The organism is Bradyrhizobium genomosp. III (genome assembly GCF_000261705.1).
Classification (GTDB): domain Bacteria; phylum Pseudomonadota; class Alphaproteobacteria; order Rhizobiales; family Xanthobacteraceae; genus Bradyrhizobium; species Bradyrhizobium ottawaense.
The window spans coordinates 1-52,222 of record NZ_AJQF01000030.1; the positions used below are offsets into that span (position 1 = coordinate 1).

Genomic DNA, 52,222 nt, shown 5'->3' on the forward strand with positions numbered 1-52,222 from the left:
GAGCGCGTGTGTCTCACAGTCGCCCATCTCGACAGCCTCGTGCTCGCGCGCTGCGGCTTCAATCACTCCGCCGACTACCGTGCGGTGATGGCGTTCGGCACCGCCTATCTCGTCACCGACCCCGAGGAGAAGGAGCGCGCGGTGATCGCGATGGTCGACCGCTTCTTTCCGGACCGCACGGCGAGCCTGCGGGCCAGCAACACGCAGGAGATCAAGGCGACCTCCTTCATTGCGATGGAGATCGAGGAGGCCTCGGCCAAGGTCCGTGCCAAGGGTGTCGCCGACGACGACGAGGACTATGCGCTGCCGATCTATGCCGAGCGCATCCCGGTGCGCACCGTGCTCGGCGCGCCGGAGCCGTGCCCGCGCCTGCTCGACGGCGTCAGCCGGCCTGCGACGCTGAATGGCTATTCGGAAGGCCGCCTGCTCGAAGATGCATTGCGGGATGCTTATTTTGTGGAGTACCCGAACGGCTGAAATCGGCTAGCTTGCGCGCTCCTTGGGAACCATTGGAATGCCGGGAGTTGCCTGATGAATGCCGAAACGCAGCAGAGGATTCTTGACGCCGTCGATGCCGGCTTCGAGGCCCAGCTCGCCACCACACGCGATTTTGTCGCAATCCCTTCGACCCGCGGGGCGGAGGGGCCGTGCCAGGACATGATCGGCGACCTCCTGCGCGCGCGCGGCTACGAGGTCGACGACTGGCACATCGACGTCGACGATCTCAAGGACCTGCGCGGCTTCGGCCCCATCGAGCATGACTTCTCCAAGGCGCGTTCGGTGGTGGGCACCTACCGTCCGCAAACGAATGGCGGCAAATCGCTGATCCTGCAGGGCCACTGCGACGTCGTGCCCGCAGGCCCCCTGGAACTGTGGGACACGCCGCCGTTCTCGCCCGTCATCAAGGACGGCAAGATGTTCGGCCGCGGTGCCTGCGACATGAAGTCTGGCACCATCGGCGCGCTCTATGCGCTGGATGCGATCAAGGCCGCGGGCTTCAAACCGACGGCACGGATTCACTTTCAATCCGTGATCGAGGAGGAGAGCACCGGCGTCGGCGCGCTGTCGACGCTGCAGCGGGGCTATCGCGCGGACGCCTGCTTCATTCCGGAGCCGACCGGCGGCAAGATGGTGCGTTCGCAGGTCGGCGTGATCTGGTTTCGCCTGCGGGTGAAGGGGCACCCGACCCATGTCGCGTTTGCCGGCTCCGGCGCGAACGCGATCATGGCCGCCTATCATTTGATCCAGGCGCTGCAAAAGCTCGAGATCGAATGGAACGAGCGCGCCAAGGCTGACAGGCACTTCAAGACACTGAACCATCCCATCAACTTCAACCCCGGCATCATCAAGGGCGGTGATTGGGCCTCCAGCGTGCCGGCCTGGTGCGATGTCGATTGCCGGATCGCGGTGTTGCCGGGCTGGTCGATTGCCGATCACCAGAAGGAGATCACGGCCTGCGTCGCCGCTGCCGCGCGCAACCACCGCTTCCTCGCCAACAATCCGCCGGAGATTGAATGGTCCGGCTTCCTGTCGGAGGGCTATGAGCTGACCGACGCGGCGGCACCGGAAGCCGCGTTCGGCAATGCGTTCGACAAGGTCTATGGCGGCGTGCCGGAGGATCTCGTCTTCACCGCGCTCACCGACACCCGCTTCTACGGCCTCAACCACGGCATCCCGAGTCTCTGCTTCGGCGCCAGCGGCGGCGAGATGCACGGCTTCAACGAATATGTCGAGCTGGAGTCGCTGAGGAAGACGACCAAGGCGATGGCGCTGTTCATCGCGGAATGGTGCGGGGTGGAGAAGGCGTAAAGGTCTGGTGTCCCGGACGCGGGGCAGCGCGAAGCGGTGCGCCGCCGAGCCGGGACCCATGTTGCGGCAGAGGCGCTGGACCCCGGTTCAGCAGCGCATCGTTGCACGCTGCGCTGTGCCCGGGGAACGTGCCCAACCAATCGTCGCTCGATCTGCTAGATGCTTTAAGCTTAAAAGAAAGACTAGGATGCTGGGCGTCCCGGTGGCAGACTGGCGTCCGGTTTGCTGGACGAGTCCGTGGGAGTGACAATGCGCGATTGGGATGATGCTTACGCCAACTCGGCCCACATCCCCGGCTCGGACAAGATGCCTGGACAATGGGCCGAGCGGGCGGCCGCCTACCGCGCCGGGCTGAAGGATTTTCGCGCCGACATCGCCTATGGCGCCGGCGAGCGTCAGCGCCTCGACCTGATCCTGCCCGACGGCGACAGCAAGGGCCTCGTCGTCTTCGTCCACGGCGGCTACTGGATGCGCTTCGACAAATCGACCTGGACTGATCTGGCCGAAGGCGCGCGCCAGCATGGCTGGACGGTGGCGTTGCCGAGCTACACGCTGACGCCGGCCGCACGCATCTCCGACATCACCGCCGAGATCGCCGCGGCGATCGCCAAGGCGGCTTCGCTCGTCTCCGGGCCGATCCGGCTCGCCGGCCACTCCGCTGGCGGCCATCTCGTCACCCGCATGCTGTGCGATGACAGCCGGCTGGAGCCCGCCGTCTACAACCGTATCGCCGGCGCGCTTTCGATCAGCGGCCTGCATGATCTGCGTCCGCTGCTCAAGACGAAGATGAACGAGACGCTCGGCATGACCATGGAGGAGGCGACGCTCGAAAGCGCGGCGCTGCATCTGCCGCGCGGGCATTCGCCCGTCACCGCCTGGGTCGGCGGCAGCGAGCGGCCGGAATTCATTCGTCAGTCCGACCTGATGGCCAATCTCTGGACCGGCTTCGACGTGCCGACACGCCTCGTCGTCGATCCCGGGCTGAACCATTTTACCGTGATCGACGGACTGAAGGATCCGTCATCGCCGATCACCGCGCGCCTGATCGGCCTCGACTGAGCCAAGCCGGGGAAGATCGATCGAAAGGGCCTGCCCATGACGTCCAACGATTACGATCCCACGAGAGAAGGCGCCGAGACCGATTTCGCCCGGCGGATGTCCTACGGCGACTACCTCGCGCTGGATGCGATCCTGGGCGCGCAGCATCCGTTGTCGGAAGCGCATGACGAGATGCTGTTCATCATCCAGCATCAGACCACGGAGCTGTGGATGCGCCTCGCCATCCACGAACTCAGTGCCGCACGCCGTGCCATCGCCGGGGACGAGGTGCAGCCCGCCATGAAGATGCTGGCGCGGATGTCGCGGATCTTCGAGCAGCTCAACAACGCCTGGGACGTTCTGCGCACGATGACGCCGAGCGAATACACGCGCTTCCGCTCGCAGCTCGGACAGTCCTCCGGTTTCCAGTCGCGGCAATACCGGCTGATCGAATTCCTGCTCGGCAACCGCAACCACGCCATGCTCAAGCCGCACACGCACGATGTGGAGACGACGAGGCTGCTCGAAGCTGAACTTTCGACGCCCAGCCTCTACGACGAGGTGCTCAGGCTCGCCGACCGCAACGGGCTGAAGATGCCGGCGGCGGTGCTCGCGCGCGACGTCCGCGAGACCCACAGCTTCAACGAAGGCGTGCTGCAGGCCTGGCGCGTCGTCTACGAGGCGCCGGAGACGCATTGGATGCTCTACGAGCTCGCCGAAAAGCTGGTGGATTTCGAGGATTACTTCCGTCGCTGGCGCTTCAACCACGTGACGACGGTCGAGCGCGTCATCGGCTTCAAGCGCGGCACCGGCGGCACTGGTGGCGTCAGCTATCTCAAGCGCATGCTGGAGGTCGAGCTATTCCCCGAACTCTGGCGCGTCCGCACCATTCTGTAGAAATGCCCAAGAAATATCCATGACCAGATATCGCGTCTATGACGACACCAAAGCGCTGTTCCATCTGCCTGAAGGCGTGATCTATCTCGACGGCAACTCGCTCGGCGCGCTGCCGCTGGGGGTGGCCGAGCGCGTCAACCGCGTCATCACGACCGAGTGGGGCAATGAGCTGATCCGCGCCTGGAACAGTGCAGGCTGGTATGCGCAGCCGCGCCATGTCGGCGATCGCATCGCGCGGCTGATCGGCGCGGAAGCCGGCTCGGTGATGGTCGGAGACACGCTGTCGCTCAAGGTCTACCAGGCGCTGGCCGCTGCGCTCGACATGAACGCGTCGCGCAAGATCGTGCTGTCGGACACCGGCAATTTCCCGACCGACCTCTACATGGCCGAAGGCCTGATCGCGACGCTCGGGCGTGGCCATCAATTGCGTCTGGTGGCGCCGGAGGAGATCGAGGCTGCGTTGTCGGAGGAGGTCGCGGTGCTCTACGTCACCGAGATCGACTATCGCACCGGTCGCCGCCACGACATGGCGAAGCTCACGGCAAAGGCGCATGCGCTCGGCATCGTCACGGTCTGGGATCTCGCGCATTCCGCCGGCGCGCTGCCGGTCGATCTCGCCGGGAGCGGCGCCGATTTCGCGGCGGGGTGCACCTACAAATATCTCAACGCCGGCCCCGGCGCGCCGGCCTTCCTCTATGTCGCGCCACGCCACGCCGACAGCGCGCGCGCCGCTCTGTCGGGATGGATGGGGCATGCAAAGCCGTTCGCATTCGAGCTTGGCTATGCGGCCGCAGGTGGCGTCGAACGCATGCGCGTCGGCACACCCCCGGTGCTGGCAATGGCGGCGCTGGAGGCCTCGCTCGACATCTGGGACCGTGTCGATATGGCAGAGGTCCGTGCGCGCTCGCTGGCGCTCGGTGACTTGCTGATCGCCGAAGTCGCGCGCCGCTGCCGGTCTCTGAAGCTGGTGACCCCGCGCGCGCATGAGCACCGCGGCTCCCAAGTCTCCTTCGCCTTCGACGGCGGTTACGCCGCCATGCAGGCGCTGATCGCCCGCGGCGTCATCGGCGATTTCCGCGCGCCTGACATCATGAGGTTCGGGATTACGCCGCTGTATATTGGTGAGACCGAGGTGCTGAAGGCGGCCGAGATCATCGAGGAGGTGATCGCGGGCGAGGTCTGGCGGCGGCCGGAATATCAGTTGGTGAATGCGGTGACGTGAGGGAAGCCGTGCCCCGGACGCGGCGCGCCGCACTTGCGGCGTGATGCGCTGCAGAGCCTGGGCCCACGCCGCACCGTGCTCCGTCGCGAGATGGGTCCCGGCTCTGCGGAGCAACGCTGGGGCGTTGCAGCGCGTCCGGGACACGAGAGCGTCGGCGGCCGCGCTATCGGCGCTTATCCCACAACGCCGTCACGATCGCATCCAGTCCGTCCGTCAGCGCCGCCGGTCCTGGTTGCAGAATGATCGGCGACCTGATCTCGACGATACGATCGTCGCGCACGGCGGGGATATCACTCCAGCCCTCGCGCGCGCGGATGCGGGCAGAGACGACCTTCTTGCCGCACCAGGAGGCGAGGATGATTTCGGGCGCTGCCTCGCGAACCGCCTCCGCCGCAACGATGCGATCCTTCGCGGCCTGCTGATGTCTCAGCTCCGGAAAGATGTCCGTTCCGCCCGCGATCTCGATCAACTCCGACACCCAACCGATGCCCGAGATCAACGGATCGTCCCATTCCTCGAAATAAACTCTCGGTCGCGGCGAGGGGCGGGGTGTCGCGGCGATCGTGGCAAGGCGCCGCTCAAGGCCTTGCGCGAGTTCCTCCGCGCGTTCCGCCGCGCCGACCAGCGCACCGAGCGTGCGGATCATCGCCAAAATCCCGGCGACGTCGCGCTGGTTGAAGACGTGGACGTCGATGCCTGCGCGGACGAGATCGGCGACGATGCCGGCCTGGAGATCGGAGAAGGCCAGCACAAGGTCCGGTTCCAGCGCCAGGATCTTTGGAATGTCCGCGGACACGAACGCCGACACCCGCGGCTTCTCGCGCCGCACCTGCGACGGACGAACCGCGTAGCCGGACACGCCGACGATGCGATCCTGCTCGCCGAGCAGGTACAGCGTTTCGACGGTCTCTTCGGTCAGGCAGACGATGCGGCGGGGCGGGAAGTGGCGCATGGCGTTCCATATGCGCAAATGCCGGGCGATGTCACGGCGGCCCATGACCTCTGACGTCATTGCTTTGCCGCCCGAAGCAATTCACGTTGGGACAACAATCAATTGGGAGGACTTTTGATGACGCCGCTCGAGAAACTTAAAGCGATGAAGATGCCGTTTGCCGAGCTCAAGGGCGTCGAGTTCGTCGAGGCCGGGATGGACCGCGTGGTGGCGCGGATGATGGTCCGGCCCGATCTCTGCACGCTTCATCACACCATCCATGGCGGCGCTGTGATGGCGCTGGCCGATTCCGTCGGTGCGGCCGCGACCGTGATCAACCTGCCTGAGGACGCCAAGGGCACGACCACGCTGGAGAGCAAGACCAATTTCATCGGCGGGGCCAAGGAGGGAACCACGGTCATCGCCACCGCGACCCCGGTCCATCGGGGCCGGCGGACCCAGGTTTGGACCACCCGGCTGGAGACCGAGGACGGCAAGCTAGTCGCCATTGTCACCCAGACCCAGCTGGTCCTGTAAGACTACGGGGCGTTGATTTTATTAACGAATTGGTCGTCTCCCGTGCCTCTAAGTTGGGCAGGTCCTCGTCTTGTAAAAGATGCTGCGATGCACAATATAGGGGACCTAGGGATTCGAACGCCTCCTCGAGGGACACCAAGAGGAGTTTTGACTTGTCACTCGAAGATTTGGCCCTTGAGGCCACCACCCGCACAACCCACGTTCCAGGCTATGTGCGGACCTTGAGCCAGCAGGAAGAATTGCCGCTCCTGCGCGATCATCTGCTGCGGCTCGATGCCGGAAGCCGGCACGACCGCTTTAACGGCTTTCTCGACGACTCATTCATCGAGCGTTACGCCGCCCGCTGCGCCGAGGACGGCACCGTGATCGTCGCCTATATCGTCGACGGCGTGGTCCGTGGTGCTGCCGAGCTGCATCCGCCGGAAGATGGTTCGCTGCCTGAAGTCGCCTTCAGCGTGGAAGCCACCGCGCGCCGCCAGGGCGTCGGCACGGTCTTGTTCAGCCGCCTGATCGCTGAAGCGCGCTGGAAAGGCTACAAGAGCCTGCGCATCACCACGGGCGCCGAGAATCACGCCATGCGGGCGCTCGCCAGGAAGTTCGGCGCGCATCTGGCTTTCCGCCACGGCGAATCGACTGGCACTATCGACCTCGCCAAGACGCCTGAGGCCGAACTCGCCGATCTCGCGGCCTCGCCGTTCAGGGCCGGCCGCGCTTTGCTCAGCTTCAACTCGACCTGCTGGAAGATCATCTCCAGCATGTACGGCCATCGCGCCGCCTGAGTTCAGGAAACTGTCGGGAATCAAAAAGCGGACCGGCAAAACCGGTCCGCTTTCGTATTGGGAGCAGGGGTATGAAGCCCTTTAGGTGCCAGTGCGTGTGGCGGCGCTGAAGCGGCGGACGACGCGGCGTTCGACCACGACCGACCGCTGCGCGCCCTGTTCGCCGGCGATCACGCGCGTGGCGGTGATGCGGCTGTTGGTGCGCGCCTGCTTCTTGACCTCGGCCTGCACGACATCAAGCGGCATCCCCATCAGAGCTGCGGCGATCTCGGCCTGCTGCTCATGGTCGTCGGTGATGCCGACGGCGGCGAAGATCGCCTCATCCAGGGTGGGCGGATCATGGCGGACGCGCCGCGTGCCATATTTGGTATTCCAGTCTGCGCTCATAACGGCCTCGTTTTGATGCCGGGATACCTAGTGCCGCAAATGTTGCATTGCAATATGAAATTAGTGTGGCATCTCAGCTATGCACCGGTCGGGTGTCAGGGCGGTGATGCGACACCGGCATCGACCTCAATCCGTTGTTGCGGCCAGCGCTTCAGGGCGGCATGCCCGGCCTCGGTGAGCCCGTAGATTCCCCGGTCGGCCCGTTCGAACCAGCCATACACATTGTTAAGCAAGATCTTGCCGGCGTCAGGGCAGCGCTCGCGCAATTCGCGCACGGGCCGCGGCCCGTCGGCGAGCGCCGAGGCGCAGGCCAGAGCCTGCTGCCGATAGGCCGTCATGATCGGTGCGCGGGTGCTGCCGCCGAGCACGGGATCGCCCTGGCGGCGCTGGTGCTCCGCGACGAGACGCGACCGTACCTTCGGCTCGCGGCGGGGCGCCGCGGTCGGCGGCTTCACCAGCACCTCGACCTGGCCGCGATCGGTCACGCCGAGCATGCCGAAGCCGAGGCGGCGGCAGAGATTGCGATAGCGCGCATCGCTTTCACGCCCCTTGCCCCGGATCGACATCTTTGCCGCAATCCAGACCTCGTCGCCGGCCGGCGCGCGGTCGACCGCCTGGAGGATCAGCTCGAGATTGAAGGCGAGCTTGAGCTCGCCGATCACCACCACGGGCGGATCGCCGGCGCTGAGGCCCACGAGATCGCAGCCGCCGATCTCGCCCTTTACGGTGAAGCCGAGCTCTTCGAGGAAGCGTTTGACGGGCAGGTAAAGCGCGGTTTCCAAAGAACGTGTCCGAAGCTTGCGTTTCGATCGGAGAATCAGTTGCGGGCAGTCTAGCCCGGATCGGACACGGCCAGAGGGCCACGTTTCAGCCTACGAGCCGATCATAGTCGGCATGGGAGCCGATCCAGAACCAGACGTAGGCGTCGTTCGTCTCGACCGCCAACGCTCTATAGCGAAGGCTGACTCTAGCCGACCAAAATCGTCCGACTTTCTTGAATTGCAGCGATGGGTGGGTGGGATCGCTTTTCAAGAGCGCGAAATTCGCGTCTGCCAATTTCCTAACATTAGCAGGCAAGGCCGCGTAAGCTTTCCAAAATCTTGGCGAAGCCGCGTGTTTCACAAGTCGCGCGTCTGCCCTGTGCGGTAGGCGTTCAGCGCTTCCTCGGCGAACGCATCGAGCCTTCCTGCTTGAGCGTCGCGCTCCAGGGCTTGATCAAAGCGCTGTGCATCAAACTGCTCGAACCACGCGCGAAAGCGTGCCAGTTCGCTTGGCGTCAGCAGCTCTACCGCTTTCTCAATATCTTCGGTCGTCATGACTTAAATATAGCAATTTCTGCTTGCTACGAAAAGACGGGCCGAACCTCTTCGATTAAACCCGCCCGCCGACCGGGATCAGCGCGCCGGTGACGCCGCTGGCCGCGTCGCCGGTGAGGAACAGGATGACTTCAGCAAGTTCCCGCGGCGTTACCCATTTGGAGAAGTCCGCCTTCGGCATGTCGGCGCGGTTGGCGGCGGTGTCGATGATCGACGGCAGCACCGCGTTCACGGTGACCTTGCCTTTCCACTCGTTGGCCAGCGACTCGGTGAGGCGATGCACGCCCGCCTTGGACGCCGCATAGGGCCCCATGCCGGAGCCTGCCTGGATCGCGCCCATGGCGCCGATATTGACGATGCGGCCGGCCCTGGACGTTGCGAGATGCGGCAGCGCCGCGCGCGAGGCGTTGAGCGCGGTCAGGACGTTCAGTGCGTACATGCGCTGCCAGGTCTTGACGTCGCCATCGCCCACGGTCTCGAAGGCGAAGCCGCCGGCGATGTTGATCAGCGCATCGAGCCTGCCGAAATGCTTGGCCGCCGCATCAATTGCCGTCTTCGCCTGGGGCGCCTCGGACAGGTCGACGCCGCCGATCTCGATGCTCTCGGGCGTTGCGGGAATCTGCGATGGCGCGTGATCGATGCCGGCCACGCGCGCGCCGCGCGATCGTGCGATCTCCGCAACCACCTTGCCGAGCGCGCCGTGTGCGCCTGTCACGATCAGGACCTTGTCTTGCATCATCGTTCTCCGGGCACGGCTGTCTATGATTGCAGGTAGCGCGCCTGCAGCGCGGTCCGCTCCGCCGTGCCGAGCTTGAGGGCGTCGCGCAAATAGGTTTCGAGATCGCCATATTCACTGCCGATGGCTTCGAATGCAGCGGCAAGGTACGAGGCTTCGACGCTGCCGATGGCATTGCGTACGTCCTCCGGCAGGTCGAAGGCGGCCGTCGCATCGCGTTTGTAATGCCGGTTGGTGAGCAGGTAGTCCTCGGCAATGATTTCATCGGGTACGCCGAGCGCATGCAGGATCAGCGCGCTGGCGAAGCCGGTGCGGTCCTTGCCCGCAGTGCAATGGATCACCAGCGGCGCGCGATCTTCGAGGAGATGGCCGAACAGGTTGCGAAAGCTGTTCGTGTGGTGGCGAACGTAGTTGCGATAGGATTCGCGCATGAGCTCCAGCGCGACCGGTGCAGTCAGCGTGCCGCTTGCGAGTTCGGTACGCAGCGCAGCCACGACGCTCGGTTCGATCGGCAGCGAATGCACCGTGATCTCGCTGACGACGCAGACGCCGGCCGCGCGCTCCTCAACCCCACGGAAATCGAAAGCGCTCCGCACCCCGAGCGCCCTGACGATCTCGATATCGGCGGCGGTGAGCTGGCCGAGATGGTTGGAGCGGAAGATGTGCCGCCAGCGCGTGGTGCGGCCGTCGTTGGTCGGGTAGCCGCCGAGATCGCGAAAATTGCTGGCGCCTTGCAGGGCGAGGTGACGGGCAGGGGAATCTGACATGGGATCGGCTTCGGTTATGGTTCCATTGGGCGCACGAGAGGGCGTCCTTGAAAGCTATTACAGGGGGCGATCATGGGCCGGCACAAGGCCATTCTTTTGACGACCGCCATGCTGGCAGCTGGAATGACCAGTGCGCGACAGACTGAAGCGCAGATGTTCCAGACCTATCGCTGTGCCGATGGTACGCAGTTCGTCGTCGGGTTTTATGACGACGACAAGCGCGCCTTTCTCCAGATCGACGGCGAGCCGGTCACGCTCGCCAAGCGGCTGTCGGTCGCCGGAAAACGCTATTCGGGGGCGGGTATCACGCTGACCATCGGAAGGACCGCGGGCACCACGGTCAAGCATCTGAAGCGGCCGGTGACGGCCTGCGCGGTGATCTGAACGGCGTGGTTCACGCGAGCATCAAAAAGGGCCGAAACATCGCTGTTTCGACCCTTTTCGAGCTGCCGCCGGGCGCCTGCCAGACGCGGCGGTTTCAAACCGACCATAGGCATTAGCGATCCCATTTCGGCTTGGCGTCGTCGACCGCGTCCTGGTGGTACCAGCTGTCGCTGCAGATCGAGACATTCGCCGGAAGCGAAGCGTGATCGGCAGGAAGGCGGGTCTCGCCATAGCGGCGTCCCGCGAGAGCCGCGCGGCCCCCGACCGGGAATTGGTAGATCGTTGCCGATCCGTGACTCAGACCATTGTTCATCATTGCGATTTCTCCTTGGTCGAAGCGCCTTGGCCTCCATGGTGCGCCCGACTCGTTCGATTGTGGTTACTGGAATCCCCATATCGGCCGCGCATCCCGAAATGCAAAGTGCTGAAAACGAAATCAGTTTCCGCCTAATTTGTAGGCATGTGGCCTGCTGCATCCCCTAAGGCACCGTTTCGGTGGCCAACGACTGGGCCATTCCAAAGGTTGCTAGGCGGGGGTGTGGAGCTTTGCGAAAATTGCTGGACGTTGATGCGCGTTTCATCGGCAACCTCCGGCGCGGGCCGTCCTGCTTCAGAATCGGGCGCTTTTCACGGGATTTTTGCGGTGCAGCTACACGCAAAGGTGCGCGGCTATGACGCACGACGAGGTCGACATCGCCTCGACGCCGGGCCGGGGACAGTCCCGGTGGAGAACCTCCCGCGCTGCGGCCTTTTGGCACGTTAAATGCTTGTAAAGGGCCGGCCGATGATGGCCGGGTACAAAACGTTCGGGGGCCGCCAGGCCCCCAACCTTTCGCATCATCTACAGAGAGGCTCAATGACCAAGTATAAGCTCGAGTACATCTGGCTCGACGGATATACGCCGACTCCGAACCTGCGCGGCAAAACTCAGATCAAGGAATTCGCGTCGTTCCCGACGCTTGAGCAGCTTCCGCTCTGGGGCTTCGATGGCTCCTCCACCCAGCAGGCCGAAGGCCACAGCTCCGATTGCGTGCTGAAGCCGGTCGCCGTCTTCCCGGACGCCGCGCGCACCAACGGCGTGCTCGTGATGTGCGAAGTCATGATGCCCGATGGCAAGACCCCGCACGCCTCCAACAAGCGCGCCACCATTCTCGACGACGCCGGCGCCTGGTTCGGCTTCGAGCAGGAATACTTCTTCTACAAGGACGGCCGTCCGCTCGGCTTCCCGACCTCGGGTTATCCGGCGCCGCAGGGCCCGTACTACACCGGCGTCGGCTTCTCGAACGTCGGCGACGTCGCCCGCAAGATCGTCGAAGAGCACCTCGACCTTTGCCTCGCTGCCGGCATCAACCATGAAGGCATCAACGCGGAAGTCGCCAAGGGCCAGTGGGAATTCCAGATCTTCGGCAAGGGCTCCAAGAAGGCCGCTGACGAAATGTGGATGGCCCGCTATCTGATGCTGCGCCTCACCGAGAAGTACGGCATCGACATCGAATTCCACTGCAAGCCGCTCGGCGACACCGACTGGAACGGCTCCGGCATGCACGCCAACTTCTCGACCGAGTATATGCGCAACGTCGGCGGCAAGGAGTATTTCGAGGCCCTGATGGCCGCCTTCGACAAGAACCTGATGGACCACATCGCCGTCTACGGCCCGGACAATGACAAGCGTCTGACCGGCAAGCACGAGACCGCGCCGTGGAACAAGTTCAGCTACGGCGTTGCCGACCGCGGCGCTTCGATCCGCGTGCCGCACTCCTTCGTCAACAATGGCTACAAAGGCTATCTGGAAGACCGTCGTCCGAACTCGCAAGGCGACCCATACCAGATCGCTTCGCAGATCCTGAAGACGATCGCCTCCGTGCCGGCCGACAAGAAGGCTGCGGCCTAAGATCCTCCCGGCCCGGGCTGGGGGCTGGCCCGGGTTGGCTCTCAATCCGCCGGAGCTGAAAGGCTCCGGCGGATTTTTAGCATCTTGATGACAGCCATTCCCGTGACGCAGCAGGGCTGCGTCGCGTGAAGCCTGTCCATATCGGCCCAAAGCGGGATAGAGTGCCCGCAGGATGCGCGCAGGGCCGGGGACGGCTGGTGTTTGAAGGCTTCTACAAGGTGAAATTTCAGCTCGGCGACGCCGTCGGCCGGAGCGTGATGCATGCCGGCAACGGCAAGATGCTGGGCGGCAACTCGGCCTTCGCCCATATCGGCACCTACGAGAAGACCGACAGCGGCGTCGACGTCGTGATCAGCACCGTCCGCCATAACCCCGATCCGAACTACCGCGCCATGGCAGGCACCGACGATGCGACCTTGCTCGCCAAGGGCTGGGCGGATGGCGACCTCTATCGCTTCAAGGGTGAGCTGAAGGAGCTGCCCGGCATTCCCTTCCAGTCGGTGATGACGCCGATCACGGAAGACGAGGTGCCGATCGCCGGTGGCGTCGGCGAAGCCGGCATCGCGGACGGCCTCTACTCAATCCATCTGCGCATGCTCGACGGTCTGGACGGCGGCCTCACCGGCGTGATGCTGCTCAACCGGGGCCGCATCCTCGGCGGCGATGCGGCATTCTACTATCTCGGCAGCTACACCGCCGCGAACGGGCGCTGGAAGGGCCAGATACTCAACCAGGAGCACACGCCGGCCAAGGACGACCCGATCTTCGGCGGCCACGAGGTCGGTATCGGCTTCTCCGGCAGCTACGATGCGGAGCAGGCGGTGCTGGAGGCGACTGCGCTTGCCGGCAAGCGCAGCCTGCGCCTGACCGCCGCGCTCAAGCTGATGCATCGCGCCTGATCGCGACGGAAATCGCTCATGGAAATCCTTCGCATGCTTTCGACGCTCGGCCTGATGGGTGCGATGCGCAGCCTGTCGTCCGCGTACGAAGCCGCAACCGGCGTCCGCATCGACGCCGACTTCGCGCCGACCCTCGCTCTGCTGAAGCGCCTGCGCGACGGCGAGGCCGCCGATCTCGTGATCCTCACGCGCGAGGGGCTGGACGAGATGATCGCGGAGGGCCGCGTGCTCTCAGAGAGCGCCGCCGATCTGGCGCGCTCCTATGTCGGCATTGCCGTGCGGGCAGGGCAGGCGCATCCCGATATCGGAAGCGAAGCGGCGCTGCGCAGGACGCTGCTCGCAGCGCGGTCCATCGCCTATTCGCGGCTGGGCGCGAGCGGCGTCTACTTCGCCCAGCTGATCGTGCGGATGGGGATCGCAGCCGAGATCAACGCAAAGGCGACCATCGTCGAGCAGGGCTTTACAGCCGAGCGTCTCGTCAGCGGCGAGGCCGACCTCGCCGTGCAGCAGATCAGCGAGCTGAAGCAGGTCGGCGGCATCGAGGTGGTGGGACCGATCCCGCACGAGCTGCAGACACCGGCGGTGTTCTCCGCCGGCCGCATGGCAGGGGCGAAGCACGCCGACGCCGCGGACCGTCTGCTGCGCTATCTGGCATCGCCCGAGGTCGTACCCGTCCTGCGCCAATCGGGACTCGAGCCTTGAATTTGCCGGGGCGGGGACGCAACGTGACGACCATGCGGACTTGTCTCCTTGCCATCGTCCTCGTGCTTGCCGCGCCGTTGGCGGCGCGCGCGCAATCGGCCGATCTGGTGTTGTGCGACCGGGTCGCGGCCGATCCCAGCGATCCCGACAAGCCGGCTGACGTGAAGGGCGTCGCGGAGATCGCGTCTTCCGACGTCGCGACGGCGATCAGGTTCTGCAAGCAGGCCGCGCCGTCCTCGCGCCGCGCGATGTTCGCACTCGGCCGCGCTTACGCGGCCAACCGGCAGACGGCGGAGGCGATCGCTGCCTGGCGCAAGGCCGCCGACAAGGGATCGAGCGCGGCGATGGTCGAGCTCGGTGTTGCCTATGGCACCGGCTCCGGCATCGCCAAGGACGAGGCGCAGGCGCGAAAACTGTTCGAGAAGGCGGCGCAATCAGGCAACCCCCGCGGCGTCAGCAACCTCGCTGCGCTCGGCGGCGCAGGGGGCGCCGCGCCGGCCGATCCCGCGCAGGCGCGCGCGCTGCTCGGCAAGGCTGCCGAGACCAATGCGGAGGCGCAGTACCAGCTCGGCCTGATGCTTTCCGAAGGCACGGGCGGTGCGAAGGACGACGTCGCGGCGCGAGCGCTGTTCGAGAAAGCGGCGGCGCAAAATCATCCCGGCGCGCTGGAGCGGATGGGGGCCTTCGCACAGGAAGGCCGCGGCGGCGCAAAGGACAAGGACGCCGCGAAGACCTATTACGAGCGCGCCGCCGCGCTCGGCGACGAGGACGCCAAGAAGGCGCTGGAGCGGCTGCGCTGCCCCTATGCGATCAAGGACAAGCAGGGCAAGCTCGTCACCACGCTGTGTTTCTGAGCAGAGCCGCACGCGACGGAACCTCAATCGCGTGGACGCCGTTGATCTCAAGACACAACGGAGCGCGATCATGATCCGTAAACTGGCGTCGGGCGAATACCGCCTCTATTCACGCAAGGTGAATCCGAAGACCGGCAAGCGTCGTAACCTCGGGACCTTCCGGAGTCGCGCGGCCGCCGAGAAGCACGAGCGCGAGGTGCAGTATTTCAAGCGTCACTGAAGCGGGACGCCGTCCGCCGGAACAAAAATGTCGAAAACAACCCCATGCACAGTAGGCGGGGCCTTGAAATCGCAGCGGAATTACGCGCGACGGATTTTGCGAAATCCGCTTTGACCCGTCGGGCAAAACAGGAGCATGATGGCATCGTGGCGGGGAGGCGCCCCGCAAGGGCCCTGCGCGAAAAAGCCGGATGGCCTGACTGGGGCAGCAGTGCTAGGTAGCCCACGATTCTTTTCCGATTTTGCGGGTTCATTGCGTTGCTGGACGGGCTCTACAAGGTTGAATACGGCGTCAACGATGCGTTCGGGCGCAGCATCATGTGCCTGCACGACGGCAAGATGCTGGGCGGTAATTCGGCCTTCGCGCATCTCGGCACCTATGTCGAGCGTGATGGCGAGATCATCGCCGAGGTGATCACCGAGCGACATAACGAGGATCCCCATTACAAGCCGCTGATGGGCGCCGACGTCGCCAGGATCGGCGCACGCGGCCGGCTGCACGGCAACCAGATTCGTCTTGCCGGCGGCGCGGATACCATGCCGGGCGCCGGTTTCTGGGCCAACCTGACGCGGCTCGACGACGGGGCGCTGCCGCCACGCGGCACGATCGGGCAGGGCGGCATCGCCAACGGGCTCTACGGGATGGGTCTGCGCGCGCTCGACGGTGTCGAAGCGGGTCTCTCCGGCGTCATGCTGCTGATCGACGGCCGCATCCTCGGCGGCGATGCGTTCTTCTACTATCTCGGCTCCTATTCCTCGGCGGACGGCCGCTGGAAGGGCGAGATGCTCAACCAGGAGCACACGCCGGCCAAAGGCGAGAACCCCGTGTTCGGCGGCTATGAGGTCGGGATCGGCTTCTCTGGGACCTGCAACGAGGACAGCGGCGAGCTCGAAGGCATCGCGCTTGCCGGCAAGCGCAGCTTGCGGCTGGCGGCTTCGCTGAGGTTGATGAGAAGGGCTTAGGACGTTTGCCGGGCGGATGTCCGGTTGCTGAGGTGAAGCGGCCCTCGACGCGTCGGCGCGGCGATGTCAGCTAGTGACCCGAAGCGGGCATGCGCCATCTCGCCGCATTTGCGACGCGGCAGTTGCATTCGCAGCAAGTGCGACGACCATTGACACCTGATACTCTGCACCTGTCCCCCCAGCTGCGATGAGGATCGAATGAAGCGGCGGGAGTTCATGGCGACTGCTGCGGCGCTGGTCGTTTCGCCACGACGGTTGGGGGCGCAAGGAATGCCTCGCCGTATCGGTTTCTTCGGTTTCTTAGATCCGATAGCTCGCGAAGCGTGGCGCACTGGCTTACGTGAAAGGGGTTGGATCGAGGGCAAGAACCTGCTCATCGAATATCGCAATTATGCAGACGCCTCGGATCGCTTGCAAACCTTTGCTGCGGAGTTGGTAGCCCTAGCTCCCGATCTGATAGTTGCCGCCGGGCCGCAAGCAGCCTCCGCCCTGAAATCGGCCACCATTCCGATTGTCTTCGTGGTTGTTGCCGATCCTGTTGGACTTGGCCTGGTTCAAAGCCTCTCGCGCCCAGGCGGCAACATGACCGGTCTTACCTCGTGGGTTCCGGGAGATTGGTTTGGAAAACAAATCGAAATCCTCCGCGAACTGATACCCCATGCCGCAAAAATTGCGCTCTTAGTCAATCGCGACAACCCAATGCACAGGCTGCTGTTAGCTGAGGAGGTACCAAGCACAGCCCGAAAGCGCGGGGTCGCTCTGTCTATAGTCGAGGCGACTAAGACCGAGGAACTCGACACCGCCTTTGCTTCAGCAGCTGCCCAGCGCGCCGATGCAATGATCGTTTTTGGCGACATTCTGACCATTCGCCAAGCCCCGCGAGTTGTCGGGCTCGCGGCGGAGTACCATTTGCCCGCGATTTACTTCTTCCGACAATTCGCCGATGGCGGATTGGTCGTCTACGGCCCCGATATAGCCGATCTATTCCGCCGTGCAGGCGGCTACGTCGATAAGATCCTCAAGGGCACCAAGCCTGCCGATCTGCCGGTAGAGCAGCCGACCAAGTTCGAGCTAGTCATCAACATGAAAACGGCGAAAGCGCTCGACCTCACTGTGCCGCCCTCGTTACTCGTTCGTGCCGATGAGGTGATCGAATAGAGATGGGATTTGCTGCGATGCATGAATCCAATGCCCGACGCTGCACCGGTCACGAACGCAGTCTTTCCAGCGAGTTCCTTCACGCGCAGCCTTCCCGTGGAAGCGGACACCTGGCGCCAATAAGCCAAGTGTCCCCGGGCGCCATATGACCCCGTTTTCGAGCGATTGGGAAGCGTGCCGAATGTCCGCTTGTGACCCCGTGGCTGACCTCGGTCGCCGCCTGTCGGATGTCAGCAAGCGACCCCAAGGGGACTATTTCATTTCCGTCAGGTACTCCGCGGAAATCCGACCACGCCTGTCAGGATCTCCATCTCCTGCCCACCACGTCACGACTTATTCTGTCTTGCCTCCACATATCGCGCGAAGCTATCGAGGATCGCCTGCCAACCGCCTTGCTGTTGCTCGACGGAGTGCGTCGGTTCGCTATCGAAGACGACGCGGACGACAACTCCTTTTGGGCCGGGCACGAATTCAACTTCGGCCTTTCGATCGCCGAACGCGTATTCGATCCGCTTGTGGTTAACGATCTTCGTGTAAGTGCCGGCGAAGTCGAAACCCATGCTGCCGTCCTTGGCCTCCATGCGCGACGAGAACGCGCCGCCATCACGCAGGTCGACCGTAGCCCTGGTCGTATGCCAGTCGTCGGACGCTGCGTTCCACTTCACGATATCGGCAGGCGTCGTATAGGCACGCCAGACCTGATCGACGGGGGCTGCTACGTTGGTCTCGACGGTAATTCTCATGGGCATTGCTCCAGGTTCACTTTGACGGTTCGAGGCGACGACATCACTTCACGTCGCGGGTCCATACAGGGCACTTCCGGGAAGTGTCCACCCGAGGACGATCGAGACTGGCCGATGCCGACATGGTCACGCCGTTCATGTGTAAAAAAACGAAAGGGTGTCATCAAAACGCCTCTGGGCCATCCGCTATCGACCGCGATCAAATTCACGGGCACTATCTGTGGCGAGTTCGGTATCGGCGCCGAGGCAAAGATCATGACGCCGATGCCCGAGGCGGAAGTTGCTCTCGACGCGTCGAGGAACGGCCTCTAGCGCAGCTTGTTGGTCCGGGAAGCAGTCAGGAGGCGTGACCATGGAACGCATCAGCAAGGGCCAGATCCTCCTGCTCGCCGTTTTGGCAATGATCCTGATCTTGACCGGGGTCTGGGCCGTTTCGGTATGGAATGCCAGCAGCGGGGTCGAGATCGGCAAGCACGGCTGGATCGCGCTAGGCCTTGGCACATTTTTCTCCTTGCTGATCGGATGCGGACTGATGGCGCTGATGTTCTTCAGCAGCCGCAGCGGTCACGATGACAGCGCCGATCCCTTCCGCCACAAGCAAGACAAATCGGCCGAGTGACGTTCGAGGTCGCATCCAGCCCGCAACCAATTTCGGCGCGGCGAGCCGATCATGTCGCCTCCAAACTCAGAGGAGATGGCAATGATGCGGACGGTCGAGGTTTATGGGCCCCAGGCTGCGGGGTCAAAGGACGGAATTGGCACCCGGCAGGGCGGATCCGTACCCCGCCGGGCTTCCCCTGGGGGCCCGCATGGCCTAAGACGCTGCAACGCAAAAATCCCCCAAAAGATACTCATGATCCGCCTCGACAACGTCAGCAAGCAAGCCGGCCACCAGATCCTGTTCATTGAAGCCTCCGCCGCCCTCAACAAGGGCGAGAAGATCGGCCTCGTCGGGCCGAACGGTGCCGGCAAGACCACGCTGTTCCGGATGATCGCCGGTGAGGAACTGCCCGACGAGGGACAGGTTTCGACCGATCGCGGCATCACCATCGGCTATTTCAACCAGGACGTCGGCGAGATGTCTGGCCGCAGTGCCGTGGCCGAGGTGATGGACGGGGCCGGTCCCGTCAGCGAGGTCGCGGCCGAGCTGCGCGAGCTCGAGGCCGCCATGGCCGACCCTGACAAAGCCGACCAGATGGACGAGATCATCACCCGCTACGGCGAGGTGCAGCACCGTTTCGAGGAGCTCGACGGCTATGCGCTCGACGGCCGCGCGCGCGAAGCGCTGTCCGGCCTCGGCTTCAGTCAGGAGATGATGGACGGCGACGTCGGAAAACTCTCCGGCGGCTGGAAGATGCGCGTGGCGCTGGCGCGTATTCTTTTGATGCGCCCCGACGTCATGCTGCTCGACGAGCCGAGCAACCATCTCGATCTCGAAAGCCTGATCTGGCTGGAAAAATTCCTGCACGACTACGAAGGCACGCTGCTGATGACCTCGCATGACCGCGAGTTCATCAACCGCGTGATCTCCAAGGTGATCGAGATCGATAGCGGCTCGCTCACCACCTATACCGGCGATTACGAATTCTACGAGCAGCAGCGGGCGCAGAACGAGAAGCAGCAGCAGGCGCAGTTCGAGCGCCAGCAGGCCATGCTCGCCAAGGAGATCAAGTTCATCGAGCGCTTCAAGGCGCGCGCCTCTCATGCCGCTCAGGTGCAGAGCCGGGTGAAGAAGCTCGACAAGATCGAGCGGGTCGAGCCGCCGCGCCGCCGCCAGAGCGTGGCGTTCGACTTTCCGCCGGCACCGCGCTCGGGCGAGGACGTCGTGGCGCTCAAGAACGTGCACAAGGGCTACGGAGCCAAGCGGATCTATGACGGGCTCGATTTCATGATCCGGCGCAGGGAGCGCTGGTGCGTGATGGGCGTCAACGGCGCCGGCAAGTCGACGCTGCTCAAGCTCGTCGCGGGCGCGAGCGAGCCGGACCAGGGCACGGTGGCGGTCGGCGGCAGCGTCAAGATGGGCTATTTCGCCCAGCACGCGATGGACCTGCTCGACGGCGAGCAGACGGTGTTTCAGTCGCTCGAATACGCGTTTCCGACCGCGGGGCAGGGCTCCTTGCGCGCGCTCGCCGGCTGCTTCGGCTTCTCCGGCGACGATGTCGAGAAGCGCTGCCGCGTGCTCTCGGGCGGCGAGAAGGCGCGGCTGGTGATGGCCAAGATGCTGTTCGACCCACCGAACTTCCTGGTGCTGGACGAGCCGACCAACCACCTCGACCTCGCCACCAAGGAGATGCTGATCACGGCGCTTTCGGATTTCGAGGGCACCATGCTGTTCGTCTCGCATGACCGGCATTTTCTGGCGACGTTGTCGAACCGGGTGCTGGAGCTGACGCCGGAAGGCATCCATCAGTTCGGCGGCGGCTACACGGAATATGTCGCGCGCACCGGGCAGGAGGCGCCGGGGTTGCGGAGCTAATCTCTGCTCTTTCCCGCAACCTTGCCCGCAATCTTGGCGATGGCCTCGATCTCGTTGGTCCAGATGCCGCCGGAATAGTCTTGCGGCAACTGCGCGAACGCTTCCGGCGTATCGATGCCGGTGGAGAACTCTCCGCCGCTGTAGGGACCGAGCACGAACACCGCGCTGTTGACGCCGTTCATGCGTGCGAGGAAGCGATCGGGCCAGCCCCATAGCCAGGGTGCGGCGTTGATCGGCACCAGCACCATCGCGTTGCGGCAGGCCGCCGGGACCAGGCCGGTCCAGCCATAGCCGATATAACGGATCAGGCAGCTCCGGATCGCCGCACGCGAGATCGTGCGTACGTCGGGGGTGAGGCGACGGATCGCCTCGATGGGCTCGTCGCCGCCATAAACCATGACCGCGCGGCGCCGCTCGGCCGGCAGCGCATTCAGCACGCCGGCAAGTGTCTCGCCTTCGTTCGGGTCTCGGCTCTTCACGTTGATGAGGAGTTTCTTGTCAGGGAAGGTGGCCAACACCTCGGACAATGTCGGCATCATTCCAATCCCCTTGCCGCGGAAGGGGAAGGTCTTGCCGCCGTCGGCGGTGTAGCCGTAGCCGATATCGAGCATTTTCAGCTTCGCCATGCTCTGCTCGCGCGTGACGCCGTGGCCGTCGGTACGGCAGTCGAGCGTCCAGTCGTGGAACACGGCGAATTCGCCGTCGGTCGTCGGATGCACGTCGATCTCGACCACGTCGGCGCCGGCGTCAAAACCGGCGCGCATCGATGGAATGGTGTTATCGAGATAATCGTGGGTCGGCGGCAACATCCGCGCGGCGGTGCAGGTGTCGTTCTTCACATCGCGCTCATCGAAGCGTTGCGCCATGCCGCGATGGGCAAGCAGCACCGGCTTGCCGCCCTGATGCGGCGCCAGAAGGCTGGTGTTGTTGATGTAGACGCCTGCCGCGACGGCGATGATGGCTGTCGTCGCGAATTTGAGTTTCCAGCCCACAGATGATTCCCAATTCCGCGATCACCCTCAGTGGTATTTGAGGTTGATTTGCGGCGATCGTTTCGCAGGGGCGCTGTCCGCATCGCACCGCTTGAACGGCCCCATGCCAGTCGCTACGCTCCTGCAAAAAAGGGGAGTGAAACGGCGATGAAGCAACTCCGGATCGGCGACATCACCATCGACGCCGTGATCGAGCGGGAGGGGCCGTGGCGGCGGCCGCAGGATTTCTTCCCGGCCTATGATGAGGGCGTGTTTGCCCATCATCTGCCGACGATGGAGCCGGAGGTCTTTGACGCCGCGCGCGGCATGATGGTGATCACCTATCAGACCTTTGTGGTGCGTACGCCGCGCTACACCATTCTGGCCGACACCTGCACCGGCGAGGACAAGGGCCATCCGCCGCCGTTCGATTTTCCCGGCAAGGAGCGTTGGCGCAACGAGCTGTTCGCGCTCGGCATCTCTTTCGAGCAGATCGACTACGTGTTCTGCACGCATCTGCATATCGATCACACCGGCTGGAACACGACGTTGCGCGACGGACGCTGGGTGCCGACGTTTCCGAACGCGAAATACGTCTTTCACAGGGGTGAGTATGCGGCCTGGGAGGCGGAGAACGCCAAGGGCTGCAATCCGCCCGGTACGGTGTTTCGCGACAATTGCCTGCCGATCGTCGAGGCCGGGCAGGCGCTGCTGGTCGACGATGGTTACGCGCTCGACGACACCATCACGCTGACGCCGACGCCGGGGCATTCGCCCTGTCATTGCTGCGTGAACATTTTTTCGAAGGGCCAGCGCGCGGTGGTCGCGGGCGACCTCATGCATCACCAGATCCAGTGCCGCGAGCCGGACTGGTCGGCGAAGCCGGATTGGGACCCGAAGCAGTCGGCGCTCTCGCGGCGAAAATTCTTCGCCTCCGTGGCGGACACGGACACGCTGATCTTGCCGGTTCATTTCCCGGCGCCGACGGTGGGGCTGATCAGGCCGCTGGGCGATGCGTTTGATTACAAGTTCAAGCGGGAATGAAGTGTCTCCGCATCGTCATGGCCGGGCTTGTCCCGGCCATCCACGAACTTTCAAGCGCCACGAAGAACGTGGATGCCCGGGACAAGCCCGGGCATGACGGAGTTCGTGGAGCGATTGCTCGCTAACCAGCAGCGAATGCAAAGCGCCTTACGCGCCGACTTCGCACTTCTTCATAAAACTGTTCTTGGCGGCGCCGGCGAGGGGCTTGCCGTCGGCGCTGACGGCCTTGGGCGCGCAGGCGTCGGCTTTGCACTTCTTCATGAACGAGGTCTTGGCGGCGCCGGCCAGCGGCTTACCGTCCTTGCCGACCGCCTTGCTCTCGCAGGTTTCTTGCGCGAAGGCCGAGCCCGCTGCAAAGGTGGCAACGATCGCAGCCAGGAAAATCCGCTTCATCATGGGTGTCTCCGTCAGCCAGAAATGGCGGCGAGATTGGAACCGGGAATCGTGGCGCAATCAAGCTGGATGAGGGCCTGCCGGTCCGGCTGGCGATTTTTTCCAAGCGGAGTCGGCCAGGCTCGCTTCCTGTTGCACTGCTCGCTGACCACGGCGGGCAATGCTGCTAGGCTTGGCCAGCTTAGCCGGACGGAGCATCGTGATGGACGCCGTGATCCCGAAACGCCAGGAAGCCGCCGATCAGCATTCGCATCTGGTTCGGCCTCAAGACATGGATTGGCAGACGACGCGCTTTCCCGGCTGCGAGGCGAAGACGCTGCTGTTCGATCGCCGCACCGGCCTGATGACCGCCTTGATGCGGTTTGCGCCGGGATCGGTGCTGCCCGATCACGAGCATGTCGGCATCGAGCAGAGCTGGGTCATCGAAGGCACGCTCGTCGACAAGGAGGGGCCGGCCAGGGGCATCGCCTGCAAGGCCGGCGAATTCATCTGGCGCGAGGCAGGCAGCCGGCATGCCGCCTGGTGCCCGGACGGGGCCCTGATCCTGGCGATCTTCCAGGTGCCGAACAAGTTCTTCGAAGCCGACGGCCGCGTGGTCGACGCCGCCGGTCAGGACTGGGACGAAACCTGGGGACACACGGCGGCGCAGCGGGCGCGGAGCGCGTGATAGGCGGTTCGGCACGGCTCACGTCGTGCCGCCGATGCTTCTGACGAGCATGGCGACCTGAACGGCGATCAGGCGCCGCATCTCCTTGCCGCTCCTGGCCGTTTCCCGCAGTCCGCGCATGCCGAACACGAGGCAGCGCGCCAAAACTTCGGGCTCGTCTGCTCCCCTTGCAGACCGCACCTGATCTCCGATGAGCTCGACGACCAGGGACTGGAAATTGTCATAGACCTGTCTGACTGCGGGGAAGCGGAGGTCGAAGAGATCGGCCGAATCCGGATGCGCCTCGACCAGGTCGAAGCCATGGCATCCCCAGGATTTGCAGGCGTGGAGCAGCTTGGCGTGAAGCCCGTCGAGGCGGGCGATCGCGGCCCTGATCTCGCGATGCTTCTGCTCGTCCATTCCCCGGATGACTGCCGCGAACACCGCGTCCTTGTCGGGGAAGAGCAGGTAGAGCGCGGGTCGCGATATCCCCGCCTCAGAGGCGATGTCGCCCATCGTCGTGCGGGCATAGCCGTAGCGCGAAAAGACCTCGGTCGCGGCCGCGACGGCAAGCTGTTCTTTCGAGGCGCGGGATTGAACCATGGTCTCCCCATCAATCGTTCGCATCTTGACAAAATTTCGATAATTGTCAACTTGTCATAATCCGGCGAACCAAGAGGGTGTTGCGAGATGAACGACGAAGCGCGACTAAAGACGTGGAACGCCTATCAGGCCGCATGGGGGCCCGTTGGGGAAAGCGAGCGGCGTCGGCTGCTCGAACAGAGCGTGGCCGCGGATTGCGTCTACACAGATCCGGGCTCGCAGGTGGCGGGGCGGGAAGCCTTGATGGCCCGCATCGGGCAGACGCAGCTAAAATTTCCGGGCGCCTGCTTCAGGAACGACAGCTTCCTCGAACACCACGAGCAGGCGCTTTTCCGCTGGACCATGTACGACGGCACCGGCCGCGTCTTCGTCAAGGGCGAGAGTTTTGGGCGCTTTGGTGCAGATGGCCGCCTGGTTCAGGCGACCGGCTTCTTCGAGCTGCCGGCTGCCACGTCCTGATGGCTGGCCGACGGGCTCAAACGCCGCGCGCGAGCAGGGCCTTGAAGTCGGCTCGCGCGCGCTGCGCCTCGGCACGCGCGACGTCCGAGGCGTCGCCCATGCCAAAATAGCCGTGGATCAGGCCCGGGCCCTCGTGATGCTTGACCCGCACGCCGGCGGCCTCCAGCGCCCGCGCATAGGCAGCGCCCTCGTCGCGCAGGGGATCGAACCAGGCGGTGGTCACGACCGCGGGTGCGAGGCCCGCAAGTGAGGCGGCCCGCAGCGGCGAGACGCGCCAGTCAAGGGCGTGGTTGGCATCGGCGAGATAATGGCCGCAAAACCATTCCATCGTGGCACGCGTCAGAAAGTAGCCCTCGGCATTCTCGGCGCGCGAAGGATAGCGCGCGTTCTCGCGCGCGTCGGCGTAAGCGCCGAGGACGTCGGTCACGGGGTAGACCAGCAATTGTGCGGCGAGCTTGATGCCAGCATCGCGGCAGGCGATCGCAGTGGTCGCGGCGAGATTGCCGCCGGCGCTGTCGCCGGCAACGCCGAGGCGTTTTGCCTCGCCGCCAAATTCCGCGACGCGGTCGAAGATATCACTCACGGCGGCGAAGGCGTCCTCGAACGCGCCCGGAAAGCGAGTCTCCGGCGGGCGGCGATAGTCGACGGAGATGACGACGGCGCCGGTCTCGATCGCAAGGTTGCGCGCCTGCCGGTCATGGGTCTCGAGGTCGCCCGCGACCCAGCCGCCACCGTGGAAGAACACCACGGTTGGCGCGGGCGTGCTGCCGATCCGATAGACGCGTGCAGGAAGCGGGCCGGCGCCGCCTTTCACCTTGATATCCTCGACGCTGTCGACGGGCGGCGGCGGGATGGCGGCGCGCGAGGCAGCCAGTGCGCGCAAGGAATCGCGGGCGCTCTGTGGCGTCATGACCGTGGGATCGCGCATCGGCATGAGCGGAATGATCTGGGCGATGACGGGATCGAGTGGCGCGGCCATGGCAGCTCCTCCAGGGTTCTTGGTCTTGCTTGCGAGTGAGCATAGATTCTGCGCGCCGCATCGGCAACCGGCCGTGTCGTCACGCCGATGGATGAAGGGCAGGGAGGTCCACGAGGTGGAATTCGAAACGCTGGTCCAGTCGCGCCGGAGCGTGCGCGGCTTCAGGAACGGGCCGGTGCCGCGCACGGTGATCGAGGCGATCATCGAGAGCGCCAAGCGTGCGCCGTCGTCGATGAACACCCAGCCCTGGCATGTTCATGTGCTTACCGGCAGCCCGCTCGAGGAGGTCCGCCGCCGCAACATGGACGAGATGATCGGCGGGGCCACCTGCGCTCCGACATCGTGCGCGAGGTCGCGAAAATTCCGGAGGACGAGGTGATCATGACCTGCGTCGCGATGGGCTATCCCGACGACGACTTTGCCGCAAACGCCGTTCGCTCGGACCGCGAGCATAACGAAGAGTTCGTGCGCTACGTGGGTTTTGCCGATTAGGACGATGAAGAGGAGATTATTCTCTCGCAAAATTTTTTTGGTGCGGAGTCGTTCGCAGGCTCTTGCAATCTCGAAAATGCGGGAGGAACAATAAGCCTCGTGATAGGTTTGTTGCTGGCGCGAGGGAATTGACATGCGGCGGCTGGCTAGCCTGGTTCGATGGTTCTTCGGCCCGCGGCTGCGGCGCCCCATCGATGCTGATCCAAGTCTTCCTTTCACACCCGAAGAGTTCGGCCGGCTGATTCGCAGCGGCCGGCATGAGGACATGAAACTGCTGGCCGACGGGCTGGCCTGCCGGTCCATCCCGCACCGCGCCAGCCATCGCGCCACGCACTGAAGCCGCGCCACGCACGATGCGTCACGCGGAAGAGCCGCGATAAAGGAAACCGTTCTATGTCCCGGTTTCGTGGTAACATGCGGCCATCATGAGCAATCGCATTCTCGTCCTCTACGGTTCCTACCGTTCCGACCGCATGGGCATCCGCCTTGCGAATTTCGTCATCAATCGGCTGCGCGCGCGCGGCGACGATGTCACCTTCATCGACGCCAAGGCGATCGGCCTGCCGATGCTCGACCGCATGTACAAGGAGTATCCGAAGGGTTCGGCACCTGAAGCGCTTGAGAGTCTGGCGGGACAGATCCGCGGCGCCGACGGCTTCGTCTTCGTCACCGGCGAATACAATTGGGGCATCCAGCCCGGCCTGAAGAATCTCACCGACCACTTCCTCGAAGAGTGGTTCTGGCGTCCGGCCGCGATCGTGAGCTATTCCGCCGGCCGTTTTTCCGGCGCGCGCGCCGCGACCGCCTGGCACGGCACGCTGTCGGAGATGGGCATGGTGGTGGTGTCGAGCACCATCGGGGTCGGTCCGATCGCGCAGACATTGTCGGCCGAGGGCGAGCCGACCGGCGACGGCGGCAAGGCCCTGGAGCGCTCGTTCCCGCGCTTTGCCGACGATCTCGCCTGGTGGATCGAGGCCGCCAAGGCGCAGCGGGCGCGCAAGGCACCGCCGTACTGAACTTGTCTACGCCGCCCTGACCTCGCCGAGGAAGCGGTCGAACTGGCCGGCGAGATCGCGCGACTGCGTCGAAAGCTGCTCGGCGGCGCCGAGCACTTCCCTTGCGGCTGCGCCGGTGTCGTCGGCGGCGCGCTGCACGCCTGCGATGTTGGTGTTGACCTCCTGGGTGCCGCGGGCGGCCTCCTGGACGCTGCGGGCGATCTCCTTGGTCGCCGAGCCCTGTTCCTCGATCGCCGCGGCGATCGCGGTGCCGATCTGGTCGATCTCGCCGATGACGTCGGCCACGTTGCGGATCGCGGCCACGGTCTCGTCGCTCGCGGTCTGGATCGCCGTGATCTGCTCGGAAATTTCGGTGGTGGCCTTGGCGGTCTGGCCCGCTAGCGATTTCACCTCGGAGGCGACCACGGCAAAGCCGCGGCCGGCCTCGCCGGCGCGGGCGGCCTCGATGGTCGCGTTCAGCGCGAGCAGGTTGGTCTGCTCGGCAATGCTCTGGATCAGCGTGACGACGTCGCCGATCTTCTGCGCGCCCTCGGCGAGGGTGCGCGCGGTGTCGCCGGTGCGGCGGGCGTTCTCGACGGCGCGGGCCGCGATCTCGGTGGATTGTGCGACCTGACGACCAATCTCGGAGATCGAGGAGGTCAGCTCCTCGGTGGCGCTGGCGACGGTCTGCACGTTGGTCGAGGTCTGCTCGGAGGCCGTGGCGACGACCGCGGCCTGGCTGTTGGTCTGGGCCGCCGTCGAGGTCATCGACTGTGCGGTGCTTTCCATGGTCGAGGAGGCCCGGGACAGGCCGCCGACGAGCTCGGTGACCTTGGCCTCGAACGCGCGGGTGAGCTCGTCGAGCGCCTGGGCGCGGCGCATTTTGCCGTCATTCTCGGCCTGCTTCTCGGCCGCGAGACGGTCGGCCCGGATCATGTTGTCCTTGAAGACCTGGACGGCGGCAGCCATCGCCCCGATCTCGTCGGAGCGCGCAGCGCCGGGGATACTTTCCGCAACCTCGCCCTCGGCAAGCCGCGACATCCGGCTCGTCAGGCTGACGATCGGCGCGCAGACGCGGCGGCGAACCATCACGATGAGGCCGACGCTCGCGACGAGCACGGCGGCAAGGCCTGCAAGCGCGATGGTGAAGCTGGTGCGCGCGGCCGAGGAGGCGCCGGCGAGGATCTGCTCGGCATTATCGTAGAACGCGTCGCGGACCTCGATGATGGTGCTGAGGCCGCGCTGCGTGGCGGCGTAATAGGTGTCCATGTCGTGTTCGTACTTGCCGCTGACCGCGCCGTCCTTGACGAGCTTGAGCTCGCGGCCAAATTCCTCGACATAGATCGAATTGAACTTTTCGAGCGCAGCGCCGACGTTCGCCGGCGTTGCCGGATTGCCGCGCAACTCCAGTAGTGCCATCACGAGCTGGTCGTTGCGGCCCTGCGAGCGGCCGATGTCGGCCTTCTCGGCGTCGGTCGCCGGCTTCTTGCCGCCGACGAGGTTCTTGTGCAGGCTGGAGTTGAAGCCGCCGACGTCGCGCAACGTCATGGCGGTATTGGCGTAGCTGGCCTGCCGGTAGGCATCACCGTTCAGGATCGCCATGCGGCGGACCTGCTCGTTCAGCAGCGCGGTCACGCCGCCGTTGAGCACGGCATTGTCGGCGACGATCTTCTTGGCCGCGTCCTTGCGGGCCTCCGCCGGCCCGGTGAGCGCCTTGTCGATGGCCTCGCGCAAGGCGGTGAATTTCGCATTGATGCCATCGATGTTGCTGCCGATGGTGTTGCCGTCGTCGAACGAGCCGGGCAGCTCCTTGCGTAGCGCGTTCATCCTGTCGCGGGCGCCGTCGGTCTGCTTGCGCAGCTTGTCCTGTTCGGCGAGCAGCGCAGGGTCGATCGTGGCAGGGCCGTAGAGGATGTTGGTGGAAAAGCCGCGCTCGGGGTTGAGATAGCGCGGGATGTCGCTGGCAGCGCGGACGATCGCCAGGCGGCCTTGCGCCTCGCTGATCCGCTCCATCGTCTGATACTTGGTCACGGCAACATAGACGGCGAGGCCGCCGCCCACGGTCGAGAGCGAGACGATGGCGGTGGTCAGGAGCGTACCGATTTTCATGATCTGTCCGGCATTGGCGCGGGGGAGAAAGATATTCTCCGGAAGTTAGGATGCCCGTGTTAATCTCGGGTTTACGCTCAGGCCGATGGCGCCCTCTCAACTGTAGGTCGCGCTTACCGATCCCAGCGGACCAAAATCGGCAACGTAGGTTTCGCCAGCCTTCGGCCGCAGCATGCCAGTCAGCGTGCCCGTGCTGATCGTCTGGCCGGCCTTGAGACCGATGCCTGTCCGCGACAGCTCGTTGGCAAGCCAGGTCAGCGGCACCAGCGGATGGTCAATCGCCTCTGCAGCGGAGCCGCGGCGCCTCTCGGCGCCATTGCAATTGAGGATGACGTCCTGATTGGCGATGTCGCGGTTGCGCCAGTCGGTGATGGGCTCTCCGAGCACGATCGTTCCCGATCCAGAGCCGTCCGCCATGATCGCCGGCATTGCGGGAAATGCCGCATCGTGAACGAAGCGGCACTCCGCTAGCTCGATGCCGGGATGCAACGAGGCGACGGCGTCGCCGACCTCACCCACCGCATAGGGCTTCGCGCGCGGTGGCAGGTCGGCGCCGAGACGTGCCTGATACTCGACTTCCGGTATCGGGCTGCATTGCCTGGCGTGCTCGACGCTGGCGGGCGAGCTCTTGATCAGAGGCGCGAACACTCGCCCATAGATCGGCGAAGAGATGCGGAGCTGGCGCTGGAGTCCGGGCTTCATGCCGGCGATCTTCCAGCCGACGACATCCCAGCCCAATTCCTCTTCCACCATCCGTGCAACGTGGTACGCCGTGTCTGCATCCGGCGGTACCAGCCGTTCTTCGAGGCCGCTTTGTTGCCGGCCCTCGCGGCGCAATTTGGCGAGATGACGGGCGAGTTCGCGCTGTCGGGAAAGGTCCACGGTGCGTCTCCAATCTATCCGTTGGTGCGGGCGAGGGCGGCGTCCAGCACCGTCTCCAGTTCCTCTTGAACCTGATCGAGCGCATCGGCACTGCGGTTGGCGCGGCACATGGCGACCGTGCCTTCGATCGCGGCGACGACGAGTGTCGCTAGCCGCTCGGCGCGCTCCGCGGCCAGCCCTTCGCGCAGCAGGGCTGCGCGCATGATTTGCCGCCACTCGGCGAACACCCCGTCGGCGAGGTCGAGCAGATGCTGCTGCGCCGCCTCATCGTCCTTGTCGGAGGCCTCCCCGACATAGCCATCGACGGCGACCGCGAGCACCGGACATCCGGCCTTGAAGCCGGTCGCCTCGAGCCGGCGGCGCCAGGACGCGACGAAGGCCCGCAGGCCGTCGATCACGCCGCGATCGCGCATGGCTTTCTCCAGAGGAGTAGCGACCTCCCTGCCGGCGAAGGTCACGGCCTCGGCGATCAACTGCCGCTTGCCGTCCGGAAAGTGGTGACTGATTGAGCCGCGCGGCGTCGCCGTATGGCGGACGACGTCGCGCATGCTGGTGGCGTTGACGCCGCGGCGGCTCATCAAATCGGCGGCGCCGGCGATCATCTTGTCGCGGGTAGTGGAGGTCATGGGAAATCCCTGGTCGGCGTTCTGATCTAGACTATGACGATTGACATAAGCAAGCGGGACTGAAATATGACGATCGTCATAATTCTCTTGGAGGGCGCCTTTTGACCATTATTACCGTGACCGCGCCTGCGGGCCGGCTCAGCCTGACCCAGCGCCGCCGCCTCGCGGAAAGCCTGACCGATGCCGTGCTCGAGCCTGAGATCGGCCAGCACGTGGCGGCCGCGCGAATGGGCTTTCAGGTCCATTTCCACGACTTGGCGGCTGACTGCATGGCGATCGGCGGCCAGCTCCTGTCCGATCAGCACAGCCCGCGCGACATCATCACCGTCAGGATTGCGGTGATGAACGCGGCCTGGCCGGCGGAGGTGCGCGCCGAGGTGATCCGCAACGTGCTCGCGCGGCTCGCGGAGGCCTGCGGCATGCAGACGCCGGCGCCCACCTGGTGGGTCAATCTCGAGGTCATCGACGAGGGAAGCTGGGGATCGCGGGGTGGCGTGCTCTCGATCCTTCAACTGCTCGAATCCGGCGTGTTCACGCCGGAGCGGATCAAGGCGATCCGCGGGGCGATTCAGCCGTCGGCCTGACGCCCGCCGACACCGAACGACAATCATGGAGAGACACACATGAGCGAGGGACAGATCCGCACCGAGGTGCACGGCCATGTTCTCAAGATCCTCATCGACAATGCCGCGAAGAAGAACGCGTTCACGCCGGTGATGATGGAGCAATTGTCCGATGCGCTGACCGAGTTGCACAATAACGATGCCTACCGCGTCGGCGTGATCTGCGCCGAGGGCAGGGACTTCACCGCAGGTCTCGACATGCCGAAATTCTTCGGGCCCACCGCGGAGAAGCGCAACATCCGGGAAGGCAATGTCGATCCGTTTGGCCTTGCCAAGCGCTGCCGCAAGCCTGTTATCACCGCCGTGCAGGGCATCGTGTTCACCATCGGCATCGAGCTGATGCTCGCCGGCGACATCGTGGTGACCGCCGCGGATGCGCGCTTCTGCCAGATGGAATCCAAGCGCGGCATCGCGCCGCTTGGCGGAGCGCATTTCCGCTTCCTGTCGCGCGCCGGCTGGGGCGACGCGATGTACCATCTGTTCCTGTGCGACGAATTTTCGGCCGAGCGGGCCCACGCGATCGGTCTCGTCCAGGAGGTCGTGCCCGCAGGCGAGCAGGTCGAGCGTGCGATGGCGCTTGCCGCCATCATCGCGCGCAATGCGCCGCTCGGCATCCAGGTCACCAAGGAAGCGGCGGCCAAGTACGTCGAAGGCGGCGAGGCGGCGGCGATCGCCTACATTCCGGAGATCCGTGCCCGCGTGCTCGGCAGCGCGGACGCGAAGGAAGGCATTCAGTCCTTCATCGAGCGTCGTGCCGCCATCTTCCAGGGACGTTGATCAACGTGGAGCTTGCCGATCCAGCTTCGACAGGATCTCCAGCGTTGCGGCGTCGCGCTCGCCGGCGAAATAGCGGGCGAGTGCCTCGCCGAAAACCGGCTCATCGGAGACCGCGCCGAACAGCGTCATCGACGAGCGGAATTTGGCATCGTCAGGCGCACCGAGGATGGCGTTGATGGTTCGCCCGTCGACGGCGAGCACGAGGCGGGTGCATTCGACCAGGCGCGGACCGAGGACGGGGTGCGCGAGATAGGCCTTCGCCTCCGCCCGCGAGCCGATGGCGTAGCGCTGCGACATGGCGCTGAAGCCGAGGCCCGCGATTTGTGGGAAGACGAACCACATCCAGTGAGTCTGCTTCCGGCCCCGGGCCAGCTCCCCCTGGACGTCGCGAAAAACCGTGTTCTGGGCCGTTACGAAGCGCTCTAGATCGAAAGGATCGGTCATTGGATACCTTGGAGGGCCTTGCCGGCCGCGATTATGCCTAACTTTTGGCTCCCAATGTGGTAGCTGGTATAGAGTCTCCGGGCGGGGGTTGGGCCCCCCGGGGGTCGATTTGGGGATCTGATGGTTTCCGACGCAGCACATGCCGAGAGGCTGTTGTCGCGCCGCCGTGTCGGGCGAGCCGAGAGAGTTCTGCTGTCTCTGGCCGCCGTCGCGCTGGCGCTGGGGGCTGCTGCCTGGGTTGTCGATATCGGCGACACGACCCCGCTGGTCACCGCTGCACTGCCGCCGGCCAATAGCCCGTCTTTCGAGGACCGTTTCGCGTCGGCGTCCGGCAATCCGCCCGCCCGCGAGCTTGGCCTGCGGACGATGGAGCGTTCCGCCCTGAGTGCGGTCCAGCTCAAGCTCCGCGATGCCAAGGCGATGCTCGCCCAGAAGCTCCAGGGCGACGATTGGCGCTCGACCCTGACCGATGACGACCGGCACGTGGTTGACGAGACGCGGCCGTCGCAGCGTGCCGACGCCATCCCGATGCCGCGCTCGCGCCCGACGCAGGCGGACTTCTCCGCCCAGATCGCGTCCAGCCAAGCCTATGCCGAGACCAACCCAAGGGTCGACAACCGCAACTTCTTCGAAAAATTCACCGACAAGATCAGGCTGGCCTCGCTGACGCCCGGCGACGGCCTGTTCGGCAAGGCGCCGGATCTGGCCGCCCTCGGCTACGATTCGCGGACGGCGGTCTATGACATCAAGGCCAAGGCGCTTTACCTGCCGAGCGGCGTCGCGCTGGAAGCCCATTCCGGCATGGGCGCGCTGATGGACGACCCCAATCATGTCGACCAGCGCATGGTCGGCGCGACTCCACCCGCAACCTACGACCTGAAGCCGCGCGAAAAGCTGTTCCACGGTGTCCGCGCGCTGCGCCTGACGCCCACCGATGGCACAAGCGCGCTCGGCCGCGTCGGCCTTCTCACCCACAATTACATGCTCGGGCCGCGCGGCGATTCCAACGGCTGCGTCTCGATCAAGGACTATGATCGCTTCCTCAAGGCTTACGACAATGGCGAGTTCAACCGCCTGGTCGTGGTGCCGAGCCTGAGCGGATCTGCGACTGCCTCGCAGCGCGCCAGCACCGACTCCTGATATTCGCCTGCTGCGGCGGGGCTGCCGTTTCCCCTTCGTTAAGCCGTCATCGTCCAGAAGCAGCCCATGAGTGATCCATCAAGTTCCGAGACCCCGCTGCGTACGACGTTCAAGATCAAGCTGAACGGCGACACGTTGGCGATCGCGACCGTCGGTCAGGCCTATCAATTCCTCACCAACTTCAAGTCGGTCGAATGGATGGAATTCCGCTCCCTGCACGAGGACGCCGTCGAGGCTCTGGAAGGCGCAGCCGGTAACGCGATGCTGGCGGGGCAGGCGACCAACGCCGTGCGCGCGCTGTTCGTCAGCGCCAAGCTGCTCTGAAGCCTTTCAGTCACAGTCTCGTTGCCCGGCGGGAGCGCAGCGTCATCCGGGACCCATGTCCTCGCGCATCTTGAACTCTGCTTTGGGAACGGGCAAACGGTCCGCGAAGATCGTCGCCGCAAGCCCATATGTTTGAAATTTAGTTCAGGGAGAGACCCATCATGAAACGCCGTACATTCCTCCAGGGCGGCGCGGTTGCCGGCGCGACGACGCTGGTTGCCGCACCTGCGATCGCGCAGAGCGCGCCGGAGATCAAATGGCGCCTGACGTCGAGCTTCCCGAAGTCGCTCGACACCATCTACGGCACGGCGCAGACCTTCGCGAAATACGTCGCCGAGGCCACCGACAACAAATTTCAGATCCAGACCTTCGCGGCAGGCGAGCTCGTTCCCGGTCTGCAGGCGCTCGATGCCGTCAGCGTCGCGTCCGTCGAGATGGCGCAGACGCCGCTCTATTTCTACATCGGCAAGGAGCCGGCGCTGGCCTATGCCACCGGCGCGCCGTTCGGCATGAACCATCGCCATCAGGAATCGTGGTGGCACTTCGGTGGCGGCGCCGACCTCACCAACGAGGCGTTGAAACCGTTCAAGGCGCACGCCATCCTCTGCGGCAATTCCGGCACCCAGATGGGCGGCTGGTTCCGCAAGGAGATCAAGACCGTCGACGATCTCAAGGGCCTCAAATTCCGCATCGCCGGGATGGGCGGCCATGTGCTGGCACGGCTCGGCATCGTGCCGCAGCAGCTCGCGGGCGGCGACGTCTATTCGGCACTGGAGAAGGGCTCGATCGACGCCGCCGAATTCGTCGGCCCCTATGACGACGAGAAGCTCGGCTTTCAGAAGGTCGCCAAGTACTACTACTTCCCCGGCTGGTGGGAGGGCGGCGCGATGCTGCACATGATCGTCAATGATGAGAAATGGGCATCGCTGCCGAAGCAGTATCAGGCCATCGTCAACCAGGCCGCCTCGGCGGCCGGCGCCTGGATGCTCGAGAAATACGACAGCGTGAATCCGGCGGCGCTGAAGCGGCTGATCGCCAACGGCGCGGAGCTGAAGGCGTTCCCGCAACCGGTGCTGGAGGCCTGCTACAACGCGACCCAGGACCATCTGAACGAGCTCGCTGCCAAGAGCGACCTGTTCAAGCGGACCAAGGAGAGCCACGACGCGTATATGAAGGAGCTGCTGTTCTATACGCAGATCGCGGAGAACTTCTACGACAACTATCTGCTCAGCAAGATGCGCAACAAGAGCTGATTGTGAGGAGGGCGCGGTGACAACGCCGCGCCCGGCTCTCGTAGGGTGGGCAAAGGCGCGCTTGCGCCGTGCCCACGACTGCCCCGCGTTTCATAGAATTGGTGGGCACGCTCCGCTTTGCCCACCCTACGGCACCTGTCGTGTGGCGCCTTACACCGCGCCCAGACCCAGCTTCGCATAGATCCGCCTTGCATAGGCGCCGAACGCATCGGTCGTCTTCAGCGGAAGATCGCGCGGGAAGGGCAGGTCGATCGGAAAATAGTCGGCCATCTTCGCCGGTCCCGCCGTCAGCACCGCGCAATGCGACGACAGGAACACCGCCTCCTGGATCGAATGCGTGACGAAGACGATGGTCTTGCCGCTCTCCCGCCAGATCCGCAGCATCTCCAGATTCATCTGCTCGCGCGTCAGCGCGTCCAGCGCGCCGAACGGCTCGTCCATCAGGATCAGCTTTGGATCGTGAATGAAGGCGCGCGCGATCGCGGTGCGCTGCTGCATGCCGCCGGACAGCTGCTGCGGATATTTCTGTTCAAAGCCGGCGAGCCCGACCAGGTTGAGCAGGTCGCGCGCCCGCTCGCGCGCCGCCTTCATGGGCAGGCCGACGATCTCGGCCGGCAACAGCACGTTGTCCAGGATCGTCCGCCATTTCAGCAGCAAGGCCTGCTGGAACACCATGCCGATGTCGCGGCTCGGATCGAACGGGCTCTTGGCGTTCCCGATCTTCACCGTGCCGCCGTCGGCGCCGTGCAGGCCAGCCAGGATCTTCATCACCGTGGTCTTGCCGCAGCCGGACGGGCCGACCAGCGAGACCAGCTCGCCTTCCTGCACGTCCATGGTGACGTCCGACACGGCCAGAAACTCGGCGCCGCCGCTGCGATAGACCTTGCGGACGCCCTGCAGGCTGATGAAGGGGTCTGGGCTCATGCCAGCCACTTGTCCCGATTGGCGGCGACGAAGGCATCGTCGCTGAGGTCGGCGTGCGCGCGATAGACGCGGTCGATCTCCTCTTTCTGACCCGGGCTGAGGCCCTCGTCCGGATCGAGGCACCACAGGCCTTGCATCAGGCCCTGGCGCCGCAGCACTTCATGGCAGCCGGCGATGCAGCCGTGGAAATTGTTGGCGACGTCGAAGAAGGCGCTGTTGCAGTCGGTGACGCGGGCATCGAGCGCCAGCAGGTCGGCCGGCACGCTATCCTTGTGCCGCGCCGCCTTGCAGCGTTCGAACTGCTTGATCGCGCTCGCCGTCCACACCGACCAATGGCCGAGCAGACCGCCCTTGACGTAGGTGCGCGTGGTGACGCCGTTGTCGCGCAGATCGAACGGAAGCATCAGGTCGAGCAGGATGTGGTCGTCATTGCCGGTGTAGAGCGCGACGCGGTCGAGCGCGCCCGCGGCCGCGACGCCGCGCAGGACGTCGAGGGTGCGATAGCGGTTGAACGGCGCGATCTTGATCGCGATGACGTTGTCGATCGAGGCGAAGCGCTGCCAGAACCGGGCGGAGAGGATGACGCCGCCGACGGCCGGCTGAAGATAGAAGCCGACCAGCGGGATCTCGGCGGCGACCGTCGTGCAGTGCGCGATGATCTCGTCCTCGGAGGCGCTCTTCATCGCGGCGAGGCTGAGCAGTCCGGCATGATAGCCGATGTCGCGCGCGGTGCGGGCTTCGGTGACCGCCTGTCTTGTCGGACCCGCGAGGCCTGCGACCATCGCCAGCGGTCGCTTGGTCCAGCTCGCCGCGGTCTCGGCGGCGAACTCGAGCACCGGACGGTAGAGACCGACGTCTCGGATCGCGAACTGCGTGGTGTGCACGCCGACCGCTAGGCCGCCTGAGCCGGCGTCGATGTAATAGCGCGTCAGCGCACGCTGGTGCGTCTTGTCGAGCTGGCGCGCAGCAGTGAGTGCGAGCGGATGCGCCGGTATCACGGTGCCCTCAGTGATCAGGTTGCGGATGTCGCTGTTGATCTGGCTGTGATGCATGATGTCCTATCCGAATTCAGGGCCGGCGACGGCGAATGGCATTTCCTCGCCCGTGACGGTGGCGGGACCGAACCGCATGCGCTGGAACGGGCGCTCGATGGTCCAGCTGGAGGCGGTCAATCCTTCGAGGAACGCGTCTTGCGACGCGACGACGTCGAGCAGGAGCGGGCTGGTCTCGGAGCGCACGATCGCGTCAACCAAAGCCAGAGCTGCCGCGGCATTGTTGCCCAACAACGGGCCGATATGGCGGGCGGTCCGGCCGTCGCGAACCAGCGCGATGGCGCCGTTGGCGCCGACGATGCGCGAGCCGGAACGTTGTGCGAAGGCGGAGAGGAGCGCAGTCCGGTCGAAACCGGTGGCCCGCAGGTCCCGCACGCAAAGCGCTTCGATGGTCGCGGATGACGATGGCGGCGCTTCGGCCCGCGCAGGCTTCAACAGCTTCAGGCGACGCAATTGCAGGGTCGGCGTGAACCCCAGCGGTCCGTAGACGGCAGCGCCGTCGGGCGTGGCGTCGAGCCAGCTGGTCAGACCGTTCTGACGCGCCGTCTCCAGGCAGGCGTCGACGAGACGGGTGGCAAGGCCGCGGCGGCGATGCGTGCCTGATACCAGCACCATGCTGATCCAGGCGTTGTTGCCGGAATAGGGCAGCAGTGCTGCGGTTGCGACCAGCCGCATGCCGTCGCGAATGCCGAACACGACGCCGTCGCGCAGGAAGATGCGCCAGTCCTCGTCGGTCTGGTTCCAGTGCGCTTCCGTCGACAGCGCCAACCCCGCGATCGCGTCGTCGACACCGAGCTGGACGATGTGCGGGACGTCAGTAACGGCCATCGCGCACCTCGTATTTGGTGGGCTTGCCGAGGCTCGGCATGGCGCGCGAGACCCAATCGGCGGTCCAGGCGATCAACTGTTCGGTGTCGACGACCGGAAGGCCGAACAGCTCGACCGCCTTCGACGTGTCGGTCAGCCATGCCGTCGGCTCTTCCTTGCCTGTCAGCACCGGCGCGCGGCCGAATCTTGCGCCGAATCTCTGGGCAAGATCGCGCACCGCCAAAATCTCGTGGCCGCTGACATTGATCGGCGATGTGGGCGCGGTGCAGTGCGCAAGGCAGCGCAGCGCCTGCGCGGAGGCATCGCCCTGCCAGATGAAGTTGACATGACCGAGGCTGACGTCGATCGGCGTGCCGCCAAGCACTTTCGTCGCGATGTCGTGCAACACGCCATAGCGCATGTCGATCGCGTAGTTGAGACGGAATAGCCGGCCCGGCGTTGCGAATTTGTGCGAGAAATACTCGAACATGCGCTCACGGCCGACGCAGGACTGGGCGTATTCGCCGGGCGGGTTCGGCGCCATGTCCTCGGTCGAGCCTTTGCCGTCCACAGCGACGAAGGGATAGATGCAGCCGGTCGAGAACGCCACGATGCGCGAGGACGGGAAGGCCTGGGCGACCAGGGCGGGCACGTGTGCGTTCATCGCCCAGGTCAGCGACAGATCGCCCTCGGCGCCGAATTTGCGGCCGGCCATGAAGATGATGTTCGGCGCCTTCGGCAGCGCCGCAATTGCCTTCTCGTCCATCAGATCGCAATTGATGGTTTCGACGCCGCGCGCGTGCAGCCAGTCCTTCACGCCGGCGTCGCTGAAGCGGGCCACGCCGATGATCCGGCGATCGGGCGCGGCCGCTTTGGCCAGCCCGGCCAGCGTCGGGCCCATCTTGCCGCCGACGCCGAGGATCATGATGTCGCCTTCGACCTTGGCGAGGTCGTCGATCAGCGCTTGCGTCGGACGGCACAGCAGCTCGTCGAGGGCTGCGATATCGGGGATGGTCTTCGGCAGCGTCTGGCGGGTGAGCAGCATGGATTTGTCCCTTGGTTCTGCCGTTGTCAGGTTTGTCTTGCGTCACCGACCACGAACATGCGTTCGAGGACCAGGACGAGGCCGTAGAGAGCGACCCCGAGCAGCGTCAGCAGCACGACGGCCATCACCATCGCGGGCGTGTCGAGCGATGACTGCACCTGGATCATGAGGTAGCCGAGCCCGCGCTCGGAGGCGATGAACTCGCCGACGATGGCGCCGGCGACCGCCAGGATGGCGCCGACCTTCATGCCGGAGAACACGTAAGGCAGCGATCCCGGCAGCTGGATCTTGCGGAACAGCGTCCAGCGCGAGCCGCGGAGGGATTTGACGAGATCGAGCAAATCCGGCTCGACCTCGCGCAGGCCTCGCGCGGTGGTGAGCAGGATCGGAAAGAAGCAGATGCTGAAGGCGATCAGGATGTTCGGAATGATGCCGTAGGAGAACCAGACGATGAAGAGCGGGCCGAGCGCGACCTTCGGGATCATGTTCAGCGTCACGAACAGCGGCAGCAGCACCAGGCTGAGCAGCGGCGCCCAGCTGAAGATCACGGCCAGCGCGACGCCGACGAAGGCACCGAGTGCGAAGCCGCCGAGGATCTCGATCGCCGTCACCAGCGTGTTGGCGCCCCAGGCGTAGCTCGCGGTCCCCAGCGTCTGCACCGTCGCCAGCGGCGAGGGCAGGATGAATTTCGGCACGTGGAAGGCATCGACTGCGACCTGCCAGAGCACGAGCACGGCGAGGTGCACGATCAGGATGATCGCAAAGCTGCGCGAGGCGCGTGCGCTGTCTCCTGCCACCGATTGCTCCCTGTTGGCGCGGCGACGCCGCAGGTCGCAAGCCTAGCCGCCTTCCGAGGAAGTTTCAACCAGCTGGTTGATTATGGCCGGAGCGACTGCAGCACCAGATCGGCGACATGGCGGCGGCGGGCGCGCCGTGCGGTGCGGCTCGACAGGTCCTTGCCGAAGATCGCCGACAGCGTCGGCGTGTTGGAGAAGAAGAAATAGCTGAGGCCCGCAATGGAGATATAGAGCTGGACGGGATCGATGCCCTTGCGGAACACGCCCGCGCGCACCCCCTCGTTGAGAATGTGGGAGACGCTCTTCACCAGCGGGGAGTGCATCGCTTCCAGCCGTGTCGAGCCGCGGACATGGCGGGCGCCGCCGCGGTTCTCGTCGTTCAAAAGCACGATGAAATCAGGGTGTGCCGCCAGATGGTCGAACGAAGCCTCGATCAGCTTGCGGATCGCCTTCTCCGGCGGCAGGCCTTCGAGATTGAGCTTCCGCTCCTGCTCGCGGATATCCTCATAGACCCATTCGAGCACGGCGAGGTACAGCGCGTCCTTGTCGCCGAAATAATGGTAGACGAGCTGCTTGTTGACGCCGGCGCGCATCGCGATCTCGTCGACGCGGGCGCCCGCAAAGCCGTGCCGGGCGAATTCCAGCCGCGCCGCGGTCAGCAGCTTGTTGCGGGTGGCGACGGGGTCGCGGCGCTGCGGCACGGTGTCGCCAGATCGTTTTGCGGGCATTTCCAACCAAACAGTTGACAAGTGGAGGACAGGCTTGTTGCATTGGTATCCTCACAAGGGGAGAGCGACAAGCCGGGTCGCGGCAACGAGGAGAGATGCGATGAAGCGTTTGCAGGCGGTGGGCTCGGCCCTGGTCTTGACCCTGATGCTCGGTGCAGCTGCGGCGCCCGCGCATGCGGGCGAAGCGGTCAATCTGATCCTGAACTGGACGCCGACGGCCGATCACGCGCCGTATTATTATGCCAAGGCGCAAGGCTGGTACGAGAAGGCAGGCATCGACCTCACGATCGAGACCGGCAAGGGCTCGGGCGTCTCCGCCGCCAAGGTCGGCTCCGGCGGCTCGCCCTTCGGCGTCGCCGATCTCGCCACCATGCTGGTGGCCAAGAGCAAGGGCGCCGATACCGTCGCGGTGATGAGCGTCTATGCCAATACCGGGCAGACCTTCTACTGGCTGAAGAGCTACGGCGTGAACGGCGTGAAGGATTTTGCCGGCCACAAGGTCGGCAATCCGCCCGGTGATGCCTCGCGCGTGATGTGGCCAGCCTTCGCCAAGGCTGCGGGCATCGCGCCGGATTCCGTCGGCTTCGTCAATGTCGGGCCAACCGCGAAGATCGCGGCGCTGAAGAGCCACACCGTCGACATCATCAGCGACTTCTACAACGAGCACGATCTGAAGGTGATCGAGTTCGGTCCCGACCTCGGCTACGTCAACTGGAAGGACATCGGGCTCAACCCTTACGGCAATTCGCTGATCGTCAACGGCGCGTACTTGCAGAAGAATCCCAAGGTCGTCGAAGAGTTCGTGCGCGTCACGCAGAAGGCCTTTGCGGCCTGCGTTGCCGACGTCGCGCCGTGCCTGAAGGCACTGCTCGACCAGGTCTCAGGTCTCGACCAGGCGAACCAGGAGCGCCAGTGGGAGCGCATCAAGTTCCTGATGACGGACGAGTTCACGACGACGAAATCGCTCGGTTGGATCGACGGTGAGCGGATGAAGAAGGACTATGAACTGGTCCAGACCTATCTCGGCATGGAGAAGCCGTTCGACGTGACGACGGCGTTCACGACGAAGATGCTGGATCCGGGCATCAAGATGGATGCGAGCAAGGTGAAGAAGTAGGGGAGGCACCTCCGTCATTGCAAACGCTGTGCGCCGCATTCCTCATCTCGTGCCCCGGACGCAGCGCAGCGCCTCTTCGGCGGTGCGCTGCAGAGCCGGGGCCCATTTCGCCGGAGCAACCCGTGTGGCTTGGGTCCCGGCTCGGCGCAGCAACGCTTGCGCGTCGCAGCGCGTCCGGGACACGAGAGCGCAATACCGGCTGCCCCTACGTAACCCCGCGGAGAAATTAACCGGCCGTTAACCATATCCGCCGCATCGTTAACCATTCAATAACTGGGAACGAGTCGGCCGATATGGAGGCTGCAGTCAAACCTCAACGCCAAATGGTGCGCCTGCGCGGGCGCTCCTATGTGGCCTTCGTGTTCACGCCGACGGTTCCGGTGCAGGACTGGCTGCACGAGATCGATGCCACCATTGCGCGTTCGCCGGGCTTCTTTGCCGGCCGGCCCGTGGTGATCGACCTGTCCTCGGTCGACCTCAGCCAGTCCGGGATCGGCCATCTGCTCACCAGCCTTCAGGACCGCAACATCCGCGTGCTCGGCATCGAGGGCGTGGAGGAGGCGAGGCTGACCCCGATGATGCCGCCGCTGCTCTCGGGCGGGCGCAGCTGCGTGATCGAGCCGAACGCGCCGAAGAAGGCCGAGACGAAGGCCGACGCCAAGCCGACGTCACTGCTGCTGGAGACCCCCGTGCGCTCGGGCCAGACCGTGATCTTTCCCGAAGGCGACGTCACCATCCTCGGCTCAGTCGGGTCGGGTGCCGAAGTCGTCGCCGGCGGTTCCATCCACGTCTATGGCGCGCTGCGCGGCCGCGCCATGGCGGGCGTGAACGGTCGCACGAGCGCGCGCATCTATTGCCAGAAGATCGAAGCCGAACTGCTTGCAATCGATGGGTTTTATCAGACCGCCGACGATATCGACGAGGCCCTGCGCGGCAAGCCGGCCCAGGCCTGGCTGCAGGGCAACACCATGCGAATTACCGCGCTGAACTGACCAGAAGGAGATTTCAGAAATGGCAAAGGTACTGGTCGTGACATCAGGCAAGGGGGGCGTCGGCAAGACCACGACGACCGCCGCCCTTGGGGCTGCGCTGGCGCAACGCGGCGACAAGGTCGTCGTCGTCGATTTCGACGTCGGCCTGCGTAACCTCGACCTCGTGATGGGCGCCGAACGCCGCGTTGTATTCGACCTCATCAACGTGGTGCAGGGCGTCGCCAAACTGCCGCAGGCACTGATCAAGGACAAGCGGCTGGAGAACCTCTGGCTGCTGCCGGCCTCGCAGACCCGCGACAAGGACGCACTGACGGAAGAGGGCGTCGGCAAGGTCATCGACGATCTGCGCGCCCGCTTCGACTGGGTCATCTGCGACAGCCCGGCCGGTATCGAGCGCGGCGCCTCCATGGCCATGCGCTTTGCCGACGAGGCCGTGATCGTGACCAACCCGGAAGTCTCCTCGGTGCGCGATTCCGATCGCATCATCGGCATGCTCGATTCCAAGACCGTGCGGGCCGAGAAGGGCGAGCGCGTCGAGAAGCACATCCTCATCACCCGCTATGACCCCTCGCGCGCCGCGCGCGGCGAGATGCTGACCATCGAGGACATCCTCGAGATCCTCGCAACGCCCCTGCTCGGCATCATCCCCGAGAGCCAGGACGTGTTGAAGGCCTCCAACGTCGGCACGCCGGTGACGCTGTCGAATGCGGATGGAGCGCCGGCGCGGGCCTATATGGACGCGGCCAAGCGCCTCTGCGGCGAGAACGTGACGATGCATGTTCCCGCCGAGCGCAGAGGTCTGATGGATCGTCTGCTGCGACGGAGGGCTGCATGAGCATGGGTCTGCTTCGACTTCTCCGCGGCAAGAAGGCCTCGGCACCCGTCGCACGCGAACGGCTGCAGATCCTGCTTGCCCATGAGCGCGGAATGCGTGGCCAGCCCGATCTGCTCGGCGTGCTGCGCGAGGAAATTCTCGCCGTCGTGTCCAAGCACGTCATGCTGGACCCGACCAAGGTCATCGTCCGGCTCGAGCGCGGCGACGAGGTATCGACCCTGGAGGTCGATATCGAGGTACCCAACGACTTCGAGCGCAAGAAAGCGGCGGTCGCGTAGGGACGCGGCCGGCGACTCCCAGCTTTGGGGTGGGTGAGAGGGCGGTCCGCTGGGCATAGCGGGCCGCCTTTGTCTTTATGGGCGGTCCAGTTCCAGCGCGTGCCGATGTGATCGGCACGCCGGAACGGTGATCACGGCGAGATCGTTATGTGAGACGCGGAGCGCCGAGCCGGGCGCCGCGGTATCCTCATGACGGGAGAGCGCCCATGATGTCCGAGGTCCAGGTCCACACCGTCGCGCGGCAGATGCTCGAGCGGCATGGATTTGCTGCGATCGCGAAGGCCGCCGAGCAGGCCCAGGCCTGCGACGGCCGCGGCGAGGCCGACGAGGCCAAGGAATGGCGTCACATCGCCGACGCCATGAAGATCATCCGCGGGCCGCACCAGAGCTGATCGCCGGACCGGAAACGCTTCAGCGTTCCTCGCGATCCGGCCCCCGTGCCGGGGATCGTTGCTGCGTCTGCGGCTGGCCGCGCTCGCCCGCCTCCTTGCAGGGGAGCTGCTCCCACGATCCGTCCGGCGCCTGCTGATAGGCGCTGCATGAGGACGATGAGGTGGTCGATTTGTCCTCGCCCTTTTGGGCGTCGGAGTTCTTTGCCTGTGCCGGGGCGGCCAGCGCTGCGCTCATCGCGAGCACGCCGGCGACCATGAGATGCGTCATCCGCATGGGGCTTCTCCTGTGCGAAGGAGCCCGCATGCTGGCGAGGAATGTGACGATTATTGGCCGAAACGCAGGTTCCGTCGCGGTGTGCTTAACGCCGCGACAGCCGGCTTGCTAGCCGCCCTTGGCCCGGATCAGGCCGGCGAGGTTGGTCTTCTGGGCCTCGCACCAGTTGGGCATGCCGAGGCGGCGCTGGTTGAGATCGGTCGCCTGGGTCGCCACCGCGACCTCGGCCATCAGATCGTCGTCCTGCTTCTCGCCCATCTTGCCGCCGGTATGCATCCAGGCAATTGCCTTGCGCACCTTCTCGGTGGTGCCGTCGGGCAGCTTCATCTGCGCCGCCTTCTGTACGAGATCCTGGTAGACGACGTCCGTGCCCGGGCATTCGACCTTGGTGGCAAAGGCCTGCAGGACCAGGGTCACATAGGTCGAGCGTAGATGGTCCTCGGCCTTGGCCGGAGCGGCGATCAGCAACAGGCCAGCCATCAGGAAACCGTAGCGCATCCTTGGTATCTCCTCCATTTTTTTGGGAGGCTAGCGTCCGGCGGGCTGCTCCGCAATGGTGCCGGAGCGAATTTGTCGCGCCCCGGCGCGGTGCGCTATCGTGGCCCGCATCCCGGCCTCGGAGAGCGACATGAGCCTGTTCAGCACGCCATTCGATCCTGCCCGCGACACAGCGCTCGTCACCGGCGCGGGCAACGGCATCGGGCGCGCCATCGCGCAGGCCTTGGTTGGCGAGGGCGTCCGGACCGTGTTTGCCGACATCAGCGCGGAGCGGGTGAGCGCCGCGATCGGCGCGAGCAAGAGGCCAGAACTGGCGGTGCCCTGGGTCGGCGATCTCGCCGAATTGGATGCGTGCGACGCGCTGCTTGCTACCGCAGACGCTGCGTTGGGCGGGATCACGCATTTCGTCCACAGCGCATCGCCGCCGCGGCGAGAGGCCGATCATGCGCTCGCGGTCGATCGCAGGATCTGGCAGCAGATGCATGCCGTCAATCTCGATGCCGGCTTTCACTTGGCGCGCGAACTCGCAAAGCGGCTGATCGCGGCGAAGCGGCCGGGCTCGTTCCTGTTTCTCACCTCGCTGCATGCGGGCACGCCGCGCAACCTGCCGCATTATTCGACGGCGAAGGCGGCGATGGCGATGCTGGTGAAGGAGTTGGCCAAGACGTTCGGCCGCCACGACATCCGCGTCAATGCGCTGGTGCCCGGCGCGATCGCCGCCGGCGGGTTCGTCGCGGATCCCGCGCTGGCGCGGCACATTCCGCTCGGGCGTCTCGGCGAGGCCAATGACCTTGCGCCGATGGCGCTCACCGTCTTGTCGAACAAGCTCTCCGCTTACGTCACCGGCGCAGCCTTCGTCGTCGACGGCGGATTGTCGCTGACGAACTGGTTCGAGCCGCCGGCGCTTGACGAGTAGTCAGCGGCGCCAGGCCGGCACGGGATCGAGCGGCGTGCGGTAAAGCTCGTTGTCGTCGCGATCGGTGACGCGCACCGCGCAACCCTTTTGCTGCAGCTCCGGCTTCACCTGCGACAGCTCGGTGGCGAGCTGGTCGGCGCGATCGGAGGCAACCTCGATGTCTTCGAGGATGATTCCGCCCTGGTTCCTGAACTCTCCACCAACCACAAGATCGAAAGAGTAGTACGGCATCCGAATTCCCCGGTGTGACGAGATGAGCTTCAGTGGAAGTCTCAACACATGTTGGATGGTACCACTGAGTCGACATCTACCGATGAACGGACCGCGCAATCTCTGTGCTTATGGCGCAGAAATGATGTGCAGCGTCTGACGGCCTTAACATTTAATTAAATATGTTGGCGTGATCATAAGGCATGGAATTGCAGCAGAACCGGGCTCCGGGAACCGGCAGCTGCAAGAGAAGGCCGCCGGCATAGATCCCGACGGCCTTTTCTCTTGAGCGAGAAAAATCGCTTTCCGTAATTGTCCGGACTCAACGCATCACATCGACTCGGACAGCCTACGCGATGTTGTCGCAGCGCGCCGTGCTGCTTGCGCGGTCTCGGTCTAGCGCAACGGCATCGGCGGGCGCACGACCGGTCCATCGTCATCGGCGACGGCTTGAGTCGTGGTAACAGGTGCGGCTGGCGGCGGCGGCATCGCGGCAGCCTGCGAAGGCGGCGGCGAAGCTGCGAGCGGCGCGGGCGAATAGGCCGGCATGTAGGTGTGCGACACGACCGGTTTCGGTTTGCGAACCGGCGGCGGTGACGGAGCTCGCGGTGGGACCGCAGCAGCACGTGTGCGCGGATCAACAGGCTTGACCTCAGCTACCGGCTTCGGCGCAGGCGGTTTTGCCATCTCGCGCGCCATCTGCTCCTGTCCGGCCTTCAACTCGGCGATGTTGGCCTTGAGCGTTTCGATCTGCTGCGCCATCGCGGTGAGGTCGCGCGTCATCGCTTGCACCGACTGCGCTGCATCGGGCTGCGTCGCTGCGGGCGTAGCGGCCGCGACCTGGACTGCGGGCGGTGTCGCCGATTGATCGGCCGTTTGATCGGTTGCCGCTTGCGGTGCGGGCGGGGCGGCCTGCTCCACGGGCGGTGCGGCCTGCGCGGCAGCGACCGGCGCGGTCTGCGATGTCGATGGCAGCAGCGACGTCAATGCCGGTGTCCATTCGGCGAACATCTGTTTGGCGGTGTCGCCGTGTTTCTCCCAGGCGATGGTGGCGGCCGCACTACCGCCTGCAAACAGAAACGTGACGAAAGCGCCGCGCAGCCACTTGCCCGCGGCGGATCGCTTCCGCGGACCGAGACCATCGCTCGCCGCGACACGGACGGCCGTGTCGACAGAGGGCGGGGGCGCCGCCTGCGGCTCCGAGACGGGACTGAACTTGGGCTCAATAGAGATCTTGCGCTCGAGCAAGGCTTTGGGCTCCGGCGCGAATTTCGGCTCCGGACGCGTCGCAATGTCAGGCGCCAGCGCGGGCGCAACGCTGACGGGGCGCGAGGCCAGCACAATGTCGGGCGAAATCTGAATCGCGTCGTGCGGATCGTTGTCCTTGACCGTGTCCTTCACGATCTCATCGACGATTTGCTTGGGGTTCAGCGTCGCGAGCATCGCAGCTCCTTTGAAGCCCGGTGTTTGAAGGCCGGGCGCTTGAAATACTGGTCGTCCGCATTGGCGCGAGCCGATCTGTTGGGGTGAGTCCATCCCAACCGGATGAGCCTCGCACGATGACGCACGAGTCCAGCCGGGTTTGACCAAAGCAAGGCGAGGGGATGGAGATGATGCGACGGTCTTCCGCCGTTTGTGGTGATGGAACCCTTTTTGTTGAACACGCGCACGTGTTCCGCGCTGCCTTGTTTTCAGCACGATTTTGGCAGCATCTGGGGATGCTGGGGGCGCTGCTATCCGCTATCGGGGGCCGGCGGTGCCAAGATCTTTAATCGCCTTGTTCGTCGTTGCCTTGTTGCCGCTGGGCGGCTGCATGCAGGCAACGCTTTCGCCGTCGACCGACGCGAGCATGACGCCGCGCGACCGGCAGTTGCTTGCGCACACGCCTTACGCGCAAGCGAATGTGCCCGAACAATATCTCCGTCACGTCGTCGACTATCAGCGCAAGGAGCAACCGGGTACCATCCTGGTCGATACCGACGCACGCTATCTCTATTACGTGCTGCCAGAGGGCAAGGCGATCCGCTACGGCGTTGCGGTCGGCGAGGAAGCCATGGCGTTCTCCGGCGTCGCGCGGGTCGGTCGCCTGGCGGAATGGCCGGACTGGGTTCCGACGGCAGATATCCAGGCGCGGCTCGGGCCGTACCCGGCGCGCGTTCCCGGCGGTCCCGCCAATCCCTTGGGCGCGCGGGGCATCTATCTCTATTCCGGCAACAAGGACACGCTCTACCGGATTCATGGCACCAACCAGCCCGAATATATCGGGCAGGCGATCTCGTCCGGCTGCATCCGGATGCGCAACGAGGACGTGATCGATCTCTACGACCGGGTGAAGCTCAATTCGATGGTCGTGGTGCTGCCGCCCGGACAGAACGCGCAGGCCGAGACCGGCGCGCGCTGGCGCGGGTGAGCGCACAGCGTCCCAATCCCGACGAGTTGATCATCGTGCGCATGCGGGCACGCTGATGGCGGCTTTGCTTATTCGCCGGGCCGGGCGACGCGCCATTGCAGGGTCGTCGCATTGCCGTTGACGTCGCCCGGCGTCTTGTCGGCGGCCGAGGTGTAGAGCGGGCGATAGCGGTACGCCCACATCCTGCTGCCGTCGTTGCGGCTGATCACGGTGAAGTCGCCAATGGCCTTGGCGTCGGCCGTTGCGGGCAACGGCATCCAGCTCTCGGTGCATTTGCCGTTGCAGTTCGACGTCTTTCCGGTGGTGTCGCGCTCGTAATAGTAGAGCGTCATGCCCTTGAGATCGACGAGCTTGGGACCCTGCTTGGTCAGGACCACCTTCGCCGGTGCGGTCGTCGCTTCGGGCTTGGGCGGAGGAGCGGCATCGCCGCCGCCATGGCCGTTTGCGAGCGCATGACCGGTCGAGAGCGCGACGGCCGCTGCCGCAATGAGGAACTTGAACATCCTGATCTCCCGACCGGCAAAGTTAATCGCGCGTTAAGCGCAGAATGTTGCCGACCGTAACAGCCGAAGGTTAGTTCCTGGTTTCGCAGGCCTGCGACAAGTACGTACAGAAATACCGGATCATGCCTGCAGATCGCGGAGCGGGGCGCGGCTCAGATCGTTGCCGGCGGCAATCGCCTTGCGCAGCAGCCGCATCAGATCCTCGCCCTCCTTTGCGCTGAGGCCACGCAGCAGGATGCGCTGGGCCGATTCCACGGCCGGGGTGATCTTGCGCAGCGTGCGCCGGCCCTCGTCGGTGATCTCGAGTTCGCGGGCGCGGCGATCGCGGCTGGAAGCGCGGCGCTCGGCCAGTCCCTTCTGCACGAGGCGGTCGATCACGCCGGTGATGGTGGTGCGGTCATAGGCGATCAGCCCTGCAAGCGTCACCTGGTCGAGCCCCGGATTGGCCTTGATGGTCGCAAGCGCGGCGTATTGCACCGGCGTGAGATCGAAGCCGGCATCCTCGACCTCGGCCAGGAACACCGCGACGGCGATCTGCTGGAACCGGCGCGCCAGATGCCCGGGCATGTCGTTGTTGTCTTTCACCGAATTCTCCTCGGAGGCAGGACGGCGTACGATCGTTGACAAGCATACTGATAGTCAGCATACTGAGCAATATCAAAACAGAAGGTTGACGGGAGAGCCTCATGCAATTCCATCTGAATGGATTTCAGCCGGGCGACCCTGACATCGCCGCCCCCGCCGAGCGCGTTCAAGCCCCGGGCGCGGCGGGCGCCGTGCCTGGCGAGGTCGATGTCCTCATCGTCGGCTGTGGACCTGCCGGCCTCACGCTCGCCGCCCAGCTTGCGCAATTCCCTGAGATCAAGACCTGCATCGTCGAGCAGAAGCCGGATCGCTTGCTGGTCGGGCAGGCCGACGGCATCGCCTGCCGCACCATGGAAATGTTTCACGCCTACGGTTTCAGCGAGCGCGTGCTGAAGGAGGCCTATTGGGTCAACGAGACGACATTCTGGAAGCCGGACGAGGGCCAGCCCGAGACCATCGTCCGCAGCGGCCGGGTGCAGGACGTCGAGGACGGCCTGTCCGAATTCCCGCATGTCATCCTCAACCAGGCGCGCATCCATGACGGCTTTCTCGACGTGATGCGGAAATCGTCGGCCAAGCTCGCCCCTCACTACAGCCGCCGCCTGCTCGACCTCGAGGTCGATCCGGCTGCAGGTCCAGCCGACCATGCCGTGACCGTGCGCCTCGAACGCGTCGATGCCGCAAGCGAGGGCAAGGTCGAGCAGATCAAGGCGCGCTATGTCGTTGGCTGCGATGGCGCGCGCAGCACCGTGCGCAAGTCGATCGGGCGCGAGCTGCACGGCGATTCCGCCAACCACGCCTGGGGCGTGATGGACGTCTTGGCGGTGACCGATTTCCCGGATATCCGCTTCAAGTCGCTGATCCAATCGGCGAAGGACGGCAGCCTGCTGATCATTCCGCGCGAAGGCGGCTACATGGTCCGCATCTATGTCGAGCTCGCCAAGCTCGATGCCGGCGAGCGCGTCGCCAGCCGCAACGTCACCGCCGATGACGTGATCGCGAAAGCGCAGCGGATCCTGAAGCCCCATACGCTCGACGTGAAGGAGATCGCCTGGTGGTCGGTCTACGAGATCGGCCAACGTCTCACCGACAAGTTCGACGACGTGCCGGAAGCCGAGATCGCAACGCGCCTGCCGCACGTCTTCATCGCCGGCGATGCCTGCCATACGCATAGCCCGAAGGCGGGGCAGGGCATGAACGTCTCGATGCAGGACGCCTTCAATCTGGGCTGGAAGCTTGCCGCCGTCCTCCGGAAGCAGTGCGCCCCGAGCCTGATGCATTCCTATTCGGCGGAACGTCAGGCGGTTGCGAAAGAGCTGATCGATTTCGATCGCGAGTGGGCGGGAATTTTGGCTTCGTCAGCAAAAGCGGGTGGCGGCGACGCAGCCAGGACACAGGACTATTTTGTCAGGCATGGCCGCTACACCGCGGGCACGGCGACACATTACACGCCATCGATTCTCACCGGTGCAGCCTCGCATCAGCACCTCGCAGAGGGATTCATCATCGGCAAGCGCTTCCACTCGGCGCCCGTGATCCGACTTGCGGACGCAAAGCCGATGCATTTGGGTCATGCCGCGCAGGCCGACGGTCGTTTTCGGATCTACGCGTTCTCGCCCGCTGAGAATCCCGCTGCCTCGGACTCGGCCATTCGTCGCTTGTGCAATTTTTTCGCCGAGTCCCGGGAATCGCCGATCCGGCGATATACGTCCAGAAATCTCGACATCGACAGCGTGATCGATCTGCGCGCAGTGTTTCAGCAGGATCATCGAGAGCTCGCGATCGAGGCAATGCCGCCCATGTTGCTCCCAAGCAAGGGCCGTTATGGCTTGTATGATTACGAGAAAATGTTCTGTCCGGACCTCAAGAGCGGCCACGACGTCTTTGCGATGCGCGGCATCGATCGGAAGGCGGGCTGCGCGGTTGTGGTGCGGCCCGACCAGTATGTCGCAAGCGTACTGCCGCTCGATGACTATGCCGGGCTCGCGTCCTACTTCGACGGGTTCATGTTGCGGATCAAGTGACGGTCGAGCTGCGTCTGCGCAGGTCGATGAACGGCGGATGAATATTGAACCGCGCGCGGCGTGCGTTTCAGTCTTTCGACGGATGAGACCCTCGTGCGCGGAACGCCTGTTCCGCTGGCGCGTTCCGCCTCTCAAAGGAGGAATGCGCCATGAAGTTCAGAACCGCTTTAGTTGCAGCATTTTTGCTGGTCCCGACAGCCGCATTGGCCGCGCCGGGCATCGTTACCGTCTCGACCGGCCTGCGCGCCGGACCGGGCTCGGGCTTTCCCCTGGTCGATCGCGTCCCCGGGGGCGCCCGCGTCAACATCCATGGCTGCCTGCGCGGCAATGCCTGGTGCGACGTCAGCTTCTCTGATGATCGCGGCTG

General features: G+C 64.7%; 66 protein-coding genes (1 of these 66 cut by a window edge). 37 read left to right on the top strand and 29 right to left on the bottom strand.

Annotated features, from left to right (window positions below; translation table 11 throughout):
• From IC66_RS0102560 to kynU, 5 genes are all read left to right on the top strand, one after another.
• Positions 1-477: pyridoxamine 5'-phosphate oxidase family protein (locus IC66_RS0102560; RefSeq protein ID WP_038946563.1), on the top strand; the 477-nt coding region annotated here is incomplete at its 5' end.
• 54 nt (positions 478-531) lie between these two features.
• The gene (locus IC66_RS0102565; protein WP_038946564.1) at positions 532-1,809 is read left to right on the top strand and encodes an ArgE/DapE family deacylase; all 1,278 of its coding nucleotides are present in this window, start codon (positions 532-534) and stop codon (positions 1,807-1,809) included.
• 249 nt (positions 1,810-2,058) lie between these two features.
• A complete protein-coding gene (locus tag IC66_RS0102570) occupies positions 2,059-2,868 on the top strand; it encodes an alpha/beta hydrolase (RefSeq protein ID WP_028144957.1) in 810 nt (269 codons plus the stop codon).
• Between the two features lie 36 nt (positions 2,869-2,904).
• Complete coding sequence (gene kynA / locus IC66_RS0102575) at positions 2,905-3,744, top strand: tryptophan 2,3-dioxygenase (RefSeq protein ID WP_028144956.1); 840 nt, start codon at positions 2,905-2,907, stop codon at positions 3,742-3,744.
• 19 nt (positions 3,745-3,763) lie between these two features.
• Entirely contained in the window at positions 3,764-4,966 is a 1,203-nt protein-coding gene (gene kynU, locus IC66_RS0102580) for a kynureninase (RefSeq protein ID WP_038946565.1), read from the top strand.
• Positions 4,967-5,129: 163 nt separating this feature from the next.
• Here kynU and IC66_RS0102585 read toward each other — a convergent pair whose 3' ends face one another.
• Positions 5,130-5,918 (bottom strand): cobalamin-binding protein, encoded by a 789-nt coding sequence (locus IC66_RS0102585; protein ID WP_038946566.1) that lies wholly within the window; start codon positions 5,916-5,918, stop codon positions 5,130-5,132.
• A gap of 117 nt (positions 5,919-6,035) precedes the next feature.
• Here IC66_RS0102585 and IC66_RS0102590 point away from each other — a divergent pair, with 117 nt between their 5' ends.
• Both IC66_RS0102590 and IC66_RS0102595 read left to right on the top strand, forming a co-directional pair.
• Positions 6,036-6,434, top strand: a complete 399-nt coding sequence (locus IC66_RS0102590) for a PaaI family thioesterase (protein WP_038946567.1) — start codon at positions 6,036-6,038, stop codon at positions 6,432-6,434.
• 167 nt (positions 6,435-6,601) lie between these two features.
• On the top strand, positions 6,602-7,213 hold the full coding sequence (locus IC66_RS0102595; RefSeq protein WP_038946568.1) for a GNAT family N-acetyltransferase: 612 nt from the start codon (positions 6,602-6,604) through the stop codon (positions 7,211-7,213).
• Positions 7,214-7,294: 81 nt separating this feature from the next.
• On the opposite strand, the gene IC66_RS0102600 is transcribed toward IC66_RS0102595, so the two are convergent.
• From IC66_RS0102600 to IC66_RS0102620, 6 genes are all read right to left on the bottom strand, one after another.
• Entirely contained in the window at positions 7,295-7,600 is a 306-nt protein-coding gene (locus tag IC66_RS0102600) for a hypothetical protein (protein WP_028144951.1), read from the bottom strand.
• A gap of 95 nt (positions 7,601-7,695) precedes the next feature.
• Positions 7,696-8,382 (bottom strand): DUF2161 domain-containing phosphodiesterase, encoded by a 687-nt coding sequence (locus tag IC66_RS0102605; RefSeq protein ID WP_028144950.1) that lies wholly within the window; start codon positions 8,380-8,382, stop codon positions 7,696-7,698.
• A gap of 85 nt (positions 8,383-8,467) precedes the next feature.
• Positions 8,468-8,722 (bottom strand): ParE family toxin-like protein, encoded by a 255-nt coding sequence (locus tag IC66_RS48125; RefSeq protein ID WP_080670307.1) that lies wholly within the window; start codon positions 8,720-8,722, stop codon positions 8,468-8,470.
• A complete protein-coding gene (locus tag IC66_RS0102610; RefSeq protein WP_028144949.1) occupies positions 8,719-8,916 on the bottom strand; it encodes a hypothetical protein in 198 nt (65 codons plus the stop codon). The genes IC66_RS48125 and IC66_RS0102610 overlap by 4 nt, the downstream gene beginning before the upstream one ends.
• Before the next feature lie 55 nt (positions 8,917-8,971).
• A complete protein-coding gene (locus IC66_RS0102615) occupies positions 8,972-9,652 on the bottom strand; it encodes an SDR family oxidoreductase (protein WP_038946569.1) in 681 nt (226 codons plus the stop codon).
• Positions 9,653-9,675: 23 nt separating this feature from the next.
• Complete coding sequence (locus tag IC66_RS0102620) at positions 9,676-10,419, bottom strand: tyrosine-protein phosphatase (protein WP_038946570.1); 744 nt, start codon at positions 10,417-10,419, stop codon at positions 9,676-9,678.
• Positions 10,420-10,491: 72 nt separating this feature from the next.
• Between IC66_RS0102620 and IC66_RS0102625 the strand changes: the two genes are divergently transcribed.
• A complete protein-coding gene (locus IC66_RS0102625; RefSeq protein ID WP_038946571.1) occupies positions 10,492-10,803 on the top strand; it encodes an MliC family protein in 312 nt (103 codons plus the stop codon).
• Positions 10,804-10,915: 112 nt separating this feature from the next.
• Here the strand turns inward: IC66_RS0102625 and IC66_RS0102630 are convergent, their stop codons facing one another.
• Positions 10,916-11,119, bottom strand: coding sequence for a DUF2735 domain-containing protein (locus tag IC66_RS0102630; protein WP_028144945.1), 204 nt, complete (start codon positions 11,117-11,119; stop codon positions 10,916-10,918).
• A gap of 540 nt (positions 11,120-11,659) precedes the next feature.
• On the opposite strand from IC66_RS0102630, the gene IC66_RS0102635 reads away from it, so the two are divergent.
• From IC66_RS0102635 to IC66_RS0102665, 7 genes are all read left to right on the top strand, one after another.
• A complete protein-coding gene (locus IC66_RS0102635; protein ID WP_038946572.1) occupies positions 11,660-12,694 on the top strand; it encodes a glutamine synthetase beta-grasp domain-containing protein in 1,035 nt (344 codons plus the stop codon).
• Between the two features lie 197 nt (positions 12,695-12,891).
• A complete protein-coding gene (locus IC66_RS0102640) occupies positions 12,892-13,593 on the top strand; it encodes a GrlR family regulatory protein (RefSeq protein WP_038946573.1) in 702 nt (233 codons plus the stop codon).
• Between the two features lie 18 nt (positions 13,594-13,611).
• A complete protein-coding gene (locus tag IC66_RS0102645) occupies positions 13,612-14,295 on the top strand; it encodes a substrate-binding domain-containing protein (RefSeq protein WP_028144942.1) in 684 nt (227 codons plus the stop codon).
• A gap of 32 nt (positions 14,296-14,327) precedes the next feature.
• Entirely contained in the window at positions 14,328-15,149 is an 822-nt protein-coding gene (locus IC66_RS0102650; RefSeq protein WP_038946574.1) for a tetratricopeptide repeat protein, read from the top strand.
• Positions 15,150-15,219: 70 nt separating this feature from the next.
• A complete protein-coding gene (locus tag IC66_RS47520) occupies positions 15,220-15,369 on the top strand; it encodes a hypothetical protein (RefSeq protein WP_007591825.1) in 150 nt (49 codons plus the stop codon).
• A gap of 257 nt (positions 15,370-15,626) precedes the next feature.
• Positions 15,627-16,331, top strand: coding sequence for a hypothetical protein (locus IC66_RS0102660; protein WP_038946575.1), 705 nt, complete (start codon positions 15,627-15,629; stop codon positions 16,329-16,331).
• Between the two features lie 198 nt (positions 16,332-16,529).
• Positions 16,530-17,489, top strand: coding sequence for an ABC transporter substrate-binding protein (locus IC66_RS0102665; RefSeq protein WP_038946576.1), 960 nt, complete (start codon positions 16,530-16,532; stop codon positions 17,487-17,489).
• A 326-nt stretch (positions 17,490-17,815) separates the two neighbouring features.
• Here the strand turns inward: IC66_RS0102665 and IC66_RS0102670 are convergent, their stop codons facing one another.
• Positions 17,816-18,232, bottom strand: a complete 417-nt coding sequence (locus tag IC66_RS0102670) for an SRPBCC family protein (RefSeq protein ID WP_038946577.1) — start codon at positions 18,230-18,232, stop codon at positions 17,816-17,818.
• 352 nt (positions 18,233-18,584) lie between these two features.
• Between IC66_RS0102670 and IC66_RS0102675 the strand changes: the two genes are divergently transcribed.
• Both IC66_RS0102675 and IC66_RS0102680 read left to right on the top strand, forming a co-directional pair.
• The gene (locus tag IC66_RS0102675; protein WP_028144937.1) at positions 18,585-18,851 is read left to right on the top strand and encodes a hypothetical protein; all 267 of its coding nucleotides are present in this window, start codon (positions 18,585-18,587) and stop codon (positions 18,849-18,851) included.
• 234 nt (positions 18,852-19,085) lie between these two features.
• Positions 19,086-20,708, top strand: coding sequence for an ABC-F family ATP-binding cassette domain-containing protein (locus IC66_RS0102680; RefSeq protein ID WP_028144936.1), 1,623 nt, complete (start codon positions 19,086-19,088; stop codon positions 20,706-20,708).
• Here the strand turns inward: IC66_RS0102680 and IC66_RS0102685 are convergent.
• Positions 20,705-21,700 carry a glycerophosphodiester phosphodiesterase family protein gene (locus IC66_RS0102685; protein WP_038946578.1) on the bottom strand — a complete coding sequence of 332 codons (996 nt, stop codon included), beginning with the start codon at positions 21,698-21,700 and terminating at the stop codon, positions 20,705-20,707. The two genes, IC66_RS0102680 and IC66_RS0102685, sit on opposite strands and share 4 nt — an antisense overlap.
• 147 nt (positions 21,701-21,847) lie before the next feature.
• Here IC66_RS0102685 and IC66_RS0102690 point away from each other — a divergent pair, with 147 nt between their 5' ends.
• Positions 21,848-22,723: an MBL fold metallo-hydrolase gene (locus tag IC66_RS0102690; protein ID WP_038946579.1), complete on the top strand. Its 876-nt coding sequence runs from the start codon at positions 21,848-21,850 to the stop codon at positions 22,721-22,723.
• Positions 22,724-22,870: 147 nt separating this feature from the next.
• Here the strand turns inward: IC66_RS0102690 and IC66_RS0102700 are convergent, their stop codons facing one another.
• The gene (locus tag IC66_RS0102700; RefSeq protein ID WP_049806443.1) at positions 22,871-23,119 is read right to left on the bottom strand and encodes a hypothetical protein; all 249 of its coding nucleotides are present in this window, start codon (positions 23,117-23,119) and stop codon (positions 22,871-22,873) included.
• Positions 23,120-23,318: 199 nt separating this feature from the next.
• Here IC66_RS0102700 and IC66_RS0102705 point away from each other — a divergent pair, with 199 nt between their 5' ends.
• Positions 23,319-23,783 carry a cupin domain-containing protein gene (locus tag IC66_RS0102705; protein WP_038946581.1) on the top strand — a complete coding sequence of 155 codons (465 nt, stop codon included), beginning with the start codon at positions 23,319-23,321 and terminating at the stop codon, positions 23,781-23,783.
• Positions 23,784-23,801: 18 nt separating this feature from the next.
• On the opposite strand, the gene IC66_RS0102710 is transcribed toward IC66_RS0102705, so the two are convergent.
• Positions 23,802-24,365, bottom strand: a complete 564-nt coding sequence (locus tag IC66_RS0102710) for a TetR/AcrR family transcriptional regulator (protein WP_038946582.1) — start codon at positions 24,363-24,365, stop codon at positions 23,802-23,804.
• Positions 24,366-24,452: 87 nt separating this feature from the next.
• Here IC66_RS0102710 and IC66_RS0102715 point away from each other — a divergent pair, with 87 nt between their 5' ends.
• Positions 24,453-24,824, top strand: coding sequence for a nuclear transport factor 2 family protein (locus IC66_RS0102715; RefSeq protein ID WP_028144931.1), 372 nt, complete (start codon positions 24,453-24,455; stop codon positions 24,822-24,824).
• A 16-nt stretch (positions 24,825-24,840) separates the two neighbouring features.
• Here IC66_RS0102715 and IC66_RS0102720 read toward each other — a convergent pair whose 3' ends face one another.
• Positions 24,841-25,803 (bottom strand): alpha/beta hydrolase, encoded by a 963-nt coding sequence (locus IC66_RS0102720; protein WP_038946583.1) that lies wholly within the window; start codon positions 25,801-25,803, stop codon positions 24,841-24,843.
• 73 nt (positions 25,804-25,876) lie between these two features.
• Here IC66_RS0102720 and IC66_RS42965 point away from each other — a divergent pair, with 73 nt between their 5' ends.
• The 3 genes from IC66_RS42965 to IC66_RS0102735 all read left to right on the top strand — a co-directional run bounded on the left by IC66_RS42965 (position 25,877) and on the right by IC66_RS0102735 (position 27,311).
• Positions 25,877-26,182, top strand: coding sequence for a nitroreductase family protein (locus tag IC66_RS42965; RefSeq protein WP_244429076.1), 306 nt, complete (start codon positions 25,877-25,879; stop codon positions 26,180-26,182).
• 246 nt (positions 26,183-26,428) lie between these two features.
• Complete coding sequence (locus IC66_RS0102730; protein ID WP_018322924.1) at positions 26,429-26,632, top strand: hypothetical protein; 204 nt, start codon at positions 26,429-26,431, stop codon at positions 26,630-26,632.
• A gap of 88 nt (positions 26,633-26,720) precedes the next feature.
• The gene (locus tag IC66_RS0102735; RefSeq protein ID WP_038946585.1) at positions 26,721-27,311 is read left to right on the top strand and encodes an NADPH-dependent FMN reductase; all 591 of its coding nucleotides are present in this window, start codon (positions 26,721-26,723) and stop codon (positions 27,309-27,311) included.
• A 6-nt stretch (positions 27,312-27,317) separates the two neighbouring features.
• Here the strand turns inward: IC66_RS0102735 and IC66_RS0102740 are convergent, their stop codons facing one another.
• The 3 genes from IC66_RS0102740 to IC66_RS0102750 all read right to left on the bottom strand — a co-directional run bounded on the left by IC66_RS0102740 (position 27,318) and on the right by IC66_RS0102750 (position 30,907).
• The gene (locus IC66_RS0102740) at positions 27,318-29,399 is read right to left on the bottom strand and encodes a methyl-accepting chemotaxis protein (protein ID WP_038946586.1); all 2,082 of its coding nucleotides are present in this window, start codon (positions 29,397-29,399) and stop codon (positions 27,318-27,320) included.
• 96 nt (positions 29,400-29,495) lie between these two features.
• On the bottom strand, positions 29,496-30,281 hold the full coding sequence (locus IC66_RS0102745; RefSeq protein ID WP_038946587.1) for a 2-keto-4-pentenoate hydratase: 786 nt from the start codon (positions 30,279-30,281) through the stop codon (positions 29,496-29,498).
• A 14-nt stretch (positions 30,282-30,295) separates the two neighbouring features.
• Entirely contained in the window at positions 30,296-30,907 is a 612-nt protein-coding gene (locus IC66_RS0102750; protein ID WP_028144921.1) for a TetR/AcrR family transcriptional regulator, read from the bottom strand.
• A gap of 101 nt (positions 30,908-31,008) precedes the next feature.
• Between IC66_RS0102750 and IC66_RS0102755 the strand changes: the two genes are divergently transcribed.
• Together IC66_RS0102755 and IC66_RS0102760 are read left to right on the top strand one after the other, a co-directional pair.
• Entirely contained in the window at positions 31,009-31,491 is a 483-nt protein-coding gene (locus tag IC66_RS0102755) for a tautomerase family protein (protein WP_028144920.1), read from the top strand.
• Between the two features lie 39 nt (positions 31,492-31,530).
• Positions 31,531-32,307, top strand: a complete 777-nt coding sequence (locus IC66_RS0102760) for a crotonase/enoyl-CoA hydratase family protein (protein ID WP_038946588.1) — start codon at positions 31,531-31,533, stop codon at positions 32,305-32,307.
• Here the strand turns inward: IC66_RS0102760 and IC66_RS0102765 are convergent, their stop codons facing one another.
• On the bottom strand, positions 32,308-32,751 hold the full coding sequence (locus IC66_RS0102765; RefSeq protein WP_038946590.1) for a DUF1810 domain-containing protein: 444 nt from the start codon (positions 32,749-32,751) through the stop codon (positions 32,308-32,310). It lies immediately after the preceding gene.
• Positions 32,752-32,940: 189 nt separating this feature from the next.
• On the opposite strand from IC66_RS0102765, the gene IC66_RS0102770 reads away from it, so the two are divergent.
• The 3 genes from IC66_RS0102770 to IC66_RS0102780 all read left to right on the top strand — a co-directional run bounded on the left by IC66_RS0102770 (position 32,941) and on the right by IC66_RS0102780 (position 35,468).
• Positions 32,941-33,891: a DUF2778 domain-containing protein gene (locus tag IC66_RS0102770; protein ID WP_028144917.1), complete on the top strand. Its 951-nt coding sequence runs from the start codon at positions 32,941-32,943 to the stop codon at positions 33,889-33,891.
• A 66-nt stretch (positions 33,892-33,957) separates the two neighbouring features.
• On the top strand, positions 33,958-34,215 hold the full coding sequence (locus IC66_RS0102775) for a hypothetical protein (protein WP_038946591.1): 258 nt from the start codon (positions 33,958-33,960) through the stop codon (positions 34,213-34,215).
• Positions 34,216-34,376: 161 nt separating this feature from the next.
• Positions 34,377-35,468: a TRAP transporter substrate-binding protein gene (locus tag IC66_RS0102780; protein ID WP_038946592.1), complete on the top strand. Its 1,092-nt coding sequence runs from the start codon at positions 34,377-34,379 to the stop codon at positions 35,466-35,468.
• A gap of 150 nt (positions 35,469-35,618) precedes the next feature.
• Here the strand turns inward: IC66_RS0102780 and IC66_RS0102785 are convergent, their stop codons facing one another.
• The 6 genes from IC66_RS0102785 to IC66_RS0102810 form a co-directional block, all read right to left on the bottom strand.
• On the bottom strand, positions 35,619-36,392 hold the full coding sequence (locus IC66_RS0102785; RefSeq protein ID WP_193375298.1) for an ABC transporter ATP-binding protein: 774 nt from the start codon (positions 36,390-36,392) through the stop codon (positions 35,619-35,621).
• Positions 36,389-37,444: a dihydrodipicolinate synthase family protein gene (locus IC66_RS0102790; RefSeq protein WP_038946594.1), complete on the bottom strand. Its 1,056-nt coding sequence runs from the start codon at positions 37,442-37,444 to the stop codon at positions 36,389-36,391. Before IC66_RS0102790 ends, IC66_RS0102785 begins: the two co-directional genes overlap by 4 nt.
• 6 nt (positions 37,445-37,450) lie before the next feature.
• Positions 37,451-38,272 carry a GNAT family N-acetyltransferase gene (locus IC66_RS0102795; protein WP_038946596.1) on the bottom strand — a complete coding sequence of 274 codons (822 nt, stop codon included), beginning with the start codon at positions 38,270-38,272 and terminating at the stop codon, positions 37,451-37,453.
• Entirely contained in the window at positions 38,259-39,296 is a 1,038-nt protein-coding gene (locus tag IC66_RS0102800; protein ID WP_038946597.1) for an NAD-dependent epimerase/dehydratase family protein, read from the bottom strand. The genes IC66_RS0102795 and IC66_RS0102800 overlap by 14 nt, the downstream gene beginning before the upstream one ends.
• A 26-nt stretch (positions 39,297-39,322) precedes the next feature.
• Entirely contained in the window at positions 39,323-40,093 is a 771-nt protein-coding gene (locus IC66_RS0102805; protein WP_038946599.1) for an ABC transporter permease, read from the bottom strand.
• An 80-nt stretch (positions 40,094-40,173) separates the two neighbouring features.
• A complete protein-coding gene (locus IC66_RS0102810) occupies positions 40,174-40,821 on the bottom strand; it encodes a TetR/AcrR family transcriptional regulator (RefSeq protein ID WP_028144910.1) in 648 nt (215 codons plus the stop codon).
• 100 nt (positions 40,822-40,921) lie between these two features.
• On the opposite strand from IC66_RS0102810, the gene IC66_RS0102815 reads away from it, so the two are divergent.
• From IC66_RS0102815 to IC66_RS0102835, 5 genes are all read left to right on the top strand, one after another.
• Positions 40,922-41,938: an ABC transporter substrate-binding protein gene (locus IC66_RS0102815; protein WP_038946600.1), complete on the top strand. Its 1,017-nt coding sequence runs from the start codon at positions 40,922-40,924 to the stop codon at positions 41,936-41,938.
• A gap of 293 nt (positions 41,939-42,231) precedes the next feature.
• Entirely contained in the window at positions 42,232-42,930 is a 699-nt protein-coding gene (gene minC / locus IC66_RS0102820) for a septum site-determining protein MinC (protein ID WP_028144908.1), read from the top strand.
• Between the two features lie 19 nt (positions 42,931-42,949).
• Entirely contained in the window at positions 42,950-43,765 is an 816-nt protein-coding gene (gene minD / locus IC66_RS0102825; RefSeq protein ID WP_028144907.1) for a septum site-determining protein MinD, read from the top strand.
• A complete protein-coding gene (gene minE, locus IC66_RS0102830) occupies positions 43,762-44,043 on the top strand; it encodes a cell division topological specificity factor MinE (RefSeq protein ID WP_028144906.1) in 282 nt (93 codons plus the stop codon). Before minD ends, minE begins: the two co-directional genes overlap by 4 nt.
• A gap of 206 nt (positions 44,044-44,249) precedes the next feature.
• A complete protein-coding gene (locus IC66_RS0102835; protein WP_028144905.1) occupies positions 44,250-44,435 on the top strand; it encodes a hypothetical protein in 186 nt (61 codons plus the stop codon).
• Positions 44,436-44,454: 19 nt separating this feature from the next.
• Here IC66_RS0102835 and IC66_RS0102840 read toward each other — a convergent pair whose 3' ends face one another.
• Positions 44,455-44,709 (bottom strand): hypothetical protein, encoded by a 255-nt coding sequence (locus tag IC66_RS0102840; protein ID WP_028144904.1) that lies wholly within the window; start codon positions 44,707-44,709, stop codon positions 44,455-44,457.
• A 108-nt stretch (positions 44,710-44,817) separates the two neighbouring features.
• Positions 44,818-45,207 carry a hypothetical protein gene (locus IC66_RS0102845; protein WP_028144903.1) on the bottom strand — a complete coding sequence of 130 codons (390 nt, stop codon included), beginning with the start codon at positions 45,205-45,207 and terminating at the stop codon, positions 44,818-44,820.
• Between the two features lie 130 nt (positions 45,208-45,337).
• On the opposite strand from IC66_RS0102845, the gene IC66_RS0102850 reads away from it, so the two are divergent.
• Complete coding sequence (locus tag IC66_RS0102850; protein WP_028144902.1) at positions 45,338-46,123, top strand: SDR family NAD(P)-dependent oxidoreductase; 786 nt, start codon at positions 45,338-45,340, stop codon at positions 46,121-46,123.
• Here IC66_RS0102850 and IC66_RS0102855 read toward each other — a convergent pair whose 3' ends face one another.
• Both IC66_RS0102855 and IC66_RS0102860 read right to left on the bottom strand, forming a co-directional pair.
• Positions 46,124-46,354, bottom strand: coding sequence for a DUF6894 family protein (locus IC66_RS0102855; protein ID WP_018322949.1), 231 nt, complete (start codon positions 46,352-46,354; stop codon positions 46,124-46,126). It lies immediately after the preceding gene.
• 375 nt (positions 46,355-46,729) lie between these two features.
• Complete coding sequence (locus IC66_RS0102860; protein WP_038946602.1) at positions 46,730-47,776, bottom strand: hypothetical protein; 1,047 nt, start codon at positions 47,774-47,776, stop codon at positions 46,730-46,732.
• A gap of 370 nt (positions 47,777-48,146) precedes the next feature.
• Between IC66_RS0102860 and IC66_RS0102865 the strand changes: the two genes are divergently transcribed.
• Positions 48,147-48,743: a L,D-transpeptidase gene (locus IC66_RS0102865; RefSeq protein ID WP_162832231.1), complete on the top strand. Its 597-nt coding sequence runs from the start codon at positions 48,147-48,149 to the stop codon at positions 48,741-48,743.
• Positions 48,744-48,811: 68 nt separating this feature from the next.
• Here the strand turns inward: IC66_RS0102865 and IC66_RS0102870 are convergent, their stop codons facing one another.
• Both IC66_RS0102870 and IC66_RS0102875 read right to left on the bottom strand, forming a co-directional pair.
• The gene (locus IC66_RS0102870) at positions 48,812-49,246 is read right to left on the bottom strand and encodes a COG4315 family predicted lipoprotein (protein WP_038946603.1); all 435 of its coding nucleotides are present in this window, start codon (positions 49,244-49,246) and stop codon (positions 48,812-48,814) included.
• Positions 49,247-49,366: 120 nt separating this feature from the next.
• A complete protein-coding gene (locus IC66_RS0102875; protein ID WP_028144898.1) occupies positions 49,367-49,831 on the bottom strand; it encodes a MarR family winged helix-turn-helix transcriptional regulator in 465 nt (154 codons plus the stop codon).
• A 101-nt stretch (positions 49,832-49,932) separates the two neighbouring features.
• Between IC66_RS0102875 and IC66_RS0102880 the strand changes: the two genes are divergently transcribed.
• On the top strand, positions 49,933-51,855 hold the full coding sequence (locus tag IC66_RS0102880; protein ID WP_038946604.1) for an FAD-binding monooxygenase: 1,923 nt from the start codon (positions 49,933-49,935) through the stop codon (positions 51,853-51,855).
• A 149-nt stretch (positions 51,856-52,004) separates the two neighbouring features.
• Positions 52,005-52,222: the start of an SH3 domain-containing protein gene (locus IC66_RS0102885; protein WP_038946606.1), read on the top strand. It continues 748 nt past the right edge of the window; only the first 218 of its 966 coding nucleotides appear in the window; its start codon is at positions 52,005-52,007; its stop codon lies beyond the right edge, outside the window.

What these genes read in the sequence shown, in the direction of transcription:
- IC66_RS0102760 (WP_038946588.1), top strand. Translation starts at nt 31,531, where the DNA reads ATGAGCGAGGGACAGATCCGCACCGAGGTGCACGGCCATGTTCTCAAG.
- IC66_RS0102790 (WP_038946594.1), bottom strand. Translation starts at nt 37,444, where the DNA reads ATGCATCACAGCCAGATCAACAGCGACATCCGCAACCTGATCACTGAG.
- IC66_RS0102565 (WP_038946564.1), top strand. Translation starts at nt 532, where the DNA reads ATGAATGCCGAAACGCAGCAGAGGATTCTTGACGCCGTCGATGCCGGC.
- IC66_RS0102765 (WP_038946590.1), bottom strand. Translation starts at nt 32,751, where the DNA reads ATGACCGATCCTTTCGATCTAGAGCGCTTCGTAACGGCCCAGAACACG.
- IC66_RS0102870 (WP_038946603.1), bottom strand. Translation starts at nt 49,246, where the DNA reads ATGTTCAAGTTCCTCATTGCGGCAGCGGCCGTCGCGCTCTCGACCGGT.
- IC66_RS0102865 (WP_162832231.1), top strand. Translation starts at nt 48,147, where the DNA reads ATGCAGGCAACGCTTTCGCCGTCGACCGACGCGAGCATGACGCCGCGC.
- IC66_RS0102730 (WP_018322924.1), top strand. Translation starts at nt 26,429, where the DNA reads ATGCGGCGGCTGGCTAGCCTGGTTCGATGGTTCTTCGGCCCGCGGCTG.
- IC66_RS0102665 (WP_038946576.1), top strand. Translation starts at nt 16,530, where the DNA reads ATGAAGCGGCGGGAGTTCATGGCGACTGCTGCGGCGCTGGTCGTTTCG.
- IC66_RS0102735 (WP_038946585.1), top strand. Translation starts at nt 26,721, where the DNA reads ATGAGCAATCGCATTCTCGTCCTCTACGGTTCCTACCGTTCCGACCGC.
- IC66_RS0102720 (WP_038946583.1), bottom strand. Translation starts at nt 25,803, where the DNA reads ATGGCCGCGCCACTCGATCCCGTCATCGCCCAGATCATTCCGCTCATG.
- IC66_RS0102635 (WP_038946572.1), top strand. Translation starts at nt 11,660, where the DNA reads ATGACCAAGTATAAGCTCGAGTACATCTGGCTCGACGGATATACGCCG.
- IC66_RS0102675 (WP_028144937.1), top strand. Translation starts at nt 18,585, where the DNA reads ATGGAACGCATCAGCAAGGGCCAGATCCTCCTGCTCGCCGTTTTGGCA.
- IC66_RS0102855 (WP_018322949.1), bottom strand. Translation starts at nt 46,354, where the DNA reads ATGCCGTACTACTCTTTCGATCTTGTGGTTGGTGGAGAGTTCAGGAAC.
- IC66_RS0102810 (WP_028144910.1), bottom strand. Translation starts at nt 40,821, where the DNA reads ATGCCCGCAAAACGATCTGGCGACACCGTGCCGCAGCGCCGCGACCCC.
- IC66_RS0102740 (WP_038946586.1), bottom strand. Translation starts at nt 29,399, where the DNA reads ATGAAAATCGGTACGCTCCTGACCACCGCCATCGTCTCGCTCTCGACC.
- kynU (WP_038946565.1), top strand. Translation starts at nt 3,764, where the DNA reads ATGACCAGATATCGCGTCTATGACGACACCAAAGCGCTGTTCCATCTG.
- IC66_RS0102845 (WP_028144903.1), bottom strand. Translation starts at nt 45,207, where the DNA reads ATGCGCTACGGTTTCCTGATGGCTGGCCTGTTGCTGATCGCCGCTCCG.
- IC66_RS0102590 (WP_038946567.1), top strand. Translation starts at nt 6,036, where the DNA reads ATGACGCCGCTCGAGAAACTTAAAGCGATGAAGATGCCGTTTGCCGAG.
- IC66_RS0102615 (WP_038946569.1), bottom strand. Translation starts at nt 9,652, where the DNA reads ATGCAAGACAAGGTCCTGATCGTGACAGGCGCACACGGCGCGCTCGGC.
- IC66_RS0102620 (WP_038946570.1), bottom strand. Translation starts at nt 10,419, where the DNA reads ATGTCAGATTCCCCTGCCCGTCACCTCGCCCTGCAAGGCGCCAGCAAT.
- IC66_RS0102700 (WP_049806443.1), bottom strand. Translation starts at nt 23,119, where the DNA reads ATGATGAAGCGGATTTTCCTGGCTGCGATCGTTGCCACCTTTGCAGCG.
- IC66_RS0102785 (WP_193375298.1), bottom strand. Translation starts at nt 36,392, where the DNA reads ATGAGCCCAGACCCCTTCATCAGCCTGCAGGGCGTCCGCAAGGTCTAT.
- IC66_RS0102625 (WP_038946571.1), top strand. Translation starts at nt 10,492, where the DNA reads ATGGGCCGGCACAAGGCCATTCTTTTGACGACCGCCATGCTGGCAGCT.
- IC66_RS0102715 (WP_028144931.1), top strand. Translation starts at nt 24,453, where the DNA reads ATGAACGACGAAGCGCGACTAAAGACGTGGAACGCCTATCAGGCCGCA.
- IC66_RS0102690 (WP_038946579.1), top strand. Translation starts at nt 21,848, where the DNA reads ATGAAGCAACTCCGGATCGGCGACATCACCATCGACGCCGTGATCGAG.
- IC66_RS0102850 (WP_028144902.1), top strand. Translation starts at nt 45,338, where the DNA reads ATGAGCCTGTTCAGCACGCCATTCGATCCTGCCCGCGACACAGCGCTC.
- minD (WP_028144907.1), top strand. Translation starts at nt 42,950, where the DNA reads ATGGCAAAGGTACTGGTCGTGACATCAGGCAAGGGGGGCGTCGGCAAG.
- IC66_RS0102840 (WP_028144904.1), bottom strand. Translation starts at nt 44,709, where the DNA reads ATGCGGATGACGCATCTCATGGTCGCCGGCGTGCTCGCGATGAGCGCA.
- IC66_RS0102670 (WP_038946577.1), bottom strand. Translation starts at nt 18,232, where the DNA reads ATGAGAATTACCGTCGAGACCAACGTAGCAGCCCCCGTCGATCAGGTC.
- IC66_RS0102650 (WP_038946574.1), top strand. Translation starts at nt 14,328, where the DNA reads ATGCGGACTTGTCTCCTTGCCATCGTCCTCGTGCTTGCCGCGCCGTTG.
- IC66_RS0102835 (WP_028144905.1), top strand. Translation starts at nt 44,250, where the DNA reads ATGATGTCCGAGGTCCAGGTCCACACCGTCGCGCGGCAGATGCTCGAG.
- minC (WP_028144908.1), top strand. Translation starts at nt 42,232, where the DNA reads ATGGAGGCTGCAGTCAAACCTCAACGCCAAATGGTGCGCCTGCGCGGG.
- kynA (WP_028144956.1), top strand. Translation starts at nt 2,905, where the DNA reads ATGACGTCCAACGATTACGATCCCACGAGAGAAGGCGCCGAGACCGAT.
- IC66_RS47520 (WP_007591825.1), top strand. Translation starts at nt 15,220, where the DNA reads ATGATCCGTAAACTGGCGTCGGGCGAATACCGCCTCTATTCACGCAAG.
- IC66_RS0102860 (WP_038946602.1), bottom strand. Translation starts at nt 47,776, where the DNA reads ATGCTCGCGACGCTGAACCCCAAGCAAATCGTCGATGAGATCGTGAAG.
- IC66_RS0102630 (WP_028144945.1), bottom strand. Translation starts at nt 11,119, where the DNA reads ATGATGAACAATGGTCTGAGTCACGGATCGGCAACGATCTACCAATTC.
- IC66_RS0102705 (WP_038946581.1), top strand. Translation starts at nt 23,319, where the DNA reads ATGGACGCCGTGATCCCGAAACGCCAGGAAGCCGCCGATCAGCATTCG.
- IC66_RS0102570 (WP_028144957.1), top strand. Translation starts at nt 2,059, where the DNA reads ATGCGCGATTGGGATGATGCTTACGCCAACTCGGCCCACATCCCCGGC.
- IC66_RS0102680 (WP_028144936.1), top strand. Translation starts at nt 19,086, where the DNA reads ATGATCCGCCTCGACAACGTCAGCAAGCAAGCCGGCCACCAGATCCTG.
- IC66_RS0102710 (WP_038946582.1), bottom strand. Translation starts at nt 24,365, where the DNA reads ATGGTTCAATCCCGCGCCTCGAAAGAACAGCTTGCCGTCGCGGCCGCG.
- IC66_RS0102880 (WP_038946604.1), top strand. Translation starts at nt 49,933, where the DNA reads ATGCAATTCCATCTGAATGGATTTCAGCCGGGCGACCCTGACATCGCC.
- IC66_RS0102780 (WP_038946592.1), top strand. Translation starts at nt 34,377, where the DNA reads ATGAAACGCCGTACATTCCTCCAGGGCGGCGCGGTTGCCGGCGCGACG.
- IC66_RS0102645 (WP_028144942.1), top strand. Translation starts at nt 13,612, where the DNA reads ATGGAAATCCTTCGCATGCTTTCGACGCTCGGCCTGATGGGTGCGATG.
- IC66_RS0102600 (WP_028144951.1), bottom strand. Translation starts at nt 7,600, where the DNA reads ATGAGCGCAGACTGGAATACCAAATATGGCACGCGGCGCGTCCGCCAT.
- IC66_RS0102795 (WP_038946596.1), bottom strand. Translation starts at nt 38,272, where the DNA reads ATGGCCGTTACTGACGTCCCGCACATCGTCCAGCTCGGTGTCGACGAC.
- IC66_RS0102800 (WP_038946597.1), bottom strand. Translation starts at nt 39,296, where the DNA reads ATGCTGCTCACCCGCCAGACGCTGCCGAAGACCATCCCCGATATCGCA.
- IC66_RS0102775 (WP_038946591.1), top strand. Translation starts at nt 33,958, where the DNA reads ATGAGTGATCCATCAAGTTCCGAGACCCCGCTGCGTACGACGTTCAAG.
- IC66_RS0102815 (WP_038946600.1), top strand. Translation starts at nt 40,922, where the DNA reads ATGAAGCGTTTGCAGGCGGTGGGCTCGGCCCTGGTCTTGACCCTGATG.
- minE (WP_028144906.1), top strand. Translation starts at nt 43,762, where the DNA reads ATGAGCATGGGTCTGCTTCGACTTCTCCGCGGCAAGAAGGCCTCGGCA.
- IC66_RS0102585 (WP_038946566.1), bottom strand. Translation starts at nt 5,918, where the DNA reads ATGCGCCACTTCCCGCCCCGCCGCATCGTCTGCCTGACCGAAGAGACC.
- IC66_RS0102610 (WP_028144949.1), bottom strand. Translation starts at nt 8,916, where the DNA reads ATGACGACCGAAGATATTGAGAAAGCGGTAGAGCTGCTGACGCCAAGC.
- IC66_RS0102750 (WP_028144921.1), bottom strand. Translation starts at nt 30,907, where the DNA reads ATGACCTCCACTACCCGCGACAAGATGATCGCCGGCGCCGCCGATTTG.